The organism is Bradyrhizobium sp. AUGA SZCCT0182 (assembly GCF_018130185.1).
In the GTDB taxonomy this organism is placed as follows: Bacteria; Pseudomonadota; Alphaproteobacteria; order Rhizobiales; family Xanthobacteraceae; genus Bradyrhizobium.
Map to the genome: position 1 here is coordinate 1 of NZ_JAFCLY010000057.1, position 55,974 is coordinate 55,974.

52 protein-coding genes and 1 pseudogene are annotated in these 55,974 nt (G+C 63.7%); 26 read left to right on the top strand and 27 right to left on the bottom strand.

Annotated features, from left to right (window positions below; translation table 11 throughout):
* Positions 1 to 464 precede the first annotated feature (464 nt).
* Together sbmA and JQ611_RS36875 are read right to left on the bottom strand one after the other, a co-directional pair.
* Complete coding sequence (gene sbmA / locus JQ611_RS36870; protein ID WP_212262547.1) at positions 465 to 1,682, bottom strand: peptide antibiotic transporter SbmA; 1,218 nt, start codon at positions 1,680 to 1,682, stop codon at positions 465 to 467.
* Positions 1,683 to 1,864: 182 nt separating this feature from the next.
* On the bottom strand, positions 1,865 to 3,310 hold the full coding sequence (locus JQ611_RS36875) for a short-chain fatty acyl-CoA regulator family protein (RefSeq protein WP_212387595.1): 1,446 nt from the start codon (positions 3,308 to 3,310) through the stop codon (positions 1,865 to 1,867).
* Between the two features lie 220 nt (positions 3,311 to 3,530).
* Between JQ611_RS36875 and JQ611_RS36880 the strand changes: the two genes are divergently transcribed.
* The 4 genes from JQ611_RS36880 to JQ611_RS36895 all read left to right on the top strand — a co-directional run bounded on the left by JQ611_RS36880 (position 3,531) and on the right by JQ611_RS36895 (position 6,909).
* Positions 3,531 to 5,168 (top strand): isocitrate lyase, encoded by a 1,638-nt coding sequence (locus JQ611_RS36880; protein ID WP_212262543.1) that lies wholly within the window; start codon positions 3,531 to 3,533, stop codon positions 5,166 to 5,168.
* A 23-nt stretch (positions 5,169 to 5,191) separates the two neighbouring features.
* Positions 5,192 to 5,398 carry a hypothetical protein gene (locus tag JQ611_RS36885; RefSeq protein WP_212033207.1) on the top strand — a complete coding sequence of 69 codons (207 nt, stop codon included), beginning with the start codon at positions 5,192 to 5,194 and terminating at the stop codon, positions 5,396 to 5,398.
* A 214-nt stretch (positions 5,399 to 5,612) separates the two neighbouring features.
* Complete coding sequence (locus JQ611_RS36890; RefSeq protein ID WP_212262541.1) at positions 5,613 to 6,164, top strand: hypothetical protein; 552 nt, start codon at positions 5,613 to 5,615, stop codon at positions 6,162 to 6,164.
* A 22-nt stretch (positions 6,165 to 6,186) separates the two neighbouring features.
* Positions 6,187 to 6,909 carry a hypothetical protein gene (locus tag JQ611_RS36895; RefSeq protein ID WP_212468220.1) on the top strand — a complete coding sequence of 241 codons (723 nt, stop codon included), beginning with the start codon at positions 6,187 to 6,189 and terminating at the stop codon, positions 6,907 to 6,909.
* A 15-nt stretch (positions 6,910 to 6,924) separates the two neighbouring features.
* On the opposite strand, the gene JQ611_RS36900 is transcribed toward JQ611_RS36895, so the two are convergent.
* Positions 6,925 to 7,812 carry a metallophosphoesterase gene (locus tag JQ611_RS36900; protein ID WP_212262537.1) on the bottom strand — a complete coding sequence of 296 codons (888 nt, stop codon included), beginning with the start codon at positions 7,810 to 7,812 and terminating at the stop codon, positions 6,925 to 6,927.
* Positions 7,813 to 7,927: 115 nt separating this feature from the next.
* Between JQ611_RS36900 and JQ611_RS36905 the strand changes: the two genes are divergently transcribed.
* The 4 genes from JQ611_RS36905 to JQ611_RS36920 all read left to right on the top strand — a co-directional run bounded on the left by JQ611_RS36905 (position 7,928) and on the right by JQ611_RS36920 (position 11,191).
* Positions 7,928 to 8,416 carry an NUDIX domain-containing protein gene (locus JQ611_RS36905; RefSeq protein ID WP_312012354.1) on the top strand — a complete coding sequence of 163 codons (489 nt, stop codon included), beginning with the start codon at positions 7,928 to 7,930 and terminating at the stop codon, positions 8,414 to 8,416.
* Positions 8,417 to 8,492: 76 nt separating this feature from the next.
* Complete coding sequence (locus JQ611_RS36910) at positions 8,493 to 9,683, top strand: hypothetical protein (RefSeq protein ID WP_212387604.1); 1,191 nt, start codon at positions 8,493 to 8,495, stop codon at positions 9,681 to 9,683.
* Entirely contained in the window at positions 9,680 to 10,615 is a 936-nt protein-coding gene (locus JQ611_RS36915) for a glycosyltransferase family 2 protein (RefSeq protein WP_212387607.1), read from the top strand. Before JQ611_RS36910 ends, JQ611_RS36915 begins: the two co-directional genes overlap by 4 nt.
* A 63-nt stretch (positions 10,616 to 10,678) precedes the next feature.
* Positions 10,679 to 11,191, top strand: a complete 513-nt coding sequence (locus JQ611_RS36920) for a GNAT family N-acetyltransferase (RefSeq protein WP_212468221.1) — start codon at positions 10,679 to 10,681, stop codon at positions 11,189 to 11,191.
* Positions 11,192 to 11,215: 24 nt separating this feature from the next.
* On the opposite strand, the gene JQ611_RS36925 is transcribed toward JQ611_RS36920, so the two are convergent.
* Complete coding sequence (locus tag JQ611_RS36925) at positions 11,216 to 13,594, bottom strand: TonB-dependent receptor (protein WP_212468222.1); 2,379 nt, start codon at positions 13,592 to 13,594, stop codon at positions 11,216 to 11,218.
* 107 nt (positions 13,595 to 13,701) lie between these two features.
* Positions 13,702 to 14,112 carry a DUF2946 family protein gene (locus JQ611_RS36930; protein WP_212468223.1) on the bottom strand — a complete coding sequence of 137 codons (411 nt, stop codon included), beginning with the start codon at positions 14,110 to 14,112 and terminating at the stop codon, positions 13,702 to 13,704.
* 321 nt (positions 14,113 to 14,433) lie between these two features.
* Between JQ611_RS36930 and zigA the strand changes: the two are divergent.
* Positions 14,434 to 15,637: pseudogene (gene zigA, locus JQ611_RS42610) on the top strand (zinc metallochaperone GTPase ZigA).
* A gap of 18 nt (positions 15,638 to 15,655) precedes the next feature.
* On the opposite strand, the gene JQ611_RS36940 reads toward zigA, so the two are convergent.
* The 4 genes from JQ611_RS36940 to JQ611_RS36955 are packed head-to-tail and all read right to left on the bottom strand — an operon-like array spanning position 15,656 to position 22,479.
* Positions 15,656 to 17,719: a hypothetical protein gene (locus JQ611_RS36940; RefSeq protein ID WP_212468224.1), complete on the bottom strand. Its 2,064-nt coding sequence runs from the start codon at positions 17,717 to 17,719 to the stop codon at positions 15,656 to 15,658.
* Positions 17,720 to 17,723: 4 nt separating this feature from the next.
* A complete protein-coding gene (locus tag JQ611_RS36945; protein WP_212387896.1) occupies positions 17,724 to 20,534 on the bottom strand; it encodes a DUF4159 domain-containing protein in 2,811 nt (936 codons plus the stop codon).
* Entirely contained in the window at positions 20,534 to 21,478 is a 945-nt protein-coding gene (locus JQ611_RS36950) for a DUF58 domain-containing protein (protein WP_212262520.1), read from the bottom strand. The genes JQ611_RS36945 and JQ611_RS36950 overlap by 1 nt, the downstream gene beginning before the upstream one ends.
* On the bottom strand, positions 21,478 to 22,479 hold the full coding sequence (locus JQ611_RS36955; protein WP_212033218.1) for a MoxR family ATPase: 1,002 nt from the start codon (positions 22,477 to 22,479) through the stop codon (positions 21,478 to 21,480). Before JQ611_RS36955 ends, JQ611_RS36950 begins: the two co-directional genes overlap by 1 nt.
* A 229-nt stretch (positions 22,480 to 22,708) precedes the next feature.
* Between JQ611_RS36955 and JQ611_RS36960 the strand changes: the two genes are divergently transcribed.
* Genes JQ611_RS36960 through JQ611_RS36980 form a run of 5 tightly spaced genes read left to right on the top strand, consistent with a single transcriptional unit; the run spans position 22,709 to position 26,333 of the window.
* On the top strand, positions 22,709 to 23,338 hold the full coding sequence (locus tag JQ611_RS36960; protein ID WP_212468225.1) for a DUF1285 domain-containing protein: 630 nt from the start codon (positions 22,709 to 22,711) through the stop codon (positions 23,336 to 23,338).
* A gap of 8 nt (positions 23,339 to 23,346) precedes the next feature.
* The gene (locus tag JQ611_RS36965; protein ID WP_409363283.1) at positions 23,347 to 24,009 is read left to right on the top strand and encodes a CoA pyrophosphatase; all 663 of its coding nucleotides are present in this window, start codon (positions 23,347 to 23,349) and stop codon (positions 24,007 to 24,009) included.
* Complete coding sequence (locus JQ611_RS36970) at positions 24,006 to 24,284, top strand: DUF6111 family protein (RefSeq protein WP_212262516.1); 279 nt, start codon at positions 24,006 to 24,008, stop codon at positions 24,282 to 24,284. The genes JQ611_RS36965 and JQ611_RS36970 overlap by 4 nt, the downstream gene beginning before the upstream one ends.
* Positions 24,281 to 25,552, top strand: coding sequence for a CCA tRNA nucleotidyltransferase (locus tag JQ611_RS36975; protein WP_212262514.1), 1,272 nt, complete (start codon positions 24,281 to 24,283; stop codon positions 25,550 to 25,552). Before JQ611_RS36970 ends, JQ611_RS36975 begins: the two co-directional genes overlap by 4 nt.
* A gap of 10 nt (positions 25,553 to 25,562) precedes the next feature.
* Positions 25,563 to 26,333, top strand: a complete 771-nt coding sequence (locus tag JQ611_RS36980; RefSeq protein ID WP_212262512.1) for a TSUP family transporter — start codon at positions 25,563 to 25,565, stop codon at positions 26,331 to 26,333.
* Between the two features lie 85 nt (positions 26,334 to 26,418).
* Here JQ611_RS36980 and JQ611_RS36985 read toward each other — a convergent pair whose 3' ends face one another.
* The 6 genes from JQ611_RS36985 to JQ611_RS37010 all read right to left on the bottom strand — a co-directional run bounded on the left by JQ611_RS36985 (position 26,419) and on the right by JQ611_RS37010 (position 30,067).
* Positions 26,419 to 26,694 (bottom strand): YodC family protein, encoded by a 276-nt coding sequence (locus tag JQ611_RS36985; protein ID WP_212387633.1) that lies wholly within the window; start codon positions 26,692 to 26,694, stop codon positions 26,419 to 26,421.
* A 112-nt stretch (positions 26,695 to 26,806) separates the two neighbouring features.
* Positions 26,807 to 27,559 (bottom strand): HAD family hydrolase, encoded by a 753-nt coding sequence (locus JQ611_RS36990; RefSeq protein ID WP_249133746.1) that lies wholly within the window; start codon positions 27,557 to 27,559, stop codon positions 26,807 to 26,809.
* Entirely contained in the window at positions 27,550 to 28,437 is an 888-nt protein-coding gene (hemF, locus tag JQ611_RS36995; RefSeq protein ID WP_212262510.1) for an oxygen-dependent coproporphyrinogen oxidase, read from the bottom strand. The genes JQ611_RS36990 and hemF overlap by 10 nt, the downstream gene beginning before the upstream one ends.
* A gap of 108 nt (positions 28,438 to 28,545) precedes the next feature.
* A complete protein-coding gene (locus tag JQ611_RS37000; RefSeq protein WP_212387646.1) occupies positions 28,546 to 28,911 on the bottom strand; it encodes a 6-carboxytetrahydropterin synthase in 366 nt (121 codons plus the stop codon).
* A 32-nt stretch (positions 28,912 to 28,943) separates the two neighbouring features.
* Entirely contained in the window at positions 28,944 to 29,576 is a 633-nt protein-coding gene (queE, locus tag JQ611_RS37005) for a 7-carboxy-7-deazaguanine synthase (protein WP_212468233.1), read from the bottom strand.
* Between the two features lie 35 nt (positions 29,577 to 29,611).
* Positions 29,612 to 30,067, bottom strand: a complete 456-nt coding sequence (locus tag JQ611_RS37010) for a tRNA (cytidine(34)-2'-O)-methyltransferase (protein ID WP_212262504.1) — start codon at positions 30,065 to 30,067, stop codon at positions 29,612 to 29,614.
* Between the two features lie 278 nt (positions 30,068 to 30,345).
* On the opposite strand from JQ611_RS37010, the gene petA reads away from it, so the two are divergent.
* The 4 genes from petA (at position 30,346) to JQ611_RS37030 (ending at position 34,957) form a co-directional block, all read left to right on the top strand.
* Positions 30,346 to 30,876, top strand: coding sequence for a ubiquinol-cytochrome c reductase iron-sulfur subunit (gene petA, locus JQ611_RS37015; protein WP_212387648.1), 531 nt, complete (start codon positions 30,346 to 30,348; stop codon positions 30,874 to 30,876).
* Between the two features lie 63 nt (positions 30,877 to 30,939).
* Positions 30,940 to 33,003 (top strand): cytochrome c1, encoded by a 2,064-nt coding sequence (locus JQ611_RS37020; RefSeq protein WP_212468226.1) that lies wholly within the window; start codon positions 30,940 to 30,942, stop codon positions 33,001 to 33,003.
* Between the two features lie 213 nt (positions 33,004 to 33,216).
* A complete protein-coding gene (locus JQ611_RS37025) occupies positions 33,217 to 33,891 on the top strand; it encodes a dienelactone hydrolase family protein (protein WP_212269513.1) in 675 nt (224 codons plus the stop codon).
* A 169-nt stretch (positions 33,892 to 34,060) separates the two neighbouring features.
* A complete protein-coding gene (locus tag JQ611_RS37030) occupies positions 34,061 to 34,957 on the top strand; it encodes an NAD-dependent epimerase/dehydratase family protein (protein WP_212269512.1) in 897 nt (298 codons plus the stop codon).
* Between the two features lie 138 nt (positions 34,958 to 35,095).
* Here the strand turns inward: JQ611_RS37030 and JQ611_RS37035 are convergent, their stop codons facing one another.
* The gene (locus tag JQ611_RS37035) at positions 35,096 to 36,091 is read right to left on the bottom strand and encodes a VOC family protein (protein WP_212468227.1); all 996 of its coding nucleotides are present in this window, start codon (positions 36,089 to 36,091) and stop codon (positions 35,096 to 35,098) included.
* A 355-nt stretch (positions 36,092 to 36,446) separates the two neighbouring features.
* Between JQ611_RS37035 and JQ611_RS37040 the strand changes: the two genes are divergently transcribed.
* Positions 36,447 to 38,612, top strand: coding sequence for an anthranilate synthase component I (locus JQ611_RS37040; RefSeq protein WP_212269510.1), 2,166 nt, complete (start codon positions 36,447 to 36,449; stop codon positions 38,610 to 38,612).
* Positions 38,613 to 38,753: 141 nt separating this feature from the next.
* Positions 38,754 to 39,293 (top strand): adenine phosphoribosyltransferase, encoded by a 540-nt coding sequence (locus JQ611_RS37045; RefSeq protein ID WP_212269509.1) that lies wholly within the window; start codon positions 38,754 to 38,756, stop codon positions 39,291 to 39,293.
* A gap of 45 nt (positions 39,294 to 39,338) precedes the next feature.
* Here JQ611_RS37045 and JQ611_RS37050 read toward each other — a convergent pair whose 3' ends face one another.
* The 9 genes from JQ611_RS37050 to JQ611_RS37090 all read right to left on the bottom strand — a co-directional run bounded on the left by JQ611_RS37050 (position 39,339) and on the right by JQ611_RS37090 (position 49,572).
* Positions 39,339 to 39,671: a GIY-YIG nuclease family protein gene (locus JQ611_RS37050; protein ID WP_212269508.1), complete on the bottom strand. Its 333-nt coding sequence runs from the start codon at positions 39,669 to 39,671 to the stop codon at positions 39,339 to 39,341.
* Positions 39,672 to 39,765: 94 nt separating this feature from the next.
* Positions 39,766 to 40,434 carry a hypothetical protein gene (locus JQ611_RS37055; RefSeq protein WP_212468228.1) on the bottom strand — a complete coding sequence of 223 codons (669 nt, stop codon included), beginning with the start codon at positions 40,432 to 40,434 and terminating at the stop codon, positions 39,766 to 39,768.
* Between the two features lie 59 nt (positions 40,435 to 40,493).
* Positions 40,494 to 41,258 (bottom strand): hypothetical protein, encoded by a 765-nt coding sequence (locus JQ611_RS37060; RefSeq protein WP_192738565.1) that lies wholly within the window; start codon positions 41,256 to 41,258, stop codon positions 40,494 to 40,496.
* 158 nt (positions 41,259 to 41,416) lie between these two features.
* Positions 41,417 to 42,628 carry a M48 family metallopeptidase gene (locus JQ611_RS37065; RefSeq protein ID WP_212269506.1) on the bottom strand — a complete coding sequence of 404 codons (1,212 nt, stop codon included), beginning with the start codon at positions 42,626 to 42,628 and terminating at the stop codon, positions 41,417 to 41,419.
* A gap of 34 nt (positions 42,629 to 42,662) precedes the next feature.
* Positions 42,663 to 43,223 (bottom strand): LemA family protein, encoded by a 561-nt coding sequence (locus tag JQ611_RS37070; RefSeq protein ID WP_212269505.1) that lies wholly within the window; start codon positions 43,221 to 43,223, stop codon positions 42,663 to 42,665.
* A 213-nt stretch (positions 43,224 to 43,436) separates the two neighbouring features.
* Positions 43,437 to 44,441 (bottom strand): small ribosomal subunit Rsm22 family protein, encoded by a 1,005-nt coding sequence (locus JQ611_RS37075; RefSeq protein WP_212468229.1) that lies wholly within the window; start codon positions 44,439 to 44,441, stop codon positions 43,437 to 43,439.
* Positions 44,442 to 44,566: 125 nt separating this feature from the next.
* Entirely contained in the window at positions 44,567 to 48,031 is a 3,465-nt protein-coding gene (gene smc / locus JQ611_RS37080; protein WP_212269503.1) for a chromosome segregation protein SMC, read from the bottom strand.
* A 287-nt stretch (positions 48,032 to 48,318) separates the two neighbouring features.
* A complete protein-coding gene (locus JQ611_RS37085) occupies positions 48,319 to 48,975 on the bottom strand; it encodes a DsbA family protein (protein WP_212468230.1) in 657 nt (218 codons plus the stop codon).
* 117 nt (positions 48,976 to 49,092) lie between these two features.
* Entirely contained in the window at positions 49,093 to 49,572 is a 480-nt protein-coding gene (locus JQ611_RS37090) for a DUF721 domain-containing protein (RefSeq protein ID WP_192738571.1), read from the bottom strand.
* Between the two features lie 117 nt (positions 49,573 to 49,689).
* Here JQ611_RS37090 and JQ611_RS37095 point away from each other — a divergent pair, with 117 nt between their 5' ends.
* The 3 genes from JQ611_RS37095 to JQ611_RS37105 all read left to right on the top strand — a co-directional run bounded on the left by JQ611_RS37095 (position 49,690) and on the right by JQ611_RS37105 (position 52,028).
* Positions 49,690 to 50,784 carry an A/G-specific adenine glycosylase gene (locus tag JQ611_RS37095; protein ID WP_249133753.1) on the top strand — a complete coding sequence of 365 codons (1,095 nt, stop codon included), beginning with the start codon at positions 49,690 to 49,692 and terminating at the stop codon, positions 50,782 to 50,784.
* A 55-nt stretch (positions 50,785 to 50,839) separates the two neighbouring features.
* The gene (locus JQ611_RS37100) at positions 50,840 to 51,364 is read left to right on the top strand and encodes a hypothetical protein (RefSeq protein WP_212468231.1); all 525 of its coding nucleotides are present in this window, start codon (positions 50,840 to 50,842) and stop codon (positions 51,362 to 51,364) included.
* A gap of 241 nt (positions 51,365 to 51,605) precedes the next feature.
* Positions 51,606 to 52,028: a PaaI family thioesterase gene (locus JQ611_RS37105; protein ID WP_212269499.1), complete on the top strand. Its 423-nt coding sequence runs from the start codon at positions 51,606 to 51,608 to the stop codon at positions 52,026 to 52,028.
* Here the strand turns inward: JQ611_RS37105 and JQ611_RS37110 are convergent.
* Positions 52,025 to 53,290, bottom strand: a complete 1,266-nt coding sequence (locus tag JQ611_RS37110) for a flavin-dependent oxidoreductase (protein WP_212269498.1) — start codon at positions 53,288 to 53,290, stop codon at positions 52,025 to 52,027. The two genes, JQ611_RS37105 and JQ611_RS37110, sit on opposite strands and share 4 nt — an antisense overlap.
* A gap of 90 nt (positions 53,291 to 53,380) precedes the next feature.
* Complete coding sequence (locus JQ611_RS37115; RefSeq protein ID WP_212269497.1) at positions 53,381 to 53,755, bottom strand: nuclear transport factor 2 family protein; 375 nt, start codon at positions 53,753 to 53,755, stop codon at positions 53,381 to 53,383.
* A gap of 110 nt (positions 53,756 to 53,865) precedes the next feature.
* Here JQ611_RS37115 and JQ611_RS37120 point away from each other — a divergent pair, with 110 nt between their 5' ends.
* From JQ611_RS37120 to JQ611_RS37130, 3 genes are all read left to right on the top strand, one after another.
* Entirely contained in the window at positions 53,866 to 54,690 is an 825-nt protein-coding gene (locus JQ611_RS37120) for a helix-turn-helix domain-containing protein (protein WP_212269496.1), read from the top strand.
* 21 nt (positions 54,691 to 54,711) lie between these two features.
* Complete coding sequence (locus JQ611_RS37125; protein ID WP_212269495.1) at positions 54,712 to 55,188, top strand: nuclear transport factor 2 family protein; 477 nt, start codon at positions 54,712 to 54,714, stop codon at positions 55,186 to 55,188.
* Between the two features lie 78 nt (positions 55,189 to 55,266).
* Entirely contained in the window at positions 55,267 to 55,887 is a 621-nt protein-coding gene (locus JQ611_RS37130) for a glutathione S-transferase family protein (RefSeq protein WP_212269494.1), read from the top strand.
* The last annotated feature ends 87 nt before the right edge of the window (positions 55,888 to 55,974 follow it).

A 55,974-nucleotide genomic window follows, 5' to 3' on the forward strand; every position in this document is an offset into this window, starting at 1 on the left:
GCGTCAAGCCTTTCGGGAGCTAACGCTTCCGAGGGGCGACGGTGGCAATAGAGGCCGTCTCACCGGGGAGAGCGCGTCATAAGTCGTAAAGCCATTGCGCAGGGAATGTCGGATGCTCTCCGCTGCCCTGTATGCTCGTGTGCAGCCTACTTAGCACAATTCGCACACGAGACCGCGGGTGCAGCGCGCATCCGGCATTCCCTGCGCCCTCTGATTTCATGAGGGCGAGAAGTTTCCAGCAACGCTCGGGCGCAATGCGCCGCGAGAACGTGGAGCTGCGTTTGAATGTGAATGATGGTGCAACAACAAACACCGCCGTCGTCCCGGGCTTGACCCGGGACCCATACGCCGCGGCCCATCGGTGAAAGCTCTGGCGTTAGAGACCTTCTTCAACAATGACTGCCGCGGCGTATGGGTCCCGGCTCAAGGCCGGGACGACGATTGCGATATTGACGGCAACTCCCTCAAATCCCCGCGGGCTCCTTCACGTGCTCGATGTCGGGCAGCGGGGCGCCGGCGATCATGGCTTCGAAGCCGCGCAGGCGCTTGTAGACCGAGAGCAGGTCGACGATCGTGGTCCAGGAGTTGATCAGTATCTGGAACGAGTTTCTCACCTGAGTGAACGCATTCAGGATCTGCTGCAGCGGACCCAGCGTGAGCTTGCCGGCGACGATCGTCGGCGCCAGCAGGATGTAGGGAAAGATGACGTCTGTCTGCAAATAGACGATGCGGCCGACGTTGAAGTACAGGTAGTTCAAATAGAACCAGAAATAGTTTTTGCGAATGTGCACGAAGAGCTCATTCAGCGTCATCGGATCGGCGCGCGCCGGATCGTCTTCGCCGAGCACGAGCTCCTTGCGGTAGGCGGCTTCAACCCGCTGGTTGAAGAACTCGATGCCGGGCAGCTTGATGCCGATCAGCGCCAGCAAACCGGTTCCGAAGATCGACCACACGATCGCGGCGATCACCAGCGGATAGGGGATCGCACCGACGATAGGCAGCTCGGTGATAATGCTGGAAAGCCTGAGCAGCACCGGCAGGAAGGCGATCAGCGTCAGGATCGCGCTGATGAAATTGACGCCGAGGCCTTCGGTGATGGTCGCAAACCGCATGGTGTCTTCCTGGACGCGTTGCGAGGCGCCTTCGATGGTGCGCAGGCGCGGCCAGTGGGCGATGTAAAAATCGTTCATCGCGGTGCGCCAGCGGAAGATGTAATGGCTAACGAAGAAACGCGTCAGTACGCCGACGGTAACGGCGACCAGCGCGATGCCGGCAAAAGTCGAAAATTCTCCGTAGATCTGTTCGACAGTGACCGGCTTCGATTTCGAAAGCGCGGCCTGGAGCAGATCGTAGAACGGCCCGTACCACGTGTTGATGGCGACGCTGACCTGGACCTGGAAATAGGTGGCGAACAGGATCAGCGCCGAGCCCGGGATCGACCACAGCGCCCAGGGATGCGGCGAAAACCACATCCAGAAGGCTGTGAAGATGCCGACGAACGCCCAGAAATACAGATCGAACCACAGCGAACGCACTGACCAGAAGGTCGAGACGCCGACAACAGGCGCTGACGACCCGTACAGTTCGTTGGCGTAACTGTACCAGAGCGTCATCGCCAGCGCGGCCCAGACGATCGCCGAGATGAAGAAGATTTTCGGGCGGGGGAAGAATGAAACGAACATTCGGTTGTCTCTCAGGTCAGAGGATTTGTGGCTCTGGGGAGGCCGTCATTCCGGGATGGTCCGCAGGACCAGACCCGGAATCTCGAGATTCTCCGATGTGCAATAGCACATCGTAGTTCGATGCTTCGCATCGCCCCGGAATGACAGCCCCAAAATCTCATGCAGTCAGAAATCTCAAACACTCACAACTCTCTCGCATTGCTGAACGCAAACGACGACACGCGCCGCGTGTTCTCATCCAGGATCAGCGTGCGCGTGATCGGCGGCTCGGCGCGCTGGCTGCAGTTTTCGCGCTCGCAGAGCCGGCAGTTGACCCCGATCGGCGTACCCTCGGTTTTCTCCAGGTCCATGCCGGCGGCATAAACCAGTTTTGCGGCATGGCGGATTTCGCACCCCAAACCGATCGCAAAGCGCGGCTGCGGCTGCGGGTGCGGCGCCACCGGCCGGCGCACCATCTGCGCGATCGAGAAGTAACGGGTGCCATCTGGCAATTCGATGACCTGCTTGAGCAGCCGGTCCGGCGTGTCGAAGGTCGAATGCACGTTCCACAGCGGGCAGGTGCCGCCGAATTTCGAGAACGGAAATGTGCCGGAGGAAAACCGCTTGGAAACATTGCCGGCATTGTCGACGCGGAGCAGGAAGAACGGCACGCCGCGCGCGTTCGGCCGCTGCAGCGTGGTCAGGCGATGGCAGACCTGCTCGAAACCGGCGTTGAAGCGCTGCGCCAGCACGTGAACGTCGTAGTTCAGCGCTTCGGCCGCGGAATGAAACGCCTGATAGGGCATCATGGTGGCGGCGGCGAAATAATTCGCCAGCGTAATCCGGTAGAGCCTTCGCGGCGTGTCGTCGAGCGGGCCGGCGCGGTTGACGATGGTATCGATGCTGGCGCTGCATTCGGCAAGCCCGATCTGCAGCGCGAGCTGGAAGGCGCGGCCGGGGCCGTCGACCAGTTCGGAGACCAGCAGCTGCCGGCGATGGCGGTCGAACCGTCGCAGCGTCTCGCGCATCACGTCGACAGGCATGATGCGGGTGACGATCGAATGCTTTTCGCGCAATCGCGCGGCGAGGGCCGCAAACAATTCCTCGGACGGCACGCCCAGTTCGTCGCGCAGGCTTTCCGCGGCCTGTTCGAGTTCGGGGAAGTAATTGCGGTTGGCCTCGATCAGGTCGCGCACCCGTTCGATCGGATTGGCCTCGAACCGGGTTCCCTCGTCCCGGTCGGCCATTTGCGCCGCCACCAGCGTTTCGCCGCGGCGGGCCTCGGTATAGGCGGCGTACAGCCGTTGCAGCGAATGAGTCACACCGGGGCACAATTCAGCGAGATCGCGCAGTTCCTGTTTTGGCAGGTCGATTTGCCGGAACAGCGGATCGGAAAATATCTCGTTCAGTTCGGCGAAAAAACGATCCTCGTCGGCGGTCGCGAGATCGCGCAAATCAAGGTCATAGGTCTCCGCCAGCCGGAGCAGCAGCTGCGCGGTCACCGGGCGCTGGTTGCGCTCTATCAGGTTGATATAGCTCGGAGAAATCTCCAGGCCCTCGGCCATCTGGGTCTGCGAAAGGCCGAGCTGCTGGCGGATCCGGCGAAACCGCGGACCGACAAACAGCTTCTTTCCGGACTCGCTCGCCATGTCAGCCTTTCTGACGGATTTTGTGACAAAATTGACAAAATGACATCTGTGACAAGTATAGATGTTACATGACATCACCATTCAAAATCAAGCTATCTATACGAAATCAGGATTTTGGCGTTTAGCTCTCGGTACGTTTTGCAATGCACTGTCATGAATGTCGATTACGGCAAAGAGTGATGAATGCCGCAAATTAGTCGTCACCGAAAGGATTAAGCAAATGAACTATCAGCCACGTGGCATCGACCAGGCGATCAAGGGACCCGCTTCCTACGCGAGCGAGCTTGGCGCTGCCAAGGCGCTGCTCGAGACCCAGCCGACCTGGAACGGCGTCACCGCCGAAGCCGTGGCGCGCATGCGTCTGCAGAACCGCTTCAGGACCGGCCTGGACATCGCCCGGTACACCGCGGCGCTGATGCGCAGCGATATGGCTGCCTATGACGCCGATCCTACCAAGTACACCCAGTCGCTGGGTTGCTGGCATGGCTTCATCGCGCAGCAGAAGCTGATCTCGGTGAAGAAGCATTTCGGCGGCAGGACCGATCGCCGCTATCTATACCTGTCCGGCTGGATGATCGCCGCGCTGCGTTCCGAGTTCGGACCGCTGCCCGATCAGTCGATGCACGAGAAGACTTCGGTGCCGGCGCTGATCGAAGAGCTCTACACCTTCCTTCGTCAGGCGGACTCCCGTGAGCTCAACGATATCTTCCGCGCCATCGACGCCGCCCGCAAGGCAGGCGACAAGGCGAAGGAAAAGGAACTGATCGAAAAGGTCGACAACTTCCAGACCCATGTCGTGCCTGTGATCGCCGACATCGACGCCGGTTTCGGCAATGCGGAGGCGACCTACCTGCTCGCAAAGAAGATGATTGAGGCAGGTGCGTGCGCGCTGCAGATCGAAAATCAGGTCTCGGACGAAAAGCAGTGCGGCCACCAGGACGGCAAGGTGACTGTGCCGCACGAGGTGTTCCTGGCGAAAATTCGTGCCTGCCGCCATGCCTTCCTTGAACTCGGCGTCGAAGACGGCATCGTCGTGACCCGCACCGACTCGCTGGGTGCCGGTCTCACGCAGCAGATCGCTGTCAGCCACAAGCCCGGCGACATCGGCGATCAGTACAACAGCTTCCTGGATTGCGAGGAAATCACGGCCGACAATGCCCGGAACGGCGATGTCATCATCAACCGCAACGGCAAGATGATGCGTCCGAAGCGGCTTGCCAGCAACCTCTATCAGTTCCGTGCCGGCACGGGCGAAGATCGCTGCGTGCTCGACAGCATCACCTCGCTGCAGAACGGCGCCGACCTGTTGTGGATCGAGACCGAGAAGCCGCATATCGAGCAGATCGCCAAGATGGTCGACCGCATTCGCGAGGTCGTTCCGAACGCGAAGCTGGCCTACAACAACTCGCCGTCGTTCAACTGGACGCTCAACTTCCGTTGGCAGGTCTACGACGCGATGAAGGAAGCCGGCAAGGATGTCAGCAAGTACAACCGCGCCGATCTGATGAAGCCGGAATACGACGATACGCCGCTGGGTATTGAAGCCGACGAGCGCATCCGCACCTTCCAGGCCGATTCAGCCAAGCGCGCCGGCATCTTCCATCATCTGATCACGTTGCCGACCTATCACACGGCAGCTCTGTCGACTGACAATCTCGCGAGGGAGTATTTCGGCGAGCAGGGCATGCTGGGCTATGTGAAGAATGTTCAGCGCCAGGAGATCCGTCAGGGTATCGCCTGCGCCAAGCATCAGAACATGGCCGGCTCCGATATCGGTGACGAGCACAAGGAATATTTCGCCGGGGAAGCCGCTCTGAAGGCGGGCGGCGCCCACAACACGATGAACCAGTTCGGCTAACGGTAACAAGCAGGAGACTAGTCATGACGAAGAGCAATTTCTGGGTGATTGGCGGCGAGTTCGGCTCGATGAACTTCCACAAGCTCGTGGAAGGCTCGGCCCAGGTACAGGGACCTTTCAAGACCCGCAAAGAGGCAGAGGATGCCTGGCGCGCGGTCTCGGAAGAGAACCGTCACAAGGCCGGCGTGCGCTTTTCGATCGTCGAAGAGCCCTCCCGCGTCTCGGCCTGAGCGGCTGCTGCCGATAGACTAGAAGAAACGTCCAAGGAAAACGTAGGTGGGACGGCCCCATCCGGATCTCCGGGTGGGGCCGTCGGCCGTTTTCAACCGAAACAAGGCTTTTCAACCAAAACCTAAGTCATTGGGAACAAACGAGCTTTGCGCAAAACATGGTTACTGCTAGGTTAACCCCCGCCAACCCTTCAGGACAAAGGCGGGCCGCAAGATGTCAGACGTTCAGAGTACCGCCATCACCGAACCGCAACCGACGCGGCTGCGCGACGCGCTGCGCAAGGCGCGGATCGAGGCCGCCGACCGCACCGGCGTCGTCGTCGAACTGCGCGATGCTGAAGTCGCGCGGCTCGAGATCATGAACGAGGCGCTCGATCCCTTGTTCGCGCAGGTCCCCGAAAAGGTCGATCTGTTCGACCGCGGCGTCAGCCAGGGCGAGACCCCGCGGCTGTGGATCGACGTGGTCGCGCATATCCTGATGGGACGCGACAAGCGCATCTACCGCTTCGTGCAGGACACCCGCTTCGGCCGCATCGTGCTCGCCGAATCCCACGACGTGCCCGTCATCGTCGATGCCGTCACCGACTATGTCGCGCGCCGCATGATCGAGCGCGAGCATGCGATGGTGGCGACCCCGATGGTCGAGCCATCAGCCGAAGAGCCGCCGAAGCGCCGTGGCGGCCTCGGGATGTTCGTGTTCGGCTTCCTGCTCGGCGCCGCCGCCCTGTTCGGCGTCGCGCTGTTCGCGAGCCTGCGAAACCTCTAGCGCGGAGCCTGAAGGGGACCTCGTGCCAGCCATCATCATCGGCAACGCCATCGTGGCGGTGATCGTCCTGGTCATCGCCGCGAGCCTGTACGGCAAATGGCTGACGCTGAGGCGTGCCGAATATATCCGCACCTTCCGTTGGCCGCCGGGACTGCTTCAGCGGCTGGAGCAGCATCACCCGGGTTTCCAGCGCAAGGACAGCGCGCTGGTGTCGCGGGGCCTGCGGCAGTTTTTCCTCGCCTATCTCATGAGCGGCAAGCGCTACGTCTCGATGCCCTCGCAAGTCGCGGACGATCTGTGGCACGAGTTTATCCTCTACACGCGCGAGTATGATGCGTTTTGCCGCCGCGCGTTCGGCGGTTTCCTGCATCACACCCCGGCGGTGGTGCTGAGCGAGCATCGCAAGAGCAACGAGGGCCTGCGGCGGGTCTGGTGGTACTGCTGCAAGTACGAGAGTATCGATCCTGTCAGGCCGAGCCGGCTGCCGCTGTTATTTGCGCTCGACAGCAAGTTCAAGATCCCCAACGGCTTTGTCTATCATCCCGACTGCGAGGAGTTACGCAAGAACGGCAGCGGCACCGCATACTGCGGTGGTGATTTCGCGGACTCGTCGGTCGATGGCTCGTCGTCTGGCTTCGGCGATGGCGACGCCAGCCATGGCGGCGATGGCGGGGCTAGCGATGGGGGTGGTGGCGGAGATGGCGGCGGCGGCGGCGGCGGTTGCGGCGGTGGCGGTGGGGACTAACCCTGCTTGAACCGGTTACGACAACCTGACTTGCGCCAACTGCCGGATGACATTGTCATCGCCAAAGCCGCGCACGGTCTGCACGCAGCGCCAGTGGTCGCCGTCGCGCTCGATCGAAAACAAATTATAGGCCGCGGCGGGATAGTGCCGGTGCGCCAGTGCCGACGCCGAAGGCACGCCGATCGCGGGAATCTGGCGGTCAGTGCCTTCGATCCACATGGTCGAATGAATATGGTCGTGCCCGTGCAGCACCAATTCCACGCCATGGCGCTTCAAGAGCGCGCGGAGCTGCCGCGAATCCGTCAGCCGCTTGATGCGGGAATCCGAATGCAGGGGATGGTGGACCAGCAACACCCGGAATGCCTGTTCGGACGACAATTGCGTCAGGATTCTATCCAGTCCATCGAGCTGGGTCCGCCCGAGCCTGCCGGTGGCCATCAGCGGCAGCGTCGGCACCGCGGAGGATACGCCGATCAGCGCCAGCGGGCCGCGCCGGCGCACGAACGGAAACGTCGCGCCGTTGGGCCCGGCATCGCCGCGCAGATAGTCGCCGAACGTTCCGGCGAAGCGATGCCTGGTGGCGCGCACATAGGCGTCGTGATTGCCGGGAATCACCGTGACTTCCTGCGGCGCGCCGACGCTTTCAAGCCAGGCCTGCGCCGGCGAGAACTCGGCTTCCAGCGCGAGATTGACCAGATCGCCGGTGACCGCGATATGGTCAGGCTGCTGGACCTGCATGTCGGCGACCAATGCGTCGAGCACCTCGCGGCGGTGGTATTTGTGGCGGTTGCGGGTCCAGTTGAGATAGCCGAGCGCGCGCTTGCCCGCGAGATCGCGCAGCCGTGCCGCCGGCAGCGGCGGCAGGTGCGGATCGGACAAATGCGCCAGCGTGAATGCGGCCATCAACAACCTCGTCAGGAATCCTTGCCAGAATCCTTGCCAGAATCCCTGCAATGTATTGGCAAGCCGGCGGTATCTGCGCAAGGATCAAACATCATGTCCGCCATTTGAGGTATTTGTGACCGCCCTGCAGAATCTTCGAAAACGCTTCGAGCCGCAGCTGCGGCGGGTAATGCATCTTTACTGGCGGATCGCCCGCGGCATGACGCTCGGGGTCCGCGGCGTCGTGCTCGACGGCAGCAACAGGGTGTTTCTGGTCAGGCACAGTTATATCTCCGGCTGGCATCTGCCGGGCGGCGGGGTCGAGGTCGGCGAGACGGTCCTCGAAGCATTGCGGCGCGAACTCATGGAGGAGGGGCGGATCGAGCTGACCGACGAGCCGGCGTTGCATGGTCTGTTTTTCAACGGCCATATCTCCCGCCGCGACCACGTCGCGGTCTATGTCGTCAGGCAATTCCGGCAGGACCGCTTGCCGGAGCCCAACCGCGAAATCGTGGAATGCGGGTTCTACGATGCGGCGGCGCTGCCGGCGGACACCACCCGAGGTACGCGCCTTCGGATCGCCGAAGTGTTGGATTTCAAGGCACGGACCGCGACCTGGCGCTGATTTTTGCGCACGCGCTCGGTTGCGTGCCGCCATCACAGCCCCTAGAAGCGGAGCAGTCGAGGCGGGGCCGGACAGGATGAAACTGATTAAACTTCTCTGCGGCTTCGCCTTCCTGGTGGTGCTGGCGAGCAACATCTGGACCATCTCGCGCTGGAGCGAAAGCCGCGGGGTCTATGACGACATCTGCTATTTGCGGCAGGCGCATCTGTTCAAGCTGTTCGGCCTGGACGGGCTCAACACCGACATCAAGCGCGAGGACGACCAATATCTCGCCAACAAGCTGAAGGCGATCGACTATCCCGAGTGGAACGTGGCGACGCGGGCTCCCTGCCACGTCTGGATGGAGAAGACGAAAAAAACCGTCATTCAATATCCGCCGGGGACCGGGTTTGCGCTGGCGCTGTTCCCCGAAGGCTTCCAGGTTATCCCGCTCTATGTTCTGGCGTCGATCGTGGTAACCGGTTTCGCACTGCTCGCGTTGAGCTGCGCATCAACGTGGTATTCGCTCGCATTGGCGGCCGTCTTCGGGGATGTAGCTATCTACCTGATGATCAATCCGACCAAGGCGAGCTATTCGATAGCGCCGACCATGATGGTCTGCGCGCTCGCGGGCTGGCTCACCGCGAAGCTGTTGAAGGATGGATCGCGGCATCGGCTTGTGCTGCTCGCGCTAGTGGGGCTGCTGATCGGGCTGTCCGTGAATTTGCGCCTGCCGAACCTGTTCCTGTCGGCGGGCTATTGCCTGTATCTGGCCGGCGCATTCCTGCTGGCGCGAAACAGGGAGACGTTCCTGCAAGGGGCGGCATTCGGCGTTGCGTTCCTGATCGGGATGGCGCCGACGCTGATCGCGAATGCGATCAATGCGGGCAGCCCCTTCACGACGACCTATGGCGGACAGGACGTCACGCCGCCGGAGCTGGATGCTGGCGTCCTCTGGCAGTATTTCAGGGACGTGCAGTTCACCTTGCTGGCGATCGCGGCGGCATGGACCGCCTGGCTCTGGCGTTTCAATCGCGGCGGTGCGAGGCGGGTTGCCATCGTGTTGGCCGCCAATCTCGTGATAAACCTGATTTTCTTCATGACGCATCCGATCTTCACGCCCTATTACATCATGCCGATCGACATGCTCACGCTGTGGACGCTGCTGTTCGCAACGCTCAATCTGCGCGGCGAGGCCGCCGCCGAGCCGGGCTTCCCTCAACTGGCAAAAGCCCTGAAGCGGCATCGGCGATCCATGGTCAGGCCTGATTCGGCAGGTCCGCGATGACGACACCAGCGTTGCGAGTTGCGGTTCTGGTGCCGTGCTTTAACGAGGAGGCGGCCGTCGCGACCGTGGTCTCCGATTTTCGCAAAGTACTGCCGGCGGCCGAAATCTTCGTCTATGACAACAATTCAAGAGATCGCACCGTCGAATTCGCGCGGGCGGCCGGCGCAGAGGTGCGCAGCGAACGCCGTCAGGGCAAGGGGCATGTCATCCGGCGGATGTTTGCCGATATCGATGCCGACATCTACGTGCTGGTCGACGGCGACGCGACCTACGACGCCCCCAGCGCCCCACGCATGATCGAGGTCTTGGTCAACGAACACCTCGACATGGTAGTGGGCTTTCGCGTCGATCAATCGGCCGCCGCCTACCGGCCCGGTCACCGCACCGGCAACTGGATGCTGACCGGATTCCTTTCGATGGTGTTCGGTCAGGCGTTCAAGGATATCCTCTCCGGCTACCGCGTGTTCTCGCGCCGCTTCGTCAAATCGTTTCCGGTGTTGTCGGACGGCTTCGAGATCGAAACCGAGCTCAGCGTGCATGCGCTCGAACTGGCGCTGCCGGTGGCCGAAATCGAGACACCCTATTTCGCCCGGCCCGAGGGGTCGTTCAGCAAGCTGAACACCTGGCGCGACGGTTTCCGCATCCTCGGCACCATCCTGAAACTCTATCGCTCGGAAAAGCCGCTGCGATTCTTCACCGCAATCGGCGTGTTGCTGATGGTGATTTCCGTCGTCCTCGCGATCCCCGTCATCATCACCTATCTCGAGCAAGGTCTCGTTCCGCGACTACCGACCGCGGTATTGTCGATGGGGCTGATGATTATGGCGGTGCTGTCGGTTTCGTCGGGGCTGGTGCTGGATACGGTGACGCGCGGCCGCCGCGAGATGAAACTGCTGGCCTATCTGTCGCAACCGGCCATCAACAAGAAATGAGGCATGGTTTAGCGCTGGCGGCAATGGACCGCGCCGCTGCCAGATGCTATCCCGCGCCTTACCATGAGCGAACTTTCCGTCACCATATTGCCCGAAACGCCAAAGGACGCGCAGGCGATCGAGCGCCTGCTCGAACGCACCTTTGGCCCCGGCCGCTTCGTGCTGAGTGCCTACCGGTTGCGCGAGCACGTCGATCATCTGCTCGATCTGTCGTTCACGGCACGGATCGGTACGCTGATGGTCGGCTCGGTGCGCCAGTTGCCGGTTTGCATCGGCGATACCCCCGCCTTGATGCTCGGGCCGTTGACGGTCGAGCCGCCGTTTCGCAGCCGCGGCGTCGGACGCATGCTGCTCGATCGCGCCCTTGCGGATGCCAGGGCAAAGGGCCATCGCCTGGTCATTCTGGTCGGCGACGAGGCCTATTACAGCCGTGTCGGTTTCAAGGCCGTGCCGAAGGGGCGGATGACCATGCCCGGCCCGGTCGATTACAGCCGCCTCCTGGTCGCCGAACTCGTCGACGGCGCCTTCGATGGCGTCTCCGGTGCCATTCGCCCGGACTGGAGCAAGGCGCGCTGATCTCGCCCTGCTCCAGCGGGATTGCTAGAACTTCAAATTCGCAAACGCCCGCACCCCGATCCCCGGCATCAGGACTTCGTCCTTGGAGTAGGACACCGAGTTGCGGATGTTTTCGTTCAACAGGTTGTTGCCGACGAGGCCAACCGTCATTTCCCGCGCGCCGAACCAGGACGCATCGAGCTTGGTCCTGTAACTGACCTCGGCCTTCAACAGATTATATCCCGCCGTCGGCGTCTCGCCGATCACGGCGATATCGTTCTGCGCGAAGGCGTGCAGCAGATTGACCCGCATCAACCAATCGGCGTCGCGATAGAACAGGCCGCCTCCGAGCCGCTGCGGCGGAATACGCGGTACGTTGGTCCCGTCCTCGAAGGTCGCGCGGACAATATCGTATTGCCCCTCGATTCCGAACAGACCGTTCCAGACCGGCAGCACATCGTACTGAAACTGGAATTCGCCGCCGCGGAAGGTGGCGTCGCGCTGGGAGTAGATCGCCTGGTTGAGTTCGAGGCCCGGGCCCGCCTGGCACACACCGTCTTCGCAGGTGTTGCCGGTCAGCCGCCGATAGATGAAGCCGTTGAACTTGGTGTAATAGCCGGTGATTTCAAATCGCAAGGGGCCTGTTGCCCGTCGCAGACCGACTTCGACGGATTTCGCGGTCTCGATACCCAGATTGGGATTGCCGATATCGAATGTGACGGTCGCATCGTGACCGCCGCGTGAAAACAGTTCGGCGGGTTTGGGGGCGCGCTCGACATATTGGCCGGTGATGCTCGCAACCAGATTCCATGGAAGATTCTGGATCAGGCCGATACTCCCGCTCTTCGGCGCGAAGTTGAGGTTGCGCGGCGTGGCGGGGCCAATGGCACCGGGATCGACGTTGAGGTCGAACTCATCGGGAATGAAAGCCGGCGTCGTTCCAGTCAGGTTGGCGTGCTCGATACGCCCGGCAATCTGCGCCTTTGTCGCATCGCTGAATTTCAGCTCGTTGAAGATGTATCCGGCGACCTTGGTGTTCTTGTTGGGATCCCACAAGCCGTTCACTGGACTGCCGATATCATCCGGGCTCGGTGCTGTGAGTTCCTGATGCGACGCCTGGATGCCGACAGCCGTGGTGAGGGCGGCGAAGCGGACGTTGAACGGTGCCAACTGTACCTCGACGCGGCCTTCCTGCTCCTTGTTGGTGAAGGTCTGGCGCACGCCAAGCGTCGTCAGATCGGCGGGGTCGGCGAGGCCGATCTCATTGTGCTTATAGTCGGTGGCGCCCGCCCAGAAACGCACCGCATCGATTGCCGCCGCGTCCGGCCGGTATTCGCCCTTGGTCGTGAATTTGGTTTGACGTGCGTCGATCCGGGTCTGGTGATCGGCGCCGTCGATGCCGGGTATGTGATAGAGCGTGTCGTTCTGCGTGACGGCCGCTCCGATGAATCCGCCATGGAAGAAATACGAACCGCCGATCGATGCGCCGGTGGCCTGCGCCGAGGAATTCGGCTGGCGTCCATCGACCGGCCGGGTCTGGTCGAACAGATAAGGATAGCTCGGAATGCTGTAATCGCCCGACTTTCGTCCGTAGGCGTCGGCATGAATGGCGAAATTGCCGCCGCCGGCGTCGAGCAGAATGCCGCCTTCGACACCGCGATCGACCGAATTGACCGCGGTGCGGGTCTCGACGTTCAGGCACCCCGGCGATGCGGCATTGGCGAGCGGGGCCTTCACCGGAAGCCCATAGGTCTGAAACGGGGGGGCCGCGCAGGTGGGCAAGGCGTCCGGAATGCGGTTGTTGGTGGCGCTGACAACGCCGCCGATCGCCGTGGACCCGTAACGCAGGGTTGCCGGACCGCGGATGACCTCGATCTGATTGGTCGAAAGCGGATCGATCGGCACGAAGTGATCTTCGCCGAGGTCCGAAGCGCCGTTGCTGCCGATCCCGTTCTCGACGATGCCGACGCGATTGACGTCGAGGCCCCTGATGATCGGCCGGCTTGACGCTCCGGGTGCAAAGCTCGAGCCGGTGATCCCGGGCTTGGAGAACAGGAGATCGCCGAGCGTGCCACCGCCCTGCCGGCGGATTTCCTCGTTGGGCATGACGGTGACGGTTGCGAACTGACCAGTCACGACCGGCAGCACGCCCTGTTGGGGCGTGGCGGCGACGGGGACCGGTTGCGGCTCGTTATCGCGCTCGCGATTGCGGCCGGGCACGCCGCGGGCGACGCGCGCCGGCTTTCGCGCCGGGGTCACGTTTCTCCGCACGATCGGGCTTGGCGCCGTCACGGTGATTTCCGGCAGTTGTGTCGAGGAGGATGGCGAAGCCGCGTCCTGGGCCATCGCGCCGCTGCCGACCGCACAAAGGAATAGCCAGCTTGCGCCACCGATGTGGAACGCTCGTCTTTTAGTGAATGTCATTTGTCCCGATCCTGATTCCGTCAAGCGACGGATCGATTCGATTATCCCTTGGCGGATCGGCCACGTGTCACGCGGCGATCCCCTTCGGGCGCATCAGTCAATCGATGTCAGGAGGCGGGAGGCGCGCGGGACTGGAACGGCGAGCGGACCGAACTCAGATGCGCGAATTCGGCGTCGGTCGTCAGGTACAGAAGTTCGATAGCCTGCGGCAGCAGCAACAGCGGCGGCGCCGGGAATACAAGGTTGTTGGCCAGCGAAATGACGGCGCAGATCGCGCAGGCCTCAGCCGGATGATCGGTGTCGTGACTGGACGGTGGCTGCGCCTGGACGGCTTGGCCTGCCGCCTCCGGTACGGCGGGGATCTGCGCATGATCGAGATCCACCTGCGCCAGGCTGGACGCGATCGCAGGCGCGGCCGCGACCGGGTGGTAATGCCCGAACGACAGCGCAAACTGGATCGCGAGCGCGAGCAGCGCCAGCCGCGAGCCGTGTTTGACGTTATTCCGGAACCACTTCACGACGATGGGGGCCTTGTCCCGGGCCGGCCAAGGTGTCTCGGCCGTCCCAATGTAATATTATAACATCAGCGGTGGTCTGCGGGGTCAACCGTGCTCGGTCCGGGTGCCGGCGCAATTCAAAGCGAGTGTGTGATTCACGCAACGGTATGCGGGTCGAGCTGATCATCGTCGATTGGGCGCACCTGGCGTCCCTCGATTTTCCTGGTTGACAGCCGAACCGCGTTCAGATTGTTATGTTATAACATTACATAGATGCGGATCATCCCATGCCTCGCCGTCCTAGTTTGGGATTCCGTGAACTGAACAGGCTCTTTGACCTCGATGCGAAAACTCCCCGTCACGGTCTTGTCCGGCTTCCTCGGGGCTGGAAAGACAACTTTGCTGAACCATGTGCTGAACAACCGTCATGGCCTGAAAGTGGCGGTGATTGTGAACGACATGAGCGAGGTCAACATCGACGCCGACCTCGTACGCGATGGCGGTGCGAACCTGTCGCGGACGGATGAAAAGCTGGTCGAAATGACCAACGGGTGCATTTGCTGCACGCTGCGGGACGATCTCTTGAAGGAAGTTCGCGCGCTCGCCGAGAGCGATCGGTTCGACTACCTCCTGATCGAATCGACCGGCATTTCGGAACCTCGTCGCGGCGACGTTCGATTTCCGCACCGAGGAAGGCGACAGTCTTTCCGACGTGGCGGTGCTCGACACCATGGTGACGGTGGTCGATGCGGTAAACCTGCTGCGCGATTATTCCTCGACCGACTTCATTCGGGATCGCGGCGAGTCGCTCGGTGCTGACGACAAGCGGACGATGGTGGATCTGCTGGTTGAGCAGATCGAATTCGCCGATGTGGTGGTGCTCAACAAGATCGATGATGCTTCCAATGAACAGTTGGAGGCCGCTCGCAAAATCATCCGCGCGTTGAACCCCACAGCCGACATCGTGGAGACCAATTTTGCCAATGCGCCCTTCGAGCGCATTCTCAACACCGGGCGTTTCGATTTCGAGCGGGCGCAACAACATCCGCTCTGGTTCAAGGAGCTGTATGGCTTTGCCGACCATACGCCGGAGACCGAACAATACGGCGTCGGCAGCTTCGTCTATCGTGCGCGTCGACCGTTCGAGCCGGCGAAGTTCCATCAGTTCCTGAGGGAAAGCTGGACTGGAGTCATCCGGGCAAAGGGCCATTTCTGGATCGCCACGCGTCCGCAATGGCTGGGTGAATTAAGTCAGGCCGGCGCGATTGTCCGAACCGAAGGCCTGGGATTTTGGTGGGCCAACGTGCCGGCTGACCGCTGGCCGGACGATCCGTTCTGGCGGCAGTCGCTCAAGAAGAGCTGGAACGAACTGTACGGCGATCGCCGGCAGGAGATCGTCTTCATCGGCACCGCCATGGACCAGGACGCCATCACGGCGCGCCTCGACGCGTGTCTTGTTCCAGGAAAGTCCGGCATGCACATCGAGGAATGGGCTAGTCTGCCCGATCCTTTCCCCAGATGGCGACGTGCCGATGAGGCCGCATAGCTTTTTATGCAGCCGCGCCTAGCGCCCCTCGCGGACCCACGTCGCGGCGAAGGCGCCGAGCAGCAGCAGCAGGCCGATCAGGCCCGCGAACATCGGCAGCACGCCGACGCCCTTGACGACGCTGGCGTCGCGCATCTTCACGCCCATCCAGCCGTCGCCGCGGAAGATGCTGGTGGAGCGCACCGGCACGATGCGGGGCAGGTCGATGCTTGACCCGTCGACCACGCGTCGCGCGTCGCCGCCGGTCGCTTGCGCCAGCGGCTTGAGCATTTCGATCGTCGAAGTGACTTCGGAAAATTCCCTCGGGTTGGTCGGCCCGACATTGATCAGCGCCTTCAGCGTGCCGTCGGTCGCCTGCCACAGGCCGAGTTCGCTGGCCGGTATGGTCGAACGCCAGGTGCCGGGATCGCTCGCGCTCAGCGTCAATTCGCGCGTGGCGCCGCTCGGCGAGGTCACCGTTACGGGTGCGACGTTGTCGGCCATGGTCTGCCGCAACACCACGAGATCCTTGCCCTGGATCTGCAGGCGCAGTGCTTCTTCATCCAGATCAGGCTGCTTCATCAGCCAATGCGACATCCGCCGCAACAGATCGAGATGCGGGCCGCCGCCTTCATAGCCGCGCGCCCATAGCCAGATATGGTCAGACAGCAGCAGCGCGACGCGGCCCTCGCCGAAACGCGACAGCAGCAGCAGCGGCTTGCCGTCGGCGCCGGTCATGACCGGGGGCGTGATGGCGTTGCGGGTCTCCACGGTGCGGAAGAACCGGCTCCAGCGCGGCGGTTCGTTGGCGGAGCCTTCGAGGCCGCGCGTGACCGGATGACGTTTACCGATGTCGCTCAGACGTGCATAAAACGGCTTCTCGGAGACGCCGACGGGTTCGGCCGGCAGCACCGAATCCAAAGGCGTGCGCCAGATGCTGCTGGTCGAGGCGTAGTCCGGTCCGGCGGATACCAGCACCGCGCCGCCGGCACGCACATAGCGCGCCATATTCTCGAAATAGGGAATCGGCAGCACGCCCTGGCGGGCGTAGCGGTCGAAGATGATCAACTGGAACTCGTTGATCTTCTGCTGGAACAATTCACGGGTCGGGAAAGCGATCAGCGACAGCTCGTTGATCGGCGTACCGTCCTGCTTCTCCGGCGGGCGAAGAATGGTGAAATGCACGAGGTCGACGCTGGCGTCGGACTTCAAAAGGTTGCGCCAGGTGCGTTCGCCGGAATGCGGCTCGCCCGATACCAGCAGCACGCGCAATTTGTCGCGCACGCCGTCGATCGCGACCACGGCGCGGTTGTTGACCAGCGTCAGCTCGTTTTCCAGCGGCGAGGCTTCGATCTCGACGATATTGGGACCGGCATGCTTGATGTCGATCTCGACATTGGCGGTCTGGCCGCTCTGCAACGTGCGTTCGTTGATCACCTCGCCGTCGCGGCGCACCACAATCCTGGCGCGCTGGCCGGTGACGCCCTGGTCGTCCAGCCGGTAGGTGATGGTCTGGGGCTGGCCGACGATGCCAAATCTTGGCGCCGCAGAAATCGCAACGCGGCGGTCGCGCTCGTCCTTGCGGCCGGTGACCAGCGCATGCACAGGCGCCTGGAAGCCCAACGCCGCGGCGTTGGCGGGAATGTCATGGACGCGGCCGTCGGTGATCAGGAAGGCGCCGGCGACGCGATCGACGGGAACATCCGCCAGCGCCGACGACAACGCGCCGAACAGTTTGGTGCCGTCGGTTTCGCCGTCGGCCTGTCCGGCGTCGACGACACGCACTTCCAGTCCCTTGACCTTCTTGAGGCTGTCGACCAGCGCTTCCTGCGCCTTCGCTGTCTCCTCGTTGCGCGTGCCAAAATTCTGGCTCGGGCTCTTGTCGATGACCACGGCGGCCACCGACGACAACGGCTCACGGTCTTCGCGGGTAAAGGAAGGGTTGGCGAGCGCGAGCAAGATCAGCGCCAGCGCGGTGACGCGCACGGCTGCGCCCCGCGCACGGCCGATCAGCAGCAGCACGGATATCGCGACGATCGCGGCCAGCGCGATCCACAGCACGAGGCTGGGGACGAGGGGGGTGAACGCGATGCCGTACTGCATGCCGTTATTGCCCCAGCCGTTCGATGAGGGCAGGCGCGTGCACCTGGTCGGCCTTGTAGTTGCCGGTCAGCGTGTACATCACGATGTTGACGCCGGCGCGGAAGGCGAATTCGCGCTGGCGCGGCTCGCTCGGCGTCAGCGGCAGCATCGGCTGGCCGTCGGGACGGATCGCCCAGGCCCCCGCAAGATCGTTCGAGGTGATGATGATCGGCGAGACGCCGTCGCCGCCGCGCGCGGGCCGCGATGCGGCTTCGTCGTCATCCTCGCGCGGCAGGGTTTCGACCCAGGTCTGGCCCGAGTTGAACCGGCCCGGAAAATCCCGCAGCAGATAAAACGTCTTGGTCAGCACGTGCTCGCGTGGCACCGGCTCAAGCTCGGGCACATCGAGCGAGGAGAGAATCTCGCGCAAGGTGCGCATGCCCGGCGTCTGCGATGCGCCGTTCTCGCCCGGCGGCGCCTCGATGGCGTCGCGCGTGTCGAATACGACCGTGCCGCCCTGCTTCATATAGGCGTCGATGCGGTTGATGGCGTCCTGCGGCGGTTTCGGCGCCCCCGGTACCACCGGCCAGTAGATCAGCGGGAAGAACGCCAGCTCGTCGCGCGCGGGATCGATGCCGACGGGGTCGCCGGCTTCCAGCGCGGTGCGCTGGGCGAGAAACAACGTCAGTCCCGACATGCCTGACTTGACGATGGAGTCGACGTCGGCATTGCCGGTGACGACATAAGCGAGGCGCGTCTGCGAGACCGACTTGATCGCAAAATCGTCATTGTCGGCGGCGCGGAGCGGGGCGGGCGCGATCGACGTCGCGGCCAGGATCATCGCCAACACCAATGCTGCGGGCGCAGCACGCCGCCGCCACAGCGCGGCAAGTCCCGCGCCGAGCATGGCAACCACGATCGCATCGATCAGGAACAGCGCCAGCGATGACGACAACAGGATGCCGCGCAGATCGCGCGGTTCGGCGTTGGTGTAGCTGGCGCGGCGGGCGCGCAGGGACGTCGTGTCGAGTGCTGCGATACGATCGGCTGAGGCCAGCGTGTTGACGGCGATCGGACCTTCGGCCGCGCCATAGAAACCCGGCGGATGATCCGCGGTGGCGCGGTCGCGATAATCGGCCGGCATCGGCTTGGCGGTGGAGGGCGGCGGGCCGAATGCGCCAAAGCCATCGAGCGTGCGCAGCGGCGCCACGGTCTCGACATTGGTCGCTTCGCCGGCGACGCCCGCACCCGGCTTTTGCGTGTAGCCGGACGTATCGACCAGCCGACGCAGCATCTCGACGAAGCTGCCGGACATCGGCAGGTCGGACCAGCGCGAGTCGGCGCCGACATGGAACAGGCTGAGGATGCCCTTGCCGCGATGTTCGCCGGTCACCAGCGGCGTGCCGTCTTCCAGCGAAGCCCAGCTCTTGGTTGCCAGCACGGCATCTGGTTCAGCCAGAACCTGGCGGTTGACGGTGACGTCCTTCGGTACCTGCAAGCCCGCGAACGGGCCGTCGGCGGCGAACGAGGCCATATGCTGTGGCTTTTCCCAGGTCAGGCTGCCGCCAAGGCTGCGGCCGCCGCGGCGCAGTTTGACCGGCACCAGATCGTCATCGGCCTGAGCGAGGCGGGGACCTGCGAAACGCACCAGCACGCCGCCCTGGTCGATCCAGGCGTTGAGGCGTTCGCGGATTTCCGGTGACAGCGTGCCGACATCAGCCAGCACGATCATCGGCAGCCGTTGATCGAGAAACTGTCCGATCACCTGCTGCGGTGCGCCGCGGTCGCCGAGCCGCACGTCGGCGAACGGCGACAGCGCGCGGGTGAGATAGAAGGTCGAGGCGAGCAGCGGCTGCGCGGTGTCGCTGGTGGCGCCCGTGACGACGCCGATCGCGCGCCGCCGCCATCGCTTGTCGAGCAGCTGCACGGCGCCGGCGGATCGCTCGCCGGCAATTTCCAGCCGCGAGATATCGTTGCGCAACTCGACCGGCAGTTCGAACGCGGCTTCGGCTTCGCGGTCCTGCGGTCCGAACGCGTAACGGGCTTCACCGATCGGCGAACCCTTGGCGTCGATCGCACGCACCACGCCGGCGGCAATGCCGCTGTTGGTGCGCAATACTTTCACTGTCATCTTCGCCGCGGCGTTTTCGGCGGCGACCAGCGCCAGGGCTGAGGCTGCGCCGCCTTCATAGATCGTCAGCGTGCGATCGCCGACCGTCTTGGCCAGCGCCTCCAAGAATTCGGCGCCGCGTCCGGTATCGACGCCGTCGGATAGCCAGGCGAGTTCGGCATCGCCGGTGGTCTTGAGGAAGCGGTCGAGTGCGGCGAGCGTTTCGACGCGATCGATCGAATAGGGCTTTGGCGCCAGCTGGCGCAGTGCGACGCGGGCCGTGCCGCCCGGCATCAGCGTGACGTCGCGCGCCGGTTCGGACAATGGTACCAGCGCGACGCCGCGGCGGTCGTTGTCGGCATTGGCGATCAATTCGTCGGCGGCCTTGATCCTCGTTTCCCAGCTCGAGGCCGCGCTCCAGCCGTCATCGAGCAGGATCACCAGCGGCGCCCTGCTGCCGCCGGCGGCGGTCTGCGGATTCCAGATCGGACCTGCGGCGGCGAGGATCACCAGGGCTGCTGCGGTCAGGCGCAACAGCGTCAGCCACCACGGCGTCCGCGACGGGGTTTCTTCCTTGGGCTTGATGTCGAACAGCAACCGCGTCGGCGGAAACTCGATCCGCCTCGGACGCGGCGGCATCACGCGCAGCAGCCACCACAGCACTGGAAGAGACAACAGGCCCAGCAGCAGCAGCGGTTGTGCAAAGGAGAGCGGCAGGCCCGCGATCATGCGCTTCGCCCCGCTTTGACGGTCGAGGAGCGCACCGCGCCCTTGCTCACCATCATGCCCGAGTGCAGGAACAACAATAGCTCGGCCGCGGAGCGGCTGGTGGTATGGGTCGAAAACAACCAGTCGAGCTTGTTGGTCTCGCCCCGGATCTCGTCGCGATGCAGGGCGACGCGCGCGACATAGTCGCTGGCCCAGCTCTCGGCACGGCCGGCGGTGATGACGCCGCCGCTTTCCGGTTCGACGAACTCGACGCGTCCGGAATAGGGAAAGGTCTCTTCGGCGGGATCGACGATCTGGATCAGCGTGCCATGCGCGCCGGAGGCCGACAGGCCCGCGAGCATGGTGTGGATTTCGCTCATCGGCGACCAGAAATCCGACAGCACCACGATCTCGGCCAGCGCCGACGGGATGAACGACGGCGGCAGGCTCGCGCGCGCGGCATCGTCATGCAGCATCGCCTGCGCCATCTTGTCGATGACGCTGCGGCTGGCGGTCGGGTTCATCAGGCCGGGGATGCCGACGCGTTCGCCGCCCGCGACCAGCAGTTCGGCCAGCGCGAAGGTCACGATCAGGCCGCGCTCCAGCTTGCTGTCGCGCGCCTGCTTCGAGGCAAAGGCCATCGACGGCGAGCGGTCGGGCCACACCCATACGGTGTGCGCGGCCTCCCATTCCTGCTCGCGGACATAGAGATGATCGTCACGCGCCGAGCGGCGCCAGTCGACGTTCTGCGACGGCTCACCCGAGACGAAGCGGCGGTATTGCCAGAAACTTTCGCCGGAGCCGGCGCGGCGGCGGCCGTGCAGGCCGTGAATGACGTTGGCGGCGATGCGGCGGGCTTCAAGCACGAGACGCGGCAGCGATGCGGCGAGCGTACGGCTTTCGCCATCGGCACGTCGGATTGCTGTGATCTCCCCGTTGGCGTGCTTGGTCTCTGCGGCCATCAACCAATCCGCGTCTTCAATTGCCTGATCACGTCGGGAATGGTGCGGCCTTCCGCGCGCGCCGAGAACGTCAGCGCCATGCGGTGTTTGAGCACCGGTTCGGCGAGGTCGAGCACATCGTCGATCGAGGGCGCGAGACGGCCGTCGAGCAGCGCGCGGGCGCGAACCGCCAGCATCAGCGACTGGCTGGCGCGCGGACCGGGGCCCCAGGCGATCAGCTTCTCGCTCTCGCCATCCGGATTGGGACGCGCGGCCCGCACCAGCGAAAGAATGGCCTCGACCACGCTGTCGCCGACCGGCAGGCGGCGCACCAGCCGCTGGGCGGTGATCAGGATCTCCGCGTTCATGGAGGCCTTGGCGAGCGTCTCATCCGCGCCTGTCGTCTCGAACAGGATGCGGCGCTCGGCGTCGCGGTCGGGATAGTCGACGTCGATTTCCATCAGGAAGCGGTCGAGCTGGGCTTCCGGCAGCGGATAGGTGCCTTCCTGTTCCAGCGGGTTCTGGGTCGCGAGCACATGGAACGGCTTGGGCAGATCGTGCCGCGCGCCTGCAACGGTGATGTGCTGTTCCTGCATGGCTTGCAGCAGGGCCGACTGGGTGCGCGGGCTGGCACGGTTGATTTCGTCGGCCATCAGAAGCTGCGCGAATACCGGGCCCGAGATGAAGCGGAACGAGCGTTTGCCGGAGTTGCTCTCGTCCAGCACTTCGGCGCCGAGAATGTCAGACGGCATCAGGTCAGGCGTGAACTGGATGCGCTTGGCATCGAGACCAAGGGTGATGCCGAGGGTTTCGACCAGCTTGGTCTTGGCGAGGCCCGGGACGCCGATCAGGAGCGCATGACCGCCGGACAGGATCGTCACCAGGGTGTTTTCGATCACCCGTTCCTGGCCGAAAATGACGGTCGAGATGGCTTCTTTCGCGGCCTTGATCTGGCCGGCGACTTGTTCGGCCGAACGGACGATTGCGTCCTCGAGCTTTTCGACACCATCTGCGCCAGGCATATCCATCTCCTTCACCGCTTCATGACCCCGCCGAATGCGTCGTCATGCCACGAACCTCATGCTAAACCTGCGCAAAGGCCATGTATTCGCTGAATTAAACTATCCCCACATTATCGGTATATGGGGGTATGAACGGCATCACGATATGGCGAGAATATTGTTCCCGCTCACGTCTCTCGGACGTGCACCAATCGTGCCAGATTGAGCCGCAGAAGCTTTAAGGCAAACAATGGCGAAGCAAGGGCAAACCAGCAAACCAGGCCGTGAAAACACCGGTCTCGAAGGTCTGACCGCCGCAGCGACCGATGCGGCAAAGGCCAGCCCCGCCGGACGCGGCCTGCCGCCCGTGCATCTGTGGAATCCGCCGTTTTGCGGCGATCTCGACATGCGAATCGCCGGCGATGGCACGTGGTTCTACATGGGCACGCCGATCGGCCGGCCGGCGCTGGTCCGGCTGTTTTCGACCATCCTGAAGCGCGAGGACGGCAAGCACTTTCTCGTGACCCCGGTAGAAAAGGTCGGCATCCGTGTCGACGATGTGCCGTTCCTGGCGGTCGAAATGCAGAACGAGCAAAGCGAGGGCGGTGGCCGCCTGCTGCGCTTCCGCACCAATGTGGACGATTGGGTGCCTTGCGACGGCGAGCACCGGTTGCGGTTCGAGATGGCTGCCGACGGCGGCCTCACGCCCTATCTTCACGTGCGCAGCGATCTCTGGGCCAAGGTCACCCGCGCGCTCTATTACGATCTGGTTGACATGGGGGAAGAGCGGGTGGTCGATGGACAGCCAATGTTCGGAATCGAATCCGGCGGCGAATTCTTCGCGATGGCCGACGCGAAGCAGGTGAGGGACGCGCTTTGAACGAGCCGATGCTGAAGAAGTTGGAACCGGCAGCGGTCAGCTCGGCGGAATTCTTCGCGCGGACCAAGGCGCGGCTGAACTTCGACGTCCCGCCCGGCCTGATCGATCCGAATATCATTCCCAGAACCGGCGACGAGGGCAATGATCGGATGCTCGAGATCATCGCCCAGGAACAGCCGGTGCGGCCGGCGGCGGTGCTGATCCCGGTGGTCGATCATCCGGAGCCGACGGTGCTGCTGACGCAGCGCTCGGAGCATCTGAGCAGCCATGCCGGCCAGATTTCGTTTCCCGGCGGCAAGATCGATGCGACCGATGCTTCGCCGATGGACGCTGCCTTGCGCGAGGCCGACGAGGAAGTCGGGCTGAAGCGCGACTTCATCGAGCCGATCGGCTATCTCGATCTCTATGGCACCGCGTTCGGCTTTCGCATCCTGCCGACGGTGGCGCGGGTGAAGCCGGGGTTCAAACTTGACATCAACGAGGGCGAGGTCGTCGACGCCTTCGAGGTGCCGCTGGCGTTCCTGATGAATCCGGAGAACCACCAGATCCACTCCAAGGAATTCCGCGGCATGGAGCGTTCCTATTACGCGATGCCGTTCGCCGAGCGTTACATCTGGGGCGCCACCGCCGGCATCCTGCGGGTGTTGTACGAGCGGATTTATCTCGCATGATCCGTCCGGTATTGACCGAACTTGCAATTTTCCTGATCCCGTTCGTGGCCTATGCGCTGTTCCTGCTTGCGACCCGTTCCGGCGTGCTGGCGAAATCTTCCTGGCCAGCGCATCTCGTCGCCAAGCTCGTGCTGGGGTCGCTGCTGCTCGTGATCGTCAGTTTCGTCCTGCTCGCGCATTTCAGAGGCGCAGCGCCGGATTCGACCTACGTCCCCGCCCACATCGAGAACGGCAAGTTCGTTCCGGGTACCGATAGACCCGGAGCCGGAAAATGAGCGAGGTGCGCGTGCTCGCCAACACGCCCTGGCTCACGTCAGGTCCGGCTGCCCGCGTGCTCGCTCTGCTCAACGGTAATAACGAGGAGGCCCGCGTGGTCGGCGGCGCCGTCCGCAATGCGCTTCTGAACATCCCGCCCGGCGATATCGACATCGCCACCACGGCGCTGCCTGATGAAGTGGCGCGTCGCGCCAAGGCGGCGGGCATCAAATGCGTGCCGACCGGCATCGAGCATGGCACCGTGACGCTGGTGGTCGACGCCGAGCCGTTCGAGGTCACGACCTTGCGCGAGGATACCGAGACCTTTGGCCGCAAGGCCAAGGTCGCGTTCGGCCGCGACTGGGTTCGCGATGCGGAGCGGCGCGACTTCACCATCAACGGCCTGTCCGTCGATGCCGACGGCGTCGTGCACGATCATGTCGGCGGGCTCGCCGATATCGCAGCCCGTCGCGTGCGCTTCATCGGCGACGCCGGTCAGCGCATCGCCGAGGATTATTTACGTATCCTGCGGTTCTTCCGCATGAACGCCGTCTATGGCGTTGGCGAGCCCGACCGCGTCGGCTATCTCGCCTGCATTGGCGGCCGTGCGGGACTGGCCAGTCTCTCCGCCGAACGCGTGCGCATGGAAATGTTGAAGATCATGGTCGCGGAGGGCGCGCTGGTTGCCGTCACCGCGATGGGGGATGCCGGTCTGCTGCAAGCGATCTTCGGCGGCGTCACCTACACGGGACCCATGGCTGCGATGATATCGGCGGAACACATGCTGGGGCTGACGCCGAGCCCGGTTCGCAGGCTCGGCGCGCTCTCGGTGGCGGTAACCGAGGACGCCAAGCGTGTCGCGGCGCGGCTGCGTCTGACCAACGCCGAGGCCAAGGCGCTCGACTCCATGGGTCACCGCTGGTGGCGGCTCGCCGACATGGACGAGGCGAGGGCGCGGCGGCGGCTCTACCGGCTAGGCGAGGAACAATATCGCGACCGGCTGCTGCTGGCCTGGGCGCGCTCAGGGGGGAGCCAGGACTTCGCTGACAATCGCGCCGCCTATTGGCGTGAATTTGCTACCCTGCCGCAGCGCTGGAGCGCTCCGAAATTCCCGCTGAAGGCAGCCGATTTCATCGCGCGCGGCATTGCCGAGGGCCCGGCGCTCGGCCACGTGCTGACGCTGGCGGAGGACGCCTGGCTGGCGGCGGATTTTCCGCTCGATCAACCCGCGCTATCGGCCATTGCCGACCAGACCGTCGCCCGCTTCACCCGCGACCACCGGCTGTGAAACTCCACCCGTGAATATTCTCGCAGGCTTTGCCGACATCTCGATCGTCCAGCTGTTGCTGGTCGCCGGCGTGGCGCTGTTTGCTTCCGTGGTCGGCGGCCTTGCCGGCTACGGCACCGGCGCGCTGATGCCGCTGGTGCTGGTGCCGTTGATCGGCGCCGAGCCGGTGGTGCCGATCATCGCGATCTCCTCGATCTTCACCAATATCAGCCGCTTCGTCGCCTATGTCCGCTATGCCGACCGCCGCCGCGCGCTGATCGTGATATCGGCCGCGGCGCTGACCACGGCGCTCGGGGCTTACGGCTATACGCGGCTGTCCGGTTCCGGCGCGGCGCTGGTGATCGGCAGCATGCTGATTCTGAGCGTGCCGCTGCGCCGTTTTGCCAAACGCCGCGATATCAGGATCAGCGACGCCGGACTTGGCGCCAGCGCGGTCGGGTATGGGGTGGTGGTCGGAGGCACCTCGGGCTCGGGCGTGATCCTGCTGTCGCTGTTGATGGCGGTCGGCCTCGAAGGCGCAGCCGTAATCGCCACCGACGCCGTGATCTCGGTTGCGACCTCAATCATTAAAATTTCGGTGTTTGGCCTGGCCGGCGCCGTCACCGCGCAGGTGCTCGCCTTTGCAATCCTGATCGGGGCTATCTCGATCCCCGGCGCGTTCCTCGCCAAGGCCTTTGTCGAGCGCATGCCGGTGCACATCCACACCGCGATCCTCGACGCCGCCGTCATCACGGGCGGCGTGGTGATGATCTCAACCGCCGTGCGGTCTCTCTTCGGTTAGCGGTCTCTCGGTTCGAGGGTCGATTGGAATGCCCGGGAAAACGATGCCGCCGGGTATCCCGACCCGGCGGTATCGCAGGGAGTTATTACGCTACCTTCTTGCTCTTTTTCTTCTTGTGGTCGTCGTCCTCATCTTCGTCGTCTTCGCTCTCGTCTTCATCCTGATCGTCTTCGTCCTGATCGTCGTCTTCCGCATCATCGATTTCGGCAGGCTCGAGGACCGCTTTGGGAAGCGTTTCGCGAAACAGATCGCCCTCGCCGCCCATCCACAGGCATTCGACCGTGTCGTCGTTGACCTCGGCCACCGTCAGCGGGTGACCGCCGGATTTCAGAATAACAACATCGCCTGGCTTCAATTCCATGATCTTCCCTCCGCGCTGATTGACGCGACGAACAGGCTATCGGTCTGTCATGACAGACGGATCACGACCGGCCGTTTTCGCGGTGGAGATTTGAGCGGTGGAACCGAAGCCCCTAAGGCAGCAACTCGGTCAGCGAGCGGATGATGCGGTCGGGCTTGATCGTCGAATCCGCCGGCAGGCCGTCGCCGTGCACGTCGATCCAGATCGCGTAGATGCCGAGGCGCTGCGGCGCCACGACTTCCCATTCCAGATTGTCGCCGATCATCCAGGTCTCGGGCGCGGTGACGCCGAGTGCCTGCATCGCGTGCAGATAGGCGCGCTCTTCCGGTTTGCCGAAGCCGTGCTCGCCCTCGATCTGGATGTGATCGAACCTGTGCGACAGTGCGAAACGTTCGACCTTGGCGCGCTGCGGACCGGCGGCGCCGTTGGTCACCAGTGCCAGCTTCACCCCGTGTGCCTTCAGCGCGTCGATCGCGTCGTGCGCCCCGGGGAAGACGAACATCTCCTCCTCGCGGTACGCATGGAACCGGTTGGCGAGCCGCGTGGCCAGATCCGGCGACAGCGGCGCGTGGCCGGCGGCGGCAAGCGCTGCAAATCCGTTGCCGACCACCACGTGCCGGGCCTCCGCGAGCTTCAGCCGCCATTCGGCAGCGGCCGCGGCCCAGAAATTCCGGCCGGACTCCACGATCGCCGCGGCGACTTGTTGCGATGGGATGGAGCCCAACTCATCGGCAAATTCCGCCGCGACATTATTCCAGGCGATCTCGGGGCGGCCATAGGCCGACAGGATGGTGTCGTCCATGTCGATCAGCATGGCGCGGGGTAGTTGTGTCATCTTGTTCGAGGCCATTTTGGTCAGGGCCATTTCACTTCAGGGGGCATCGACGACAGGATTGAATCGACATTGCCACCGGTCTTCAGGCCAAAGGTGGTGCCGCGGTCGTAGAGCAGGTTGAATTCGACGTAACGCCCGCGGCGCACCAGTTGCTCCTCGCGATCGGCCGGCGTCCAGGAGGTGCCGAAATTCTTACCTACCAGCTGGGGATAGATTTTCAGGAAGGCGCGGCCGACGTCCTGGGTGAACGCGAGGTCGGCATCCCAGTCGCCGGAATCGTGGTGATCATAGAAAATGCCGCCGATGCCGCGGGCTTCCTTGCGATGCGGCAGGTAGAAATATTCGTCGCACCATTTCTTGTATCGGTCGTAATCGGCAACGCCGTTCGGCCCGGTGCAGGCCTCCTTCATCGCCGCGTGAAAGGCGATCGTGTCGGCGTCTTCCTGGCTGCGGCGCCGGTCGAGCACCGGCGTCAGGTCGGCGCCGCCGCCGAACCACGCCTTCGTCGTCACCACGAAGCGGGTGTTCATATGCACGGCGGGAACGTGCGGGTTGCGCATATGCGCGATGACAGAGATGCCGGATGCCCAGAACCTGGGGTCATCGGTGGCGCCCGGAATCTGCGAGCGGAATTCGGGGCTGAATTCGCCATGAACCGTCGAGCAATGCACGCCGACCTTCTCGAACAGCCGTCCGTACATCATCGACATCACGCCGCCGCCACCGGGTTTGCCGGTATGGTCGGCACGGTCCCACGGCGTGCGCTCGAAGCGCCCCGCGCTGCCGGGATAGAGTGAGGCGGGCGCATCGTCTTCCAGCCGCTCGAAGGCCGCGCAGATGTCGTTGCGCAGCGCTTCGAACCAACCCCGCGCCCGCGCCTTGCGATCCTCGATGACGGTCGTGTCCATCGGTAATTCCTAACGTCTATCCTCCGTCATTGCGAGCGAAGCGAAGCAATCCATGGTGCGGTAAGAAAGGGTGGATTGCTTCGTCGCTTCGCTCCTCGCAATGACGGGTTAGTTCTGCGGGCCGTAATAGGTGCAGCTCTCGTTGCAGCTGTCGCGGTGGACACTGACGCGGGTGATCTTTCCGGCGTGCTGGACCCGTTCCCAGATGAAGCGGGACAGGTTTTCCAGCGTCGGCGGGCCAAGCGCCTCGACCTTGTTGAGGAGCTTGTGGTCGAGCGTCTTCTGGACCTCCGCCATGCTGCGTTCGAGCAGGCCGAGATCGAGCACCATCCCCGTCGCGGGATCGGGCGTGCCGCGCATGCTCACTTCGGCGCGAAACGAGTGGCCGTGAATCTCTTCGCTATCAGCGCCAAAGGTCGTTCCCGGCAGCGAATGCGCGGCCTCGAAGCGAAACGATTTTGTCAGTTCCCACATTGCGAAAGCTCAAATCCTATCTGATGCCAGTACTACCTGATGCCGAGTGTCTTGTGTGTCTGCAGGCTGAGTCGCCATTGCGGGTGCTGCAGGCAATAGTCGATCGCGCGCGCGGTATTTGCGGTTACGTCGGGTCCATCCAACGGCTGCAGCGAGAAGCGCTCGAAGGCGAGACCTTCGAATTGCTCGGGGGCTGCACCCGCTTGCGGATAGACCAGCTTCAACTCATGGCCCCGGCGCACCACGAGGTCGGAGCCGGCTTTCGGGCTGACGCAGACCCAGTCCATGCCCTCGGGCGGCTCGATGGTGCCGTTGGTTTCGATGCCGATCTCGAAGCCGCGCGCATGCAGCGCGTCGATGAACGGCGTGTCCACCTGCAGCAGCGGCTCGCCGCCGGTCAGCACGACGTAGCGGTTGGCGCTCGCGCCGGTCCATTGCGTGGCGATGGTATCGGCGAGCTCATCGGCCGAGGCGTAGCGGCCGCCCAGCGTGCCGTCGGTGCCGACGAAATCGGTATCGCAGAATTTGCACGTGGCGGAGCTACGGTCCTGTTCTCGGCCACTCCAGAGGTTGCAGCCGGCGAAACGGCAAAACACGGCCGCACGGCCGGCATGCGCGCCTTCGCCCTGGAGGGTCAGAAATATCTCTTTGACCGCGTAACTCACCATCTCTCCATCGGTCTCGATCAAGCCTTTCTCGATCAGGTCTTGGAACCGGTTTGCCGCAGCGCCTCGCCTAGTGCCATGGCGGCCGCCATCGCGACGTTGAGCGAACGCAGGCCCGGCTTGATCGGGATCACCAGCCGCGCGTCGGCGACGCCGGCGACCTCGTCGGGGACCCCCGCGGATTCCCTCCCGAACAGCAGGACGTCGTCCCGCTGGTATCGGTAATCCAGATAGGAACCGGCCCCCTTGGTCGTAAGCAGGACCAGCCGGAAACCGCCGTCGTTACGCCATTGCTCGAATTTTGACCATGAGTCGTGGCGTGTAATAGCGACATGGTCGAGATAGTCCATGCCGGAGCGGCGGAAATGGCGGTCGGAGACCGGAAAGCCCGCGGGCTCGATAATGTGGGCCGCGACATCCAGGCATGCGCACAGGCGCAGAATCGTTCCGGTGTTCTGGGGGATGTCGGGCTGGAAAAGCGCAATCTGCATGATGTTGGCGGCCTGTGAAGCCCTGATGAAATGACTGAAAAATCACAGCTCGGCGTGGATTTAGTGCATTGCACGCTTGCGAGCCGATAGCGGGCTTGCGCTCTTACGGCAAGGGTGCCAATAGAACGATTCTGGATTGCTTGTTCCGCCGGATTTGGCGGGGAAAAGTGGTCTTTCTGCCGCCGCGGGGGCCGCGGGCGCCGGCAGCCTCTTCTGGGTGCGTTTTCAGCGTTTCCGGGGCGGTTCCGCTGGCTGCAGATGAGAAAGGGCTTGGAATCGTGACGACAGCGTCTTCGGCGGACCATCCGACACGCCGTGATTTTCTTTTTGTTTCAACGGGAGCCGTCGCCGCCGTAGGTGCCGCCGCCGCAGTATGGCCGCTCGTTGCCCAGATGAACCCGGACGCCGCGACGATCGCGGCCGGTGCGCCGATCGAGGTCGATCTGACGCCGATCGCCGAGGGACAGGACATCAAGGTGTTCTGGCGCGGCAAGCCGATTTACATCAGCCATCGCACCAAGAAGCAGATCGAAGAGGCGCAAAAGGTGTCGCTGTCGAGCCTGCCCGATCCGCAGCCCGACTCGGCGCGCGTCAAGGCGGGCCACGACCAGTGGCTGGTCGTGATCGGCATCTGCACCCATCTCGGCTGCATCCCGATCGCGCATGAAGGCAGTTACGACGGCTTCTTCTGCCCCTGCCACGGTTCGGTGTACGACACCTCGGGCCGCATCCGTTCAGGCCCGGCGCCCAGCAACCTGCCGGTGCCGCCCTACACGTTCGTTTCCGACACCAAAATCCAGATCGGCTAAGGCCCGGACGCCCGTCCGGGACCTCAATCCGTCGCGTCGTTTTACTTCCTCAGGATCGCATCAATGAGCGGACCATCCGATTTCCAGCCGACCAATCCCGCCTTGAAGTGGATCGAACGGCGTCTCCCGATCATGGGCCTCGTCCATTCCTCGTTCGTGGCCTATCCGACGCCGCGTAACCTGAACTACTGGTGGACCTTCGGCGCCATCCTCTCAATGATGCTGGGCCTGCAGATCCTGACCGGCGTGATCCTGGCGATGCATTACACGCCGCACGCCGACATGGCCTTCAAGTCGATCGAACTGATCGTCCGCGACGTCAATTACGGCTGGCTGCTGCGCAACATGCACGCCTGCGGCGCCTCGATGTTCTTCTTCGCCGTCTACATCCACATGTTCCGCGGCCTTTATTACGGGTCGTACAAGGAGCCGCGCGAAATCCTCTGGATCCTCGGCGTCATCATCTACCTCTTGATGATGGCGACCGGCTTCATGGGCTATGTGCTGCCGTGGGGCCAGATGAGCTTCTGGGGCGCCACCGTCATCACCAATCTGTTCTCGGCCGTACCGTATTTCGGCGAGAGCATCGTGACGCTGCTGTGGGGCGGCTATGCCGTCGGCAACCCGACGCTGAACCGCTTCTTCTCGCTGCACTATCTCTTGCCGTTCGTGATCGCCGGCGTGGTCGTGCTGCACGTCTGGGCGCTGCACGTTGCGGGCCAGAACAATCCGGCCGGTGTCGAGGCGAAGACCGAAAAGGACACCGTGCCTTTCACGCCCTATGCGACCATCAAGGATGCGTTCGGCGTCTCCTGCTTCATGCTGTTCTTCGCATGGTTCATCTTCTACATGCCGAACTATCTCGGCGACGCCGACAACTACATTCCCGCCAATCCCGGCGTGACGCCGGCGCACATCGTGCCGGAATGGTACTATCTGCCGTTCTACGCGATCCTGCGCTCGATCCCGAACAAGCTGGCCGGTGTGGTGGCGATGTTCGGCGCGATCATCATCCTGGCGTTCCTGCCCTGGCTCGATAACGCGCGGACCCGCTCCTCGAAATATCGTCCGCTGGCGAAGCAGTTTTTCTGGATCTTCGTCGTGGTCTGCCTCGGGCTCGGCTATCTCGGCTCGCAGCCGCCGGAAGGCATCTACGTGATCGCCGGCCGTATCCTGACCTTCTTGTATTTCGCCTATTTCCTGATCCTGCTGCCGCTCTTGAGCCGGATCGAGACGCCGCGTCCGGTGCCGAATTCCATCGCCGACGACGTGCTGGCCAAGCACGGCGGCAAGGTGGCCTCAGTGGTGGTCGCGCTCGTCGTCGCCGGCGGTCTCCTGGTCGGTGGTACGCAGAATGCACGCGCCGAGGACCATGGCGTTGCCCCGCCCGGAAACAAGTGGTCGTTCTCGGGCCCGATGGGCAAGTTCGATCGTGGCGCGCTGCAGCGCGGCCTGAAGGTCTACAAGGAAGTCTGTGCGTCCTGCCACGGCCTGTCCTACGTCGCCTTCCGCAACCTCGCGGAAGCCGGCGGTCCCGGTTATTCGGTGGCGCAGGCCGCGGCGTTCGCGTCCGATTACAAGGTCAAGGACGGTCCGGACGACAAGGGTGAGATGTTCGAGCGGGCGGGCCGGCCGGCCGACTATTTCCCGTCGCCGTTCCCGAACGAGAACGCGGCGCGGGCCGCCAATGGCGGCGCATTTCCGCCGGACCTGTCGCTGATCACCAAGGCGCGCTCCTACAAGCGCGGCTTCCCGATGTTCCTGGTCGACTTCTTCACCCAGTACCAGGAGCAGGGCCCGGATTACGTTTCGGCCGTGCTGCAGGGCTATGAAGACAAGCCGCCGGCCGGCTTCTCGCTCCCGGAAGGTTCCTACTACAACAAGTATTTCCCCGGCCACGCCATCAAGATGCCGAAGCCGCTCAGTGACGGCCAGGTGACGTATGACGACGGTGCGCCGGCCACCGTCGCGCAGTACTCCAAGGACGTCACCACCTTCCTGATGTGGACCGCGGAACCGCACATGGAGGCGCGCAAGCGGCTCGGTCTGCAGGTGTTCGTGTTCCTGATCCTGCTCACGGGCCTGCTCTACTTCACCAAGAAGAAGGTCTGGGCCAACGCGCACTAAGCGCTGGCTTCATCGCAATTTGGAAAAGCCCCTGCGGGGGCTTTTTTTGTGTTCGTCATTCCGGGGCGATGCGCAGCATCGAACCCGGAATCTCGAGATTCCGGGTCTGGTGCTAGCGCACCATCCCGGAATGACGGTGGAGGCGGATTGCTTCCTGACCCTGCAGCGGACAAAATGGCCGCCAATCGCTCCCCAAAAAATACGGAGGACCTCATGGGAACCAGCATCACTTTCAAGCGTCCCGACGGCAAGGACGCGGCCGGCTATCTCGCCAATGCCGCGCGCGGCAATGCGCCGGGCGTGGTCGTGATCCAGGAATGGTGGGGGCTGCAGGACCAGATCAAGGGCATGTGCGACCGCTTCGCCGTGGCCGGCTTCGACGCGCTGGCGCCGGATCTCTACAAGGGCACGGTGGTGCCGTATCACGACACCGACGCCGCCGGCAAAGAGATGAACTCGCTGGATTTCATGGATGCGACGACGCAGACGGTGCGCGGTGCCGCGCAATATCTCGCCAAGAACGGCGCCAAGGTCGGCCTGACCGGCTTTTGTCTCGGCGGCGCTGTCACCATCATCGGCGCCACCAGGATTCCGGAGCTCACGGCCGGTGTCGTGTTCTACGGCATCCCGCCGGAGCAGGCGGCGAAACCGGCGGATGTAAAAATTCCGCTGCAGGGCCATTTCGCCAACAAGGACGACTGGTGCACGCCGGCGCTGGTTGACGGTTTCGAAAAGGCGATGAAGGAAGCGGGCAAATCGCTGGAGCTGTTCCGCTATGACGCCGAGCACGGCTTCGGCAATGAGCAACGCCTGTCGGTGCACGACCGGCAGTGCGCGGAGCTCGCCTGGGGCCGCGCGACGGAGTTTTTCAGGAAGCATCTGGGGTGAGATCAAGCGCCTCCTCGTCATTGCCTGCGACAAACGCAGGCGTTTGCGCAAGGGAGCGTCGCGACGAAGCAATCCATCTTGCGTCCCTAACACTGGATTGCTTCGCGGAGCCTGTCATCGGGCGCGCATCCGCGCGACCCGTCGGCTCGCAATGACGGTGGAGTTGTAAATGAAAGTCTTCTGCACAGGCGCGTCCGGTTATATCGGCGGATCGGTGGCCGCTCATCTCGCGGCCGCCGGACATCAGGTCACCGGCCTGGTTCGTTCCCCGGAAAAGGCCGACGCGGTGCGCACCCGCGGCATCGAGCCGTTATCGGGAACGCTGGATGACGCGGAAATCCTCGCGCAGGCGGCGCGCGCCGCCGACGTCGTCATCAATGCGGCGAGCGCCGATCACACCGGCGCGGTGGATGCCCTGCTCGGCGCGCTGGCCGGAAGCGGCAAGCCTTTCATCCACACCTCGGGGTCGAGCATCATCGGCACGCAATCCAAGGGCCAGCGCTCTGATGCGGTGTTCGATGAAGACACGCCGTTTACGCCATCGCCTGCGCGTGCGGCGCGGGTCGCGCTGAACGAATTGATCCTCTCCTATCGCGACAAGGGCTGCCGTCCCGTCATCATTTGCCCGAGCCTGATCTACGGCATCGGCCATGGGGCGGGGCGCGACAGCGTGCAGGTACCTTTCCTGATAAAGCTCGCGAAAAAACGCGGCAACGCGGCCCATGCCGGTCCTGGCGAGAATATCTGGTCGAACGTTCATATCGACGATCTCGTGACGCTCTATGCGCTTGCGATCGAGAAGTCGCCGGCCGGTGCGTTCTACTTCGCCGAGAACGGCGAGGATTCGATGCGCGAGGTTTGCGAAGCCATCAACCGCATGCTGGGTTTTGCTGGACCGCCATCGGCGATGTCGATGGAAGAGGCGGCCGCCGAATGGGGCGAGGGCACGGCTGAAAACACCATGGCATCCAACAGCCGCGTGCGTGCGGTGCGGGCACGGCAGCTCGGCTGGAAGCCGCAGGCGCGGAGCCTGATCGAGGAGATCGAAGAGGGGTGTTATCGGTAGCAACGAAGTCGTCGTCCCGGCGAAGGCCGGGACCCATACGCCGCGGCTTATCGGTTAGAAATCAGTGTTCGACGACTCCCGTAACCACGAACAGTGGTGGTTATGGGTCCCGGCGTTCGCCGGGACGACATGCCGGCCCTACTGCTTCACCCCATCCCACCACGCACACGTGCCCGACATCAGCTGGTAATTACCTTCCATCACCTGCACCGGCGCGCGCAGGCCTTCGGTGGCGGCTTGCATCCGCATCTGGCGCGCGGTCTCGCGGTCTTTTGGCGGCAGCCAGACGCGCTCGTGTCCCCACAGGCTCGGGCCGTGATGCATTTCGACCGGCTGCCATGTCGCGGGATCGATCTCGCGGCCGCCCCAGCCGCATTCGATCATGAAGGACGACGGTGTCTTGGCGTAGAATGAGGTCATGAAATCGTTGGTGTGGCGGCCGAGCGTGACGCCGATTCGGTCCGGCTGCATCATTGCGATGTCGTAGGATTGCCCGACATCGTCGAGCGAGAACAATTCCATCATCAGATGATGCATGCCGTTCTTGCCGGTCTCGATCAGCGCGAGCGAGTGATGCCGCGCGTTGACGTGGAAGAAATAGGCGCGGAACGGCTTTTCGATGTAGTCGGAAAGCCCGAAGCCGAGCACGTCGAGATAGAACGCCATCATCGGATCGATGTGCTCGACGGTCAGCACCGCATGTCCGAGGCCGAGCGGACCGGTGCGAAAGCCCGAGATCGAGCGGCCCGGACTGAACGGCGTCTCGTCGATCTCGGCGCCGTAAAACGCCTCGAGCCGGTTGCCGCCGGGATCGCGAAACGAGATCAGGCCGCGCGCGCGCCGGGCATCGGCCAGCGTCTTTGGCTCGGCCGTGACATTGACGCCGGCTTGTTCGAGCCGGGCTGCAAGCTGGTCCAGCGCCGCCGCGTCGGCGACTTCCCAGCCGAAGAAGCGCGCGCCTTCGCCCATCGCGCGGTCGATGACGATGCGCTGCTTGCGGTCGTCCATCCGGAAGGCGAGCAGCGAGTTGCCGCGCTCGACCGCCTGCAGGCCGACCAGCGAGGTCCCGAATTGGCGCCAGTCCTCCAGCGCATCCGATCCGAAGCCCGCGTATCCCAGACCCAGCAATGCCATCCCTTGCCTCCGCCTGCTTGTTGTTTTCGGGCGTTGTTGCCGCCGCCGCTTGGGCCGGATGCTACGCGGATTTTGGCCGTTTCAAACCCCAAAAGATGGCCGGCGGGGCAGGCACGGGCAGGCCAGGGCGCCAGGGCCTCCCTTGACATCGCTCGCGGCGGATGGTGATTAAGCGCCATGAGCACCGCCGTCCGCCCATCCCGTCTTTGGTGGCGCACCTCTTAAAGAGGTGGCCGGTGCGATTTCATTTTAACAATCGTCGAAGGTCGCCATCGCAGTGCGACCGGCGGTTAGTTTGTTTGCCCTTCGTTTGTCCTGTGTGGCGTTCCCTCACCAAGTTTCGTAAGAGGATCACATGAACAGGACCGTCTTCTCCCTGCCCGAGCACAGCGAATACCGGACCGCCAGTGGTCTTGCGATCTCGCGCACCGTCGAGCAATTTTCCGGCGACGCCAAGCGGCTCGATGACCTGATCGACCTGCTCGACCGCCGCCGTGGCGTGGTGCTGTCTTCGGGCACCACGGTGCCGGGCCGCTACGAGAGCTTTGACCTCGGTTTTTCCGACCCGCCGCTGGTGCTGGAAACCGAGGGCGCGAATTTCGCGCTTAGCGCGCTGAACGGGCGCGGCGAGGTGCTGATCGCCTTTCTCGGCGACGTCCTGCGCGAGCCTTGCGTCGTCGTCACCGAGCAGAGCGCGTCGCGTCTCGCCGGCCATATCATCCGCGGACCCGCGCCTGTCGATGAAGACCAGCGCACCCGCCGCGCCAGCGTGATGTCGCTGGTGCGCGATCTCGTCGCAAGCTTCACCGCCAATGACGATCCGCTGCTCGGCCTGTTCGGCGCCTTCGCCTACGACCTCGTATTCCAGATCGAGGACCTCGTGCAGAAGCGCGCGCGCGAGGCCGACCAGCGCGACATCGTGCTGTATGTGCCGGATCGCCTGCTCGCCTATGACCGCGCCACCGGCCGCGGCGTGGTGCTGAGTTACGATTTCAGCTGGAACGGCAGATCCACCGCCGGCCTGCCGCGCGACACCGCCGAGAGCGTCTACGCCAGGACGCCGCGGCAGGGTTTTGCCGATCACGCGCCCGGCGAATACCAGGCGACGGTTGAGACCGCACGCGCCGCGTTCGCGCGTGGCGATCTGTTCGAGGCGGTGCCCGGGCAGTTATTCGCCGAGCCGTGCGAGCGTTCGCCGGCCGAAGTGTTCCAGCGGCTCTGCCGCATCAACCCGTCGCCTTATGGAGCGCTGATGAATCTCGGCGAGGGCGAGTTTCTCGTCGCCGCCTCGCCGGAAATGTTCGTGCGCTCCGACGGACGGCGGGTCGAGACCTGCCCGATCTCGGGCACCATCGCGCGCGGTGTCGACGCGATCGGCGATGCCGAGCAAATCCGGCAATTGCTGAATTCGGAAAAAGACGAATTCGAACTCAACATGTGCACCGACGTCGACCGCAACGACAAGGCGCGCGTCTGCGTGCCCGGCACCATCAAGGTGCTGGCGCGGCGCCAGATCGAGACCTACTCAAAGCTGTTCCACACCGTCGACCATGTCGAGGGCATTCTTCGCCCCGGCTTCGACTCGCTCGATGCGTTCATGACCCACGCCTGGGCCGTGACGGTGACGGGTGCACCGAAATTATGGGCGATGCAGTTCGTCGAGGACAATGAGCGCTCGTCCCGGCGCTGGTATGCCGGCGCGATCGGTGCTGTGAATTTCGACGGCAGCATCAACACCGGGCTTACCATCCGCACCATCCGGATGAAGGACGGGCTCGCCGAAGTGCGCGTCGGCGCGACCTGTCTGTTCGATTCGGATCCCGCCGCCGAAGACAGGGAATGCCAGGTCAAGGCGGCCGCCCTGTTCCAGGCGCTGCGCGGCGATCCGCCGAAGCCGCTGTCGGCGTTCGCGCCGGATGCCACCGGTTCGGGCAAGAAGGTGCTGTTGATCGATCACGACGACAGTTTTGTGCACATGCTGGCGGATTATTTCCGGCAGGTCGGTGCGTCCGTGACCGTGGTCCGGCACGTTCATGCGCAGCAGATGCTGAACCAGAAGAACTGGGATCTGCTGGTGCTGTCGCCGGGTCCGGGCCGGCCCGAGGATTTCGGGATCTCGAAAACCATTGGAACGGCGCTGGAGAAGAAGCTGCCGATCTTCGGCGTCTGCCTCGGCGTGCAGGCAATTGGCGAATATTTCGGCGGCCAGCTCGGGCAACTCGGTCAGCCCGCGCACGGCCGGCCGTCGCGGGTCCAGGTGCGGGGCGGGCGGTTGATGCAGAACCTGCCTAATGAGATCGTGATCGGCCGCTATCACTCGCTCTATGTCGAGCGCGACAGCGTGCCCGACGTGCTCACGGTCACCGCGACCACCGAGGACGGCGTCGCGATGGCGATCGAACACAAGACCCTGCCGGTCGGCGGCGTGCAGTTTCATCCGGAATCGCTGATGTCGCTCGGCGGGGAGGTGGGTTTACGTATTGTCGAGAACGCGTTCCGGCTGCATGTTGCGGCGAATTGAGTGCAAGACATGTACACTCGTCATTCCGAGGCGATGCGAAGCATCGAACTACGATGTGCTATTGCACATCTGAGAATCTCGAGATTCCGGGTCTGGTGCTGGCGCACCATCCCGGAATGACAGTGGGGAAAAGAGAAACCGATGACGTTTGAACATGATCTGAAAGCCACCGTCCGCACCATTCCGGATTACCCGAAGAAGGGCATCCTATTCCGCGATATCACCACGCTGCTCGCGGATGCGCGCGCGTTCCGCCGCTCGGTCGATGAACTGGTGCAGCCCTGGGCCGGCAGCAAGGTCGACAAGGTCGCCGGCATCGAGGCGAGGGGCTTCATCCTCGGCGGTGCTGTGGCGCATCAGGTCTCCGCCGGCTTCGTGCCGATCCGCAAGAAAGGCAAGCTGCCGCATACCACGGTGCGGATCGCCTATTCGCTGGAATACGGCCTCGATGAAATGGAGATGCATGCCGACGCCGTGCAGCCCGGCGAGCGCGTCATCCTGGTCGACGATCTCATCGCCACCGGCGGCACCGCGGAAGGCGCGGTGAAGCTGCTGCGCCAGATCGGCGCCCACGTGGTCGCGGCCTGCTTCGTCATCGACCTGCCTGATCTGGGCGGCGCCGACAAGCTGCGGGCAATGGACGTGCCGGTGCGAACGCTGATGGCGTTCGAAGGGCATTGAGTTTTCTTCCTCGTCGTCCCTGCGAACACGTGCGCAGGGACGACATTAGACCGCAGCGGCGCCGAGTTGTTTGCGCCAATAGAGCAGGCGCTCCTTCAACAGCGCATCCCTGATGTAGGACGTCTCTTCCTCTTCCAGCCGCTCGCACTCCTCGAAGGTCAGATTTTCCGGCCCATGCGTGGTCCATGCCGCCTGCAGGCTGCGGCAGGTGTGGCTGCCCTGGCGCAGCGAAAACCAGATCCGGTTCTGGATCTTTTCGAGGTCAGGGGCCTGACCGACCCATTGCTCGGCCGAGGCCTTGCTGCGGATCACGAAAATCCCCGCGATGGTCTTCCGCTCCTTGTAGGCGGCGATGGCGGCTTTTCTGTCTGATGTCACCGGAGGCCTCGCGCGGAGATTTGCTGTCGGGGAGGCGGTACCAGTCCGACGGGCCTGCGTCAATATTATCCGGGTAATATTGTTTTGGTCGGCTTCACGACCTCTGCAGCATCAGGCTGAGCTCCAGCTCGCGGAAGCTGGTGTAGTTCCTGCGGATCCATTGATGCAGTTCGGTCGAGGAATCCTTCTCCTGGCGCAGATAGCCCGTGAAGGAGAAGGTCAGCCGGTCGATATAGGTCTTCAGGAACACCGGCAGCGCCGAGATCCGCAGCACGCGTCCCCGTTCCATCGCGGCGGGCAGTTCGCCGCGTACGACGTGCTCATTGTCGATCGCGATCAGGGCATTCGCAGGAATTTGCTGTTTCAGCATGTTGTAGGCCGTGGCCGAGGCGCGGTCGGTATCGGCCACGAACAGGATCACCGGCGCGACGCCGCGGCGCACGGCTTCCTTCATGAAGCCGATCTCATCGGTCATCTTGAAGAACTCGTCGAAAGCATGGAAACCGAGGTCGATGACCTTGGCGACGCTGTCATTGACGATCAGGCGGTCCATCAGCTGCATCTTGCCGAAGGTGTCGATGACGTCGGCCGTCTCGGTGGTGCGCGGCAGATATTCCAGCAGCGAGGGTTCCTTCAGATTGATGTCGAAGGAGATCACCGTGCCGTTCTTCAACAGCAGGAATTCGCTGAGCAGCCGCGCGATCAGCGTCTTGCCGACCAGCGGGCGGGGCGAGCAGATGATGTAGACGGACGTGGGGCTCATCACGCGCTATATCAGGCGATTTTTCCGCCTAATCCAGCCCCATCGCGCACCTGGCGCGATTATTTTTCGCCGCTGCGGGTGCTCGATTTGCCGCTGCCGCTGCCGCCGCCGACCAGGTCGGTCAGCTTGATGCGGTCGAACTCGCTCCAGACATTGGCGAGCCAGTGCCGGACATAGCCGCGGAGCACGAACGAATAGTTCGCGGCCTCGTCGTTGGTGCCCTTGTTGGCGACGAATTTGAGGAACGGCACCGAGGAGACCTCGACCTGCTCATAGGCCATTTCGTTGAGCTTGGGGATCGTGAGCTCGGTGGCATCCTTGATGCGGTGGAAATAGGAATTGTAGGTCGCCTGGTCCCACTGGAAGAACTGGGTGTCGTTGATGAAGTTCTTCACCAGGTAATATTTGGCGCCCTGCATGAAATTGGCGGTCTCGGCGATTTCGTCCAGCGAGGCGATCGAGGGGCCCAGGATATGGAACACCGCAAAGGTGATCTGGCCGGCCTTGGCGGCATCGAGAAAGCCGATGTCGCGGAGCGAGGCCAGCGCCGGCGACAGCAGTCCGGCGCGCACGTCGATCACGGTCACCGAGGTCCCGGCATTGAGCGTGTCGAAGATCTTCATCTGGTCCGCGGTCGTCGTCATGTCGACGATCTGGGTGATGTCGGGGTGGAAGCGCATCAGCGTGCCGCGCGGCGACTCGGTGTCGAACGCCCGGGTCGGGACGTTGTTGGCACTGAAATAATCCAGGAGCGTTCGCGACACGGTCGTCTTGCCGACCCCGCCCTTGTCCGCGCCCACCACAATCACGACTGGCTTTGCCATGGAATTTCCTACTACGCGCCCCCGATCGCGGGAGCGATCGGCAGGTCCCCATATACCTGTTTGGGCGCGAACATGGCAGAAACAAGGGAGAATTCAATTCCTTGAGCCCGCACCGGCGTTATTCGTAGGTAATTCGTTAATGTCGCCGTACCGAGGGCTCAGCTGTGCCGGCCCCAGGGTCCCCAGCCAGGACCCTGTCGTCCGCCCTGCCGCTGACCTTGCGGCAGGCCCGCGGGCGCTGCGGCATCGCTCCACGGACCGTGGGTGACCGGGGGCGGCAGCTGGTCCGCCGACTGCGGTTCCGCCTGATCCTCCGGCTCGTCGTCGGCCTCGTCAGGCAAGGCCAGCGGGCCCGGATCGCGGCCGCCGGCATATTGCACCAGCGCCTTGACCCGCGAATCCACCGACGGATGGGTCGCGAACAGATCGGCAAATCCCTCGCGGGGATTGTCGAAGCACAGTTCCATCACAGCCGAGGTGGCGCCGGGAAGCTCGCCGCGATTTTCGATCTTGCGCAGCGCCGTGATCATGGCGTCCGGGTTCTTGGTCAGTTCGACCGAGCCGGCGTCGGCCAGCAATTCGCGCGACCGCGACAGCGCCAGTTTGACCACCTGCGACAGCAGCCAGGCCAGCAGGATCAGCGCGACCGCGATGATGACGACGATGATCGCACCGCCGCCGGAGCTCTTGTTGTCGCTGTCCGAGGACGAAGAGGACGACGAACGTGAGGACGAGGATGACCACGATCCGCCGGACGAATTCCACGACAGGTTGGTGAACATGCGGAAGAACAGTTCGCCGAAGAAGCCGACCACGCCGGCGATGATGACCGCGATCACCATCAGCTGCACGTCGCCGTTGCGGATATGGGTCAGCTCATGGCCCAGCACCGCCTCGACCTCCTGGTCGTTGAGCGTCCTCAGCAGCCCTGTGGTGACGGTGATGGCGTATTGCCGGCGGTTGAGGCCGCTCGCGAATGCGTTCAGCGCCGGGCTGTCCATCACCTTCAGCTTCGGCATCGGAAGGCCGCGCGAGATGCAGAGGTTTTCCAGGAGATTATAGAGCCGCGGCTGCTGCTTTCGCGTCACGTCCTCGCCGCCGGTGACGGCGTCGATCATGTTCTGGTGGAAAAAATACGCGATCACGATCCAGAGCGCCGCGATGCCTGTCGCATAGGGAAAGGCCGTGACCAGATCGCGCCCTGCGGCCCGCAAATAATAATCGACCGAGGCGTCGCTGCGGATCACGACTTCCGCGAGCAGCGCGCCGGCATAGACCAGCACGTAGATCAGCAGGAACAGGCCGGCGAGCAGCAGCATCGAACGAAACTTGTTCGATGCAATATGCGTGTAGAGCCCGTACGCGGCCATGATGTGCTGTTTCTCGCTGGAATGTCGCGGGCCGTTAGAATTTTACGGTCGGCACGACCTCGACTTCGGTGCGGCTGGCGCCGAGATCGAAGAATTCCTTTTTGGTGAAGCCGAACATGCCGGCGAACAGCGCGGCGGGCAGCTGCTGGATGCCGGTGTTGTATTCCTGAACCGCGTTGTTGAAGAAGCGGCGGCTCGAGGCGATCTTGTTTTCGAGGTCGGACAGTTCGCCGGCGAGCTGCTGGAAATTGGTGTTGGCCTTGAGGTCCGGATAGGCCTCCGACAGCGCGATCAGGCGGCCGAGCGCACCGCTCAGCTGGTTCTCGGCGGCGCCGATCTGCGCCGGCCCTTGCGCGGACATCGCGGAGTTGCGGGCCTTGATCACGTCGTCGAGCGTGCCGCGCTCGTGGCTGGCGTAGCCCTTTACGGTCTCCACCAGGTTCGGGATCAGGTCGTGGCGCTGCTTGAGCTGCACGTCGATGTCGGCAAAGGCCTGGCCGACACGCTGGCTCAGCGCGACCAGGCGGTTATACGCACCGATGGCGAACAGCACGAGAATGACAATGACGCCGATAACGATCCAGCTCGTCGACATGGCAAACAACTCCTGATGAGGCGAAGAAAGTGTGGAACCTAGACGAAAACCGGGGCGTGCGGCAGCCCGCCGCGACGTGGGGTTTCGTTTAGTCGAAACCAGGGCGGGATAAGTTCACTCTTTCGTCGCCCCGGCGAAGGCCGGGGCCCATACGCCGCGGCCTTTCGTTGGGCACGCTGACGAACGCTTTCTTCGCCTAACTGGTGCCGGTGGCTATGGGTCCCGGCCTTCGCCGGGACGACCCGTTTGCTCCGCCACCGCATCCCCCCAGCGCCAGCGCCGGGCAACGGCATAATCCGCCTTGGCGCGGCGGGGCGTCCGGCTGAGGACCAGGCCGGCCGGGGTGCAAAGCTTGGCCGTGACTTCGACCTTGGAGACGGCCGGCTGTGACAACACCCGGGCCGGGCGCGCCGCTAACGGCGCGCGTGTTAACGCCACATAGGCGAATCTTTCGTCCTCGTAGGGCAGCTCGGCGCCCTTGACCTGCTTGTGCGCGCGCGAGCGTTGCAGGCGCTGGGTGAAATGACACCAGTCCGGCGCGGCAAGCGGACATGTTCCGTCGTGCGGGCAGGGGGCGGCGACATGCGCGCCGGCCGCGATCAAGCGCTCGCGCAGCGCGATGATCCGCGCATAGCCCGCCGGTGTGCCGGGCTCGACCACCAGCAGCGTCTCGCGGGTCTTTTCCCACATCAGCCCGGCGAGTGCGCTTTGTTCGGTGGCACTGAGTTCGCCGATCACGTAGCTGGCGATGACGAGGTCGGCGGCGTCAGCCTTGATCAGGGCGCTGCGTGCCTCGCTGCGTTCGTATTGGAGTTCGCGCAGGCGAAAACTCTCGCTGACCAGATCGAGCGCCAGTTTGCGCAACGCGTCGTTGGCGTCGAGCAGGGTAAAGCTTCGCAGCGAGGAAAATGCTTCCGCCGCTGCCCAACTCGCTGTGCCCGGCCCGGCGCCGATATCGAGCAGGGTTTTGGGCGCAAAATCGGGGCGGATTTCACCGAGCGCATTCAGGCTGGCGGTGACCGCGGCATAGGTCGCCGGCATCCGCGCCAGCGCATAGGCCAGTGCATCGGTCTCGGATCGGATCGTGCCGGAGCCGCCGCCATCGCGGTAATTTTTCGAGATCGACGCCGAGCGTTCCGCCGCGTCGCTCCGCGAAAAACCGCGCAGCTTGACGTCAAGCGCGGCTTTCAGTTCGGCGGGGAGGTCGGGTGAGGTCATCGCCTGCCGTCATCCTCACGTCATTCCGGGATGGTCCAAAGGACCAGACCTCAGGTGCGCAATTGCGCACCGGGGAATCTCGAGATTCCGGGTTCGCTTCGCGCCCCGGAATGACGACGTTGGTCCTACGCCACGTGCTGGTCGAGGATCTTCACGGCGTCGTCGAGGCCGACCGAGACCAGTTGCGACACCCCGCGTTCGGCCATGGTGACGCCGAACAGCCGGTTCATCCGCGCCATCGTGATCGGATTATGCGTGATGATGATGAAGCGGGTTTCGGTCGAGGACGTCATTTCATGCAAGAGGTTGCAGAACCGTTCGACGTTGTGGTCGTCGAGCGGCGCGTCGACTTCGTCCAGCACGCAGATCGGCGAAGGATTGGTGAGGAACACCGCAAAGATCAGCGCCAGCGCGGTCAGCGCCTGCTCGCCGCCCGACAGCAGTGAGAGCGTCTGCGGCTTCTTGCCGGGCGGTTTGGCGATGATTTCGAGGCCGGCTTCCAGCGGATCTTCGCTCTCGATCAGGTGCAATGCGGCTTCGCCGCCGCCGAACAATTCGGTGAACAGCCGTTTGAAGTGCTCGTTGACGGTTTCGAACGAGGTCAAGAGCCGCTCGCGCGCCTCCTTGTTGAGGCTTTGGATGCCCTGGCGCAGCCGCTTGATGGCTTCGACGAGGTCGTCGCGTTCGGTGGTCAATGCCGTGTGCTGGGTCTCGACTTCACGCAGCTCTTCCTCGGCGCGCAGATTGACCGCGCCAAGCCGCTCGCGGTCGCGGCGCAGCTTTTCTAGGTTTTCCTCGATCTCGGCGAGCGGCGGCAATTCCGCGCCCGGCTCGAGTTCGGCCAGACCAGCCACGGCATGCGGTTCGACTTCGAGCATGTCGTGGATTTCGCGCTCGATGTCGGAGAGGCGGCGCCTGGTGCCGTCCATGCGTTCCTCGGCGCGGGCGCACGCCTCGCGGGCGCTGGAGAGCGCTTCCAGCGAAGCCTTTGCCTCGCGGTCGGTCTCCGCCATCACGCTCTCGGCCGCAGCCAGCGCATCCGCGGCGACGCGGCGCGCGCTTTCGGCGGACTCGATCTCGCTGATCAGCGCGCGGCGCTTCTGGGCGAACAGCGCCGGCGCGTCTTCGAGCTCGGCACGCTCTGCGGTCACTTCGGTGACGCGGGCTTCGATGGTGGAAACCTGCGAGGCTGCGCTTTGCTTGCGGTTCTGCCATTCGGTGCGCTCGGCGAGGATCGCCTGCACACGGCGGTCGGCCAGTTCAGCCTCGCGCGCCAGCGCCTGCGCTTCGGCACGCACTTGTGCTGCGAAGCGGCGATGGCCCTCGATGTCGGTGCGAACGGTGCCGAGCCTGGTTTCGGTCTCGAGGCTCGGCGGCAGCTCGGCCAGCACCGCATTGGCGTTCTCATGCGCGGCCTCGACCTCGGCACGGTCGGCGGCAATGCGCGTATGGGCTTCTGTCAGCGTCGCTTTGCGTGCGGCGTGGCGGTTGATCTCGCGCTCGGTCGCGGCATGGCGTTCGCGTGCGGCATCGGCCTCGCGCTGCGCGGCACGCCAGGCGTCACGGGCAGCAGACTCGGCGCCCGATGCCGCCTTCAATTCGCTCTCGGCGTCTTCCAGCGCCTGCCGCTTGGCGGCCGCATCGCTACGGGCCTGCTCCAGCTCGTTTTCGATATCGACCAGGCGGGCGCGTTCGGCGAGACGCCGTGCGGCGCCGGTCGGGGCGTGGGCGGCGGCGACAAAGCCGTCCCAGCGCCAGACGTCGCCTTCCAGCGACACCAGCCGCTGGCCGGTCTTCAGCTGAGACACCAGTTCCGCGCCGCGCTCCTTGGCGACGACGCCGATCTGCGCCAGACGGCGCGCCAACTCGGACGGCGCTTCGACATGGGCGGCAAGCGCTTCGACGCCCGCGGGCAACGCCGGATCGTCGAAGGTTGCACCCGCATTGGTCCAGCGCATCGGCGCGGACGGATCGATCGGTGCATCGAGGTCGTCGCCGAGCACGGCGCCAAGCGCCTTTTCGTACCCCTTGGTGACGGTGACGCCATCGATGATCGGCGGCCACAGGTTCTTGGTCTCGCCATTGACGAGCTTTGAAATCGTGCGCGCTTCGGTCTCTAACCGTTGCACGCGCTTGTCGGCTTCCGCCAGCGGCGCACGTGACGCTTCCAGCCGTGCACGCGCGGCGACATGGCCGGCCTCGTTGGCCTGCGCGGCGGCTTCCGATGCGGCGAGCGTTTCCTGCGCGGTTTCCATGGCGCCGGCAAGCGCGTCGATGTCGCCGAGATTGCCGGTTTCCTGCGCGAGCTTGGTTTCCTCAGCCTGGACGTTGGCGATTTCCTGGTCGAGCCGGGCCAGGCGGTCGCGATGGGTGCGCACGCCGGCCTCTAACTGGTTGCGCTTGGCGGTGAGGTCGGCCAGCACCGTCGTCAATTCCGAGAACATGCGCTCGGCGGCGGCCAGCGTCGCTTCCGCTTCGGAGACGCGTTCATCGACGCCGCTGCGCTTCTCGACGCGCGACTTGATCTCTTCCTTGATTTCCGAATCTTCGGTGTCGAGCCGCAGCAAGGCGACTTCGGCGTCCGAGGTCTGCTGCTGTTCGCGTGCGATGTCGGCGGTGAACTGGGTCAGGCGGCGGTCGAGTTCGGCGACACGCTCCTTCGCGCGCTCTTCCTCGCGGTCGAGCAGCTCGCGCGCATTGGTGAGGCGTTGCAGTCCGGCCGCGGCGCGGGCTTCGCCCTCGCGCAGCGCGGGCAGTTCGGAGGCGCGGATCGCCTGGATACGGGCCGCTTCAGCCTGTTCACGGGTGCGTTCAGCCATCTCGCGCACGTTGAGGTCATGGGTGCGCGCGGCTTCCGCCACGTCGGTGTTGGCTTCGAGCCAGCGCAGATGGAACAGCGTGGCCTCGGCCTTGCGCACCTTGGCGGCGACTTCGCGGAACCGGATCGCCTGCCGCGCCTGCTTCTTCAAGCCGTCGACCTGGCCGGAGAGCTGGCCGATCACGTCCTCGACGCGGGTGAGGTTGGTCTCGGCCGCCCGCAGCCGCAATTCGGCTTCATGGCGGCGGGCGTGCAGCCCGGCGACGCCGGCGGCGTCTTCCAGCACGCGGCGGCGCTGTTCGGGCTTGGCCTGAATGATTTCGCCGATCTTGCCTTGGTGAACCAGTGCCGGCGAACGCGCGCCAGTGGCGGCATCGGCGAACAGGATCTGCACGTCACGGGCGCGGACGTCGCGGCCATTGATGCGATAGACCGAGCCTGCTTCGCGCTCGATGCGTCGGGAAATTTCCAGAATCTCGCGGTCGTTCATTGCCGCCGGCGCCGAGCGATCGGCATTGTCGATCGTCATCACCACTTCGGCGTGGTTGCGCGCCGGACGGTTGCCGGAACCGGCAAAGATCACCGCATCCATGTCGGCGGCGCGCAGCGATTTGTGCGAGGTCTCGCCCATCGCCCAGCGTAGTGCCTCGACAAGGTTGGATTTGCCGCAGCCGTTCGGCCCGACCACACCGGTCAGGCCGGGCTCGATCATGAAGTCGGTGGGTTCAACGAACGACTTGAAACCATGAAGGCGGAGGCGCGTGAGTTTCATGAACACGATTCTCTGTTGGCCGGGCGCGAATCTCCCTGCCGTGACAATACCATGGAAGGCAATGTCGGTGTGTGGATGAGTCGCGCGTTGCGTCTCTTATGGAGCGCGACAATGGCGAGGCCGGGGCCGAAGGGCAACGGGCGCGAAGGGCTTTTCCCAAGCCTTTTGTCGAGGTTTTTGCAGGGCTTACAGGCCCGTATGAATCCGGTGGGCGAATCAGGTTTTCAACAGGGATTTGTTCGCTTCGCGCGCCGGCCGATCAGGCCCGCTCCCTCAAAATGAGCCGATCAGCTCTTGAGCATCGAATTGATGCGCTTGCTGAACTCCTCGAAGCTCTGCTCGCCCTTGATCATCTCGCCATTGATGAAGAAGGTCGGCGTCGACTGCACCTTCAGCACCTCGGCGGCGTATTTCTGGTCGGCCGCGATCTTGTCGAGCAGCTTCTGGTCCTTGAGGCAATCTTCCACCGCCGCTTGCGTGAGGCCGGCCTGCTTGCCGATCCGGATCAGCGTCTCCGTGGTGTTCTTCAGCACCCAGTCGTTCTGCTGCTTGAAGAGGAGGTCGACGACCGCGAAATATTTCGGCGCGTCGTCCTTGGCGATGCAGCGCGCCAGCATCGAACCGGCGGCGGCCTTGATGTCGAGCGGGAATTCGCGGAACACGAAACGGATCTTGCCGGTGTCGATGAATTCCGCCTTGATCTTGGGGAACACCTGCTCCGTGAACGCTGCGCAATGCGAGCAGCTCATCGAGGCGTATTCGGTGATGGTGACCGAGGCATTCGGCGGGCCGAGCGCCATGTCCGGCAGCGACTGCGGCTTGGCGACGTCGGCGGCGCCCTGTGCCAGCGCGTCATTGATCAGCCGCAGCGGCGAGAAGCCGGCGAGGGCGGCAAGCCCGGTCAGCGAAAGGGCGGCGGTGAAGGCGCGGCGCGTGATGATCAAGGTCAGCTCCCGATTGGCGCGTTCACGCCCGAAGAAGTACGAAAAACGAGCCTTCGCGTAGCTTGAAACGATAATTGTGGCAATGGCAGGTTGCCGCGGGCCGGGCGCGCGGCAGGCTCAATTTCGCTTGATCGAGGCACCGAGCCGCGCCAGCGCGTCGCGCAATTCGTCATCCTCGACCGAGGACAGGGTTTTGGCGATCTCGGCGACCGCCTTCGGGTCCGGCGCGCGGGACGGTTTTGGCCGGTCCCGGCGCGACAGCGGCGCCTGCCGCAGCGCCAGCCGTCCGACCGCGCTCCAGCCGAAGAAGCGGTTGACCCGCTCCAGGATCACGTCGGAGGAATGCTGGATTTCCAGCGCCATCGGACCTTCCACCCGCAGCACCAGGGTGGCCGGTTCCTGCGGCTGGCCCTCGACCGGCCGCGGCCATTGCATCTTCAGCGGCTCGGAATGGGCCGCGATCTCGCGGCCTGCAATCTCAGCCCAGCGCGTCACCAGCTCGCGCGCGGCGAACCCCTGCTTAGCATAGGCGTCGGAAAACACGTCGCCGAGCAGGACGGAAAGCGGTTTTGCGGAGATCGGGCCGGGTTTTGCCATGGGGGCTTATAGCACGGAGCGGCTTGCGACAGGAACCGGGCAAAGAAAGACGTGGATGCTCGCGACAAGCACGGGCATGACGTGGAGAGAATGTCATCCCGCTATTACAGTGCCTTCATGAATCCTGCCGTGGCCACCAAACCCCGACGACGAGGAAGTGCGACGCCGGGCCGTCCCGCGCTGCTGCTCGATTGGTACGACCGGCATCGCCGCGTGCTGCCGTGGCGGCCGCCGGCGGGGGAGCGCGCGGTTCCCTACCGGATCTGGCTGTCCGAAATCATGCTGCAGCAGACCGGCGTCAAAACGGTCGGGCCGTACTTCCTGAAGTTTGTGACGCGCTGGCCCGATGTCGCGGCGCTTGGCCGGGCCTCGCTCGATGACGTGCTGCGGATGTGGGCCGGGCTCGGCTACTATTCGCGGGCGCGCAATCTGCACGCCTGCGCGGTGGCGGTGTTGCGCGACCATGGCGGGGTGTTTCCGGATACCGAAGAAGGTCTGCGCAGCTTGCCGGGGATCGGGCCGTACACGGCAGCGGCGATCTCGGCGATTGCGTTCGATATCAGAACCATGCCGGTCGACGGCAATATCGAGCGCGTGACGTCGCGGCTGTTCGCCGTCGAGGAGCCGCTGCCACAGGCCAAGCCGTTGATCCAGCAATTGGCAGCCACATTATTGGGTCCCTCCCGTGCCGGCGATAGCGCGCAGGCTCTGATGGATTTGGGCTCTTCGATTTGCACACCGAAGAAACCGGCATGTGTGCTGTGTCCGCTGAACGACGATTGCCTGGCACGGTCACGCGGCGATCAGGAGATTTTTCCGCGCAAAGCGCCGAAGAAGACGGGAACGATGCGCCGCGGCGCGGCCTTCATCGTCACGCGGGGCGATGAATTGCTGGTCCGCACCCGCGCGGAAAAAGGCCTGCTTGGCGGCATGACCGAAGTCCCGGGCTCGGACTGGCTCGCCGGCCAGGACGACAATGCGGCCTTGCAGCAGGCGCCGGCGCTCAAGGGGATCGCCAAATGGCATCGCAAGGTGGGCGTGGTGACGCATGTCTTCACGCATTTTCCGCTTGAGCTGGTGATCTACACGGCGAAGGTGGCCGCGCGGACGCGAGCACCGGACGGAATGCGCTGGGTCCCGATCGCGACGCTCGCGGGTGAGGCGCTGCCCAATGTCATGCGCAAGGCGATCGCGCACGGGCTAAATCTCTAGCAAGCCATCGCCAAATCCGGCTGTGGATGGAGCGCCAAACAGTAAAAGGCCTAAAATGGTATTTCGTGTCTTGATCATCGGTGGCACGGGGCAGGTGGGAGCTGCGGTGGTGCGCGCGCTGGCTGCTGAGCCGTCCTGCGCTGAAGTCGTGATGGTCAATCGCAGGGCGATTTCCCTGAGCGCTGATCCCCGTGTGCGGCAGGTGATCCTGGATACGGCAGCTGCTCAGTTTCCGGCAGAAGTGACCAAGCTTGCGCAGAGCATGGTTGCGCTAGGCGATCCTGTCTATGCGGCATCCTGTGTGGGTGTCGGCAAAGGCAGCTTGAAGTGGAGTGAGGAGGAATTGAAGGCCCTCGAAATTGGCGTGGTCGGTGGCTTTGCCCGCGGTTGTCAGGCCGGGGGTATCACACGGTTTTCACTGCTCTCGGCAGTGGGAAGCAGCTCGAAAAGCAGGATTCGCTATGTGCGGGTCATGGGGTTGAAGGAAGAGACGGTTCAAGGGATAGGCTTCCAACGCCTCGCGATTTTTCGTCCGGGAATTATCGCGGGCAATGCTCACACGCCGCGCTATGTGGCCTAGCTGGGGCGTCTGATTCCCGGACCTTTTGGCACGATTGAGCAGGACGATATCGGGCGCGCCTTTGTCGCTGAGTTCATCAGCAGTTCGGCCCCAAACGGGGTTATGTATCTCGAAAATGGAGCGATGAGACAGATGTCTCGTGCGCTTGAGTCGTCCACTATTTATTTGGGAGGCAGTTCTGGTCTGCTGACACCATGCTGTCAGCAGGCCTCCGCTACAACGCGGCGATCAGGAGGTTCCCATGATCGCAACCGCGCTCGACCATCTCACGCTCCCGCCATCCTCAAGACTGCTCGGCTGGCATCTGCTCGATGCACGGCCCAACGATGGCTGGATCCGGATCGGCTTCGACGGCCGCAAGGATTTCTGCAATCCGGCCGGCTTCGTCCAGGGCGGCATTCTCTCCGCAATGCTCGACGACACCATGGGGCCGGCGGTGTTCGCGATGACCGACGGAAAACTTTACACCGCGACCATCACCATGACCGTGAATTTTCTAACTCCGGCCAAGCCGGGCAAGATTGTCGGTGAAGCGACCGTGACACAGCTTGGCAAGACCATCGCCTTTGTCGAGGGCAGGCTGATGTCTGAAGATGGCACCGTCTTGGCAACGGCCACCACCAGCGCGCGGCTGGTCGAGACTGCGAAGCTATCAGGTCGTTAGCGCCCGAACTGCACGATCGGCGGCTTGGCGTTGAGGCCTTCGACCTGGAAACCGGCGACGCGCTTGTAATTGGCCGCGATGTCTTCCAATTCCTTGAGCGACAGCACGTCGGTGACGACCTCATAACCGTCGGGCGCGCGCTCCTCGACCATCTGCATCACCTGTTCCGGCCCGTTGCGCCGGTTCAGCATGACCAGATCAGTGGTCGCGGGCCGGCGCTCGGCCTCGTAGGCCGTGAGCGCGGCATTAGTCGGGCCGTGCGCCAGGATTTCGCGGGTGATCACACGGGCATCCAGAATCGCCTGCGAGGCGCCGTTGGAGCCGATCGGGTACATCGGATGCGCGGCGTCGCCCATCAATGTGACCCGGCCGAAGGTCCATTGCGGAATCGGATCGCGGTCGACCAGCGGATATTCGTACGCATGCGGGCAGTTGCGGATCAGGCCGGGCACGTCGAGCCAGTCGAATTTCCAGTCCTTGAACCAGGGCAGGAATTCGTCGAGCTTGGCGGTCCGGTTATAGTCCTCGCGGCGCCACTGATAGGTCGGCGGCATGTGCCGCTCGGCCACCCAGTTGATGCTAGACTTGCCTGAGGCGTCCGGCTGCTTCGAAATCGGATAGCAGACGAATTTCAGGATCTCGTGGCCGGCCATGATCATGGTGCGGCCCGACAGGAAGGCGTCAGATTTGGTGATGCCGCGCCACAGGATGCGCCCATTCCAGATCGGCGGGCCTTCCTGCGGATAAAGTTTTTCGCGGATCGCCGAATGAATGCCGTCGGCGGCAATCAGCAGCACGCCGTCATGGCTCCCGGCCGTTTTCCCGGTCGCCTTGTCGATGAATTCGGCGCGGACGCCATCGGCGCTTTCTGTCCAGCCGGTGAGATGGTGGCTGGTGAGGATGTTCTCTTTTCCGAGCCGTTCGGTCGCGGCGTCGAGCAGGATCTGCTGCAGCGTGCCGCGGTGGATCGAGAATTGCGGCCATTTGTAGCCGGCTTCGACGCCGCGCGGCTCGCTCCAGATCGGTTTGCCGTGCTTGGAAAAATACGCCAGTTCCTTGGTGCGGACGGCGGCCGCGTCGAGTTGGTCGTGCAGGCCGAGCTCGATCAGCTCGCGCACCGCATGCGGCAACACGTTGATACCGACGCCGAGCGGCCGAAGCTCCGGCACGCTTTCAAAGACGCGTGCGGGAACGCCGATCTGGTGCAGGCTGAGCGCCAGCGTCAGCCCGCCAATGCCACCGCCGGCGATGAGTACGGTCATGTCTACGCCTCTGTTACCTCCGGGGCGTCATGACATGAGGGGCGGCAGGGGGCAACTGCGAAAGCCCGGCCAGTATCCCGTCCCCAACGTTTACGGCGGTGCGGGCGGAGCGCCGAAGAAGCCGATGATCCTGACCAGCCGGCCGTCGGGGCCGAGCTCGCCAAAATCGATCGAGATGTCGCCGCAGCTGCCGTCCGCGCGCACCAGGTGCCAGAGGAAGCGGACCACGTTGTGGTGCGCGTCGATGCCGCTCATGAACTCGAGCCGCGCGCCGGGCCGTGAGGCCTGTGTCGCAGCGATGTGGCGGGCGAGTTCGTTCCGCCCCGTCAGCGAGGCCCTGGGATCGAGATAGACGCCGACGTCACTCCAGCATTGCGCGAGCAGCGCTTGCCGGGCTGCAGCCTCCGGCTCGTTCCATGCCGCCATGTACTGCGTCACGATTTTTGTGATTGCGCTGCCGTCCATGAATACTCCCCGCACGATTGAACGAACGCCAAGTCTTGCAAGCCCTTCGCGGCTTGTCACTTACATCCGAGGTAATTGCCGTTCTGACGTGATGGTCTAGATTGCGGCACATGGGCATACCAAAACAAAATTTGCAGGATGCCGCGGCCGGGCACTTCAGCAGTCTGCTGAAGCATTGGCGCAGCGTGCGCAGACTAACCCAGATCGAACTGGCAAGTGACGCCAACGTATCGGCGCGGCATCTGTGCTTTCTGGAAACCGGCCGGTCGCAGCCGAGCCGCGAGATGGTGCAACTCCTCGGCAGCGCGCTCGATCTGCCGCTCGAGGAGCGCAACGCCTTGCACGTCGCGGCGGGCTTCGTGCCGCCCTACGGCGACAAGGGGCTCGCGGCCGATAATCTTCAGCCGGTGCAGCAGGCGGTGGATTTCATCCTGCGGCAGCAGGAGCCGTATCCGGGGATCGTGGTCGACGGGCACTGGGACGTTCGGATGCGCAACCAAGGGTCCGCGCGCCTGCTCAAGCCGTTTCGTGATTCCTACCGGATGGAAGCCGGCGTTGCCGACAACGCCATGCACGTCGTTTTCCATCCAAAAGGCCTGCGGCAGTTCATCGTGAACTGGGAAGAGTTCGCCGGCCAGATGATCCAGATCCTGCACCGTGACGTCGCACAGGGTAGCCGCGCGGCCGCCCGGCTGTTCGACGAGATCATGGCCTATCCCGGGCTGCCGGCCGAATGGCGGCTTCCGCGCCATTCGCAGGCCAGTTCGCCCGTCATGATCATGCAACTCGCCAAAGGTGATTTACGGCTCGCGTTCTTTTCCACCTTTACGACGCTAGCAATGCCGACGGACGCGGCGCTGCAACAGATCAAGATCGAATGCTTTTTTCCGGCAGACGATGCAACCGCAGAGATGGCGCGCCGGATGGCGCTTTGACAAAAATTGAGGAGATGAAAAATGCAATTGGCAAAACGTGACCATCAATCCGCCGAGACGATGGAAGAATTGCGCGCGTTGAACGCCCGCTTCATCCATAATTTCATCACCAACGACGTGGCCTCGCACGACGCCATCCTGCACCCTGCCTTCATCAGCATCTGGCCGACCGGACAGCGCTGGGATCGCGCGACCTATCTGAAATACTGGGCGACCGCCTTCGATCCGAAACTGATCCCCTACTGGGATGTCCGCGACGAACTCATCACCGTCATCGGCGATGTCGCGCTGGTACGCTCCACCAACAAGGCCACCCGCCGCCGCGACGGCAACGAAGTGACCGGCATGACCATGTACACCGACACCTACCTGTTCGAGAACGGCGCGTGGAAGTGCATCCAGGCTCAGATCCAGACGGTGGCGCCCGAATTCTATCCTGGCGACGATACCATCGTCAGCGTCTACATCGACGGCAAGTTGCAGCCCCGCGCGGCGTGAGTGCCACTTCAGGGTTCGCCTGGGATAGACGGCGCAGCAATGCGCCGCTAACCTGAGGCATCACCCGTGAGGACCAACATGCTCAAGCTCTATTTTGCCCCCGGCACCTGTGCGCTCGCCACCCACATCGCGCTGGCGGAAGCCGGCGCCGACTACACCGCCGAGCGGATCGACTTCAAGACCAACCAGCAGCAAAGTCCGGAATATTTGGCGATCAATCCGAAAGGCCGCGTGCCGGCGCTGGTCACCGATCGCGGCGTCCTGACCGAGAACGTGGCGATGCTGGCCTACATCGCGCAGAGTTTTCCAAAGGCGAAGTTGGCGCCGCTCGATGATCCCTTTGCGTTCGCGCAGGTGCAGGCCATCAACAGCTATTTGTCTTCGACGGTACACGTGGCGCATTCCCATAAGGGGCGTGGCTACCGTTGGGCCACGGAAGAATCCTCCTTCGCCGACATGAAGAAGACGCTTCCGAAAAGCATGGGCGCGGTCTTTGCACTGCTCGAGCAGAAGATGCTCAAGGGCCCATGGATGATGGGCGAGACCTACACGATCTGCGACCCCTATCTGTTCACGCTGACGGGATGGCTGGAAGGCGACGGCGTCGACATGGCGACGCTGCCGAAGGTCGCCGACCATTTCAAGCGCATGAAGGACCGGCCCGCCGTGCAGAAGGCGCTGGCGGAAGAGAAGGTGTGAATTTTCGTCGCCCGGCCTTGAGCCGGGATCTACCGTGTTAGCTGTCAAGAGGCGTTAGCGCCTTTCCAAGGCTGTCCGGACCTGATT

Excerpts from the sequence above, each read along its gene's own strand:
- sbmA (WP_212262547.1), bottom strand. The coding sequence starts at position 1,682 with ATGTTCGTTTCATTCTTCCCCCGCCCGAAAATCTTCTTCATCTCGGCG.
- JQ611_RS36875 (WP_212387595.1), bottom strand. The coding sequence starts at position 3,310 with ATGGCGAGCGAGTCCGGAAAGAAGCTGTTTGTCGGTCCGCGGTTTCGC.
- JQ611_RS36880 (WP_212262543.1), top strand. The coding sequence starts at position 3,531 with ATGAACTATCAGCCACGTGGCATCGACCAGGCGATCAAGGGACCCGCT.
- JQ611_RS36885 (WP_212033207.1), top strand. The coding sequence starts at position 5,192 with ATGACGAAGAGCAATTTCTGGGTGATTGGCGGCGAGTTCGGCTCGATG.
- JQ611_RS36890 (WP_212262541.1), top strand. The coding sequence starts at position 5,613 with ATGTCAGACGTTCAGAGTACCGCCATCACCGAACCGCAACCGACGCGG.
- JQ611_RS36900 (WP_212262537.1), bottom strand. The coding sequence starts at position 7,812 with ATGGCCGCATTCACGCTGGCGCATTTGTCCGATCCGCACCTGCCGCCG.
- JQ611_RS36910 (WP_212387604.1), top strand. The coding sequence starts at position 8,493 with ATGAAACTGATTAAACTTCTCTGCGGCTTCGCCTTCCTGGTGGTGCTG.
- JQ611_RS36915 (WP_212387607.1), top strand. The coding sequence starts at position 9,680 with ATGACGACACCAGCGTTGCGAGTTGCGGTTCTGGTGCCGTGCTTTAAC.
- JQ611_RS36920 (WP_212468221.1), top strand. The coding sequence starts at position 10,679 with ATGAGCGAACTTTCCGTCACCATATTGCCCGAAACGCCAAAGGACGCG.
- JQ611_RS36925 (WP_212468222.1), bottom strand. The coding sequence starts at position 13,594 with ATGACATTCACTAAAAGACGAGCGTTCCACATCGGTGGCGCAAGCTGG.
- JQ611_RS36940 (WP_212468224.1), bottom strand. The coding sequence starts at position 17,719 with ATGCAGTACGGCATCGCGTTCACCCCCCTCGTCCCCAGCCTCGTGCTG.
- JQ611_RS36950 (WP_212262520.1), bottom strand. The coding sequence starts at position 21,478 with ATGGCCGCAGAGACCAAGCACGCCAACGGGGAGATCACAGCAATCCGA.
- JQ611_RS36955 (WP_212033218.1), bottom strand. The coding sequence starts at position 22,479 with ATGCCTGGCGCAGATGGTGTCGAAAAGCTCGAGGACGCAATCGTCCGT.
- JQ611_RS36960 (WP_212468225.1), top strand. The coding sequence starts at position 22,709 with ATGGCGAAGCAAGGGCAAACCAGCAAACCAGGCCGTGAAAACACCGGT.
- JQ611_RS36965 (WP_409363283.1), top strand. The coding sequence starts at position 23,347 with ATGCTGAAGAAGTTGGAACCGGCAGCGGTCAGCTCGGCGGAATTCTTC.
- JQ611_RS36970 (WP_212262516.1), top strand. The coding sequence starts at position 24,006 with ATGATCCGTCCGGTATTGACCGAACTTGCAATTTTCCTGATCCCGTTC.
- JQ611_RS36975 (WP_212262514.1), top strand. The coding sequence starts at position 24,281 with ATGAGCGAGGTGCGCGTGCTCGCCAACACGCCCTGGCTCACGTCAGGT.
- JQ611_RS36985 (WP_212387633.1), bottom strand. The coding sequence starts at position 26,694 with ATGGAATTGAAGCCAGGCGATGTTGTTATTCTGAAATCCGGCGGTCAC.
- JQ611_RS36990 (WP_249133746.1), bottom strand. The coding sequence starts at position 27,559 with ATGGCCCTGACCAAAATGGCCTCGAACAAGATGACACAACTACCCCGC.
- hemF (WP_212262510.1), bottom strand. The coding sequence starts at position 28,437 with ATGGACACGACCGTCATCGAGGATCGCAAGGCGCGGGCGCGGGGTTGG.
- JQ611_RS37000 (WP_212387646.1), bottom strand. The coding sequence starts at position 28,911 with ATGTGGGAACTGACAAAATCGTTTCGCTTCGAGGCCGCGCATTCGCTG.
- JQ611_RS37010 (WP_212262504.1), bottom strand. The coding sequence starts at position 30,067 with ATGCAGATTGCGCTTTTCCAGCCCGACATCCCCCAGAACACCGGAACG.
- JQ611_RS37020 (WP_212468226.1), top strand. The coding sequence starts at position 30,940 with ATGAGCGGACCATCCGATTTCCAGCCGACCAATCCCGCCTTGAAGTGG.
- JQ611_RS37025 (WP_212269513.1), top strand. The coding sequence starts at position 33,217 with ATGGGAACCAGCATCACTTTCAAGCGTCCCGACGGCAAGGACGCGGCC.
- JQ611_RS37030 (WP_212269512.1), top strand. The coding sequence starts at position 34,061 with ATGAAAGTCTTCTGCACAGGCGCGTCCGGTTATATCGGCGGATCGGTG.
- JQ611_RS37035 (WP_212468227.1), bottom strand. The coding sequence starts at position 36,091 with ATGGCATTGCTGGGTCTGGGATACGCGGGCTTCGGATCGGATGCGCTG.
- JQ611_RS37040 (WP_212269510.1), top strand. The coding sequence starts at position 36,447 with ATGAACAGGACCGTCTTCTCCCTGCCCGAGCACAGCGAATACCGGACC.
- JQ611_RS37045 (WP_212269509.1), top strand. The coding sequence starts at position 38,754 with ATGACGTTTGAACATGATCTGAAAGCCACCGTCCGCACCATTCCGGAT.
- JQ611_RS37055 (WP_212468228.1), bottom strand. The coding sequence starts at position 40,434 with ATGAGCCCCACGTCCGTCTACATCATCTGCTCGCCCCGCCCGCTGGTC.
- JQ611_RS37060 (WP_192738565.1), bottom strand. The coding sequence starts at position 41,258 with ATGGCAAAGCCAGTCGTGATTGTGGTGGGCGCGGACAAGGGCGGGGTC.
- JQ611_RS37065 (WP_212269506.1), bottom strand. The coding sequence starts at position 42,628 with ATGGCCGCGTACGGGCTCTACACGCATATTGCATCGAACAAGTTTCGT.
- JQ611_RS37070 (WP_212269505.1), bottom strand. The coding sequence starts at position 43,223 with ATGTCGACGAGCTGGATCGTTATCGGCGTCATTGTCATTCTCGTGCTG.
- JQ611_RS37075 (WP_212468229.1), bottom strand. The coding sequence starts at position 44,441 with ATGACCTCACCCGACCTCCCCGCCGAACTGAAAGCCGCGCTTGACGTC.
- smc (WP_212269503.1), bottom strand. The coding sequence starts at position 48,031 with ATGAAACTCACGCGCCTCCGCCTTCATGGTTTCAAGTCGTTCGTTGAA.
- JQ611_RS37090 (WP_192738571.1), bottom strand. The coding sequence starts at position 49,572 with ATGGCAAAACCCGGCCCGATCTCCGCAAAACCGCTTTCCGTCCTGCTC.
- JQ611_RS37095 (WP_249133753.1), top strand. The coding sequence starts at position 49,690 with ATGAATCCTGCCGTGGCCACCAAACCCCGACGACGAGGAAGTGCGACG.
- JQ611_RS37100 (WP_212468231.1), top strand. The coding sequence starts at position 50,840 with ATGGTATTTCGTGTCTTGATCATCGGTGGCACGGGGCAGGTGGGAGCT.
- JQ611_RS37105 (WP_212269499.1), top strand. The coding sequence starts at position 51,606 with ATGATCGCAACCGCGCTCGACCATCTCACGCTCCCGCCATCCTCAAGA.
- JQ611_RS37110 (WP_212269498.1), bottom strand. The coding sequence starts at position 53,290 with ATGACCGTACTCATCGCCGGCGGTGGCATTGGCGGGCTGACGCTGGCG.
- JQ611_RS37115 (WP_212269497.1), bottom strand. The coding sequence starts at position 53,755 with ATGGACGGCAGCGCAATCACAAAAATCGTGACGCAGTACATGGCGGCA.
- JQ611_RS37120 (WP_212269496.1), top strand. The coding sequence starts at position 53,866 with ATGGGCATACCAAAACAAAATTTGCAGGATGCCGCGGCCGGGCACTTC.
- JQ611_RS37125 (WP_212269495.1), top strand. The coding sequence starts at position 54,712 with ATGCAATTGGCAAAACGTGACCATCAATCCGCCGAGACGATGGAAGAA.
- JQ611_RS37130 (WP_212269494.1), top strand. The coding sequence starts at position 55,267 with ATGCTCAAGCTCTATTTTGCCCCCGGCACCTGTGCGCTCGCCACCCAC.